Genomic DNA, 57,454 nt, shown 5'->3' on the forward strand with positions numbered 1-57,454 from the left:
CGGACACGGTCGCCGTACGGCTCGGCGCGCTCAGCCACGCCCAGGTCGCCCGGCTGCTCGACCACCGCGGCCACGGCGGCCTGCCGCGCTCCACGGTCCGCGAGATCCACCGCACCAGCGGCGGCAACCCGCTCTTCGCCCTGGAGCTGGGCCGCGCCCTCGCCGACGGCCCCACCCCGCCCCGTCCCGGCGAGCCGCTGCCGGTGCCGACCTCGCTGCGCGCCCTGGTGCTCAGCCGCCTGGACATGCTGTCCGTCGGGGCCCGCCGCACCCTGCTGGTGGCCAGCGCCGGCGCCCGCCCCACCACGGCACTGCTGCACGCGGCCGGGCGGGAGAACGCCGAGGCCGAGTGCGCCCAGGCCGCCGAACTCGGACTGCTCGCCACCGAGCCGGAGGACCCCGCCGTACGCTTCGCGCACCCGTTGATCTCCGCCGCGCTGTACGCGGAGGCCCCGGCGCAGGAGCGGCGGGCCGCGCACGCCGCGCTGTCCACCGCGGCCTCCGACCCGATCGAGCGGGCCCGGCACCTGGCGCTGGCCAGCACCGGCACCGACCCGGACGTGGCCGCCCGGCTCGCCGAGGCCGCCGCGCTCGCCCGGGACCGGGGCGCGCCCTCGGTCGCCGCCCACCTGGGGCTGCTCGCTGCCCGGCACACCCCCGCCGACAGCACGCCGAGCCCTCAGGAGCGGCGGCTGCAGGCCGCCGAGGACGCGATCACCGCGGGCGAGATCGATCTGGCCCGGGACATCGCCCGGGAGGTGCTGACCCGGGCGGCCGTGCCCGCCGACCGGGTGCGGGCCTGGATCATCGTCATCGACACCGCCGGCCACACCATGGCGGAGGTCGACGCCGCCTTCCCGCAGGCCCTCGCCGACGCCGGGGACGACCCCCGGCTGCTGGCGCTGGTCCACTACCAGCTGGCCTGGCGGGCGCTGATCGTGCAGGGCGACTTCACCGAGGCCCGCGAGGCCGCCGCGCACGCGGCCGAGCTGGCCGGCCGCGGCGCCGACCGGCGCACCGAGCTGCTCGCCCTCGCCTTCCAGGCGCAGACCGAGACCCTGATGGGCCACCCCGAGGCCCCCCGGACCATCCAGCGCGCCCTGAAGGAGCCCCAGGACCCGAACGTGGCCTGTCATCACAACGGCGCGGGCAGCGCCCGGTTCCGCTGGCTCGTCATGGGCGACCAGCTGGCCGAGGCGCGCATCGCCGTCACCGGGCTGCTGCGCGAGGTGCGCAGACGCGGCTCGGTGGAGAGCGAGGTGCACTTCCTGCGCGGCCTCGCCGAGACGGAGCTGCACGCCGGGCACTGCGGGCGCGCCCTCGACCTGGCCGGCGAGAGCCTGAAGCTGGCCCGGGACTCGGGGATCGGCGAGACCGCCTCGGCCATGATCAGCTCGCTCGCGGAGGCCTCCGGCGGGGACCTGGACCGGGCCCTCGCGCTCGCCCGGGAGGCGGTGCAGCACGCCGAGGAGGACGGCGACCAGATGTACGTGTCGCGGGCACTGGGCGCCCTCGGGTACGCCCAGCTGGTCGCCGGGGACCCGGCGGGCGCCGTCCGCTCGCTGCGCCATGTGCGCCGGCTGGAGCTGGCCCTCGGCATCACCGACCCGGCGCGGGGCCGCTGGCAGGGCGACCTCGCCGAGGCACTGGTCCGGATCGGTGAACCGGCCGAGGCGCAGGACGTCCTCGACGTCAGCCGCGAACACGCCCTGCGGCTCGGCCGGGACAGCGTCCTCGCCGTCCTCGACCGGTCCGAGGCCCTGGTGCGCGCGGCCCAGGGTGACCGGGACGCCGCCATCGCCCAGCTGACGTCCGCTCAGGACCGGCTCGGCAAGCTCGGCTACGGCCTGGAGGAGGCCCGGGCCGCGTTCGCGCTGGCCCGGCTGCGCGGCCGGCGTCTGGGGCCGTCGGCGTTCGACGAGGCCGCCCGGATGTTCCGCCGCTGCCGCGCCCTGCCGTGGCTGCGCCAGGTGGAGGAGGCCCGCACCGCGCCCGAGCCGGAGCCGGCCCCGGCCGCGCCGGACACCCTGGACGCGCTGGAGGGGCTGGCCGCGATGGAGCGTCAGGTCGCGGCGCTGGTCATGGAGGGTGCCACCAACCGGGAGATAGCCGCCCGGCTGTTCGTCAGCGTGAAGACGGTGGAGGCGACCCTGACCCGGGTCTACCGCAAGCTGGGGATCCGATCCCGGGTGGACATCGTCCGATTGGCGGCAGGTCGCCGCGCGAACTGAGTACGCGGCCGGTTAACTGAACGGGACCGAGGGTTTTCCCTCACCCCACCCCCCTAGGGGGTTCCCTCATTGGGGGCCGGGGGTTCCGGGTCCTAGCGTAAAGGGCGTGCCGCTCGCCCGGGCACACGGGTCAGGTCCCCGCGACCTCCCGTGCAGTACCCCCCACCCCGTGCGATCCCCCACCGGCATACCCCACTGAGGAGACTCATGTTCGGGCCCAGACGTCTCAGACAGGCCGCCGCGACCCTGGTGGCCACCGCCGCCGCCGCGGCGACCGCGCTCATCGCCGCACCCACCGCGATGGCCGCTCCTCAGCCGATCGTCGGCGGTACGACCACCACGACGACCGCCTACCCGTTCGCCATGCAGATCACCGACGCGTCCGGCAGCCAGTTCTGCGGCGGCACCCTGGTGGCCGCCAAGAAGGTCGTGACGGCGGCGCACTGCATGGTGGGCGAGCCGAAGAGCAGCATCCGTGTGGTCGGCGGCCGGACCTATCTGAACGGCACCGACGGCACGGTGAGCAAGGTCAGCAAGATCTGGGTGAACCCGGCCTACACCGACGCCACCACCGGCAACGACGTGGCCGTGCTGACCCTGTCGACGGCGATGCCGTACAGCCCGGCGTCGTACGTCTCCTCCTCCCAGACGAGCGTGTACGCGGCCGGCACCACGGCCCGGATCCTCGGCTGGGGCACGACTTCGGAGAACGGCAGCTCCTCCAACCAGCTGCGGACCGCGACCGTGCCGGTCGTGTCCGACACCAGCTGCCGTTCCTCCTACCGTTCGGACTTCGTCCAGTCCGACATGGTCTGCGCCGGATACACATCCGGCGGCGTAGACACCTGCCAGGGCGACAGCGGCGGTCCCCTGATCATCGGGGGCGTCCTGGCAGGGATCACTTCCTGGGGCGAGGGGTGCGCGGAGGCGGGTTACCCGGGTATCTACACCCGGCTGACCACCTTCTCGGACCTGGTGACCAAGCAGGTCAACTCGTGACCCGGAAGTCTTCCCGAGTACCCCTCGGGTAACGGCCAGGGGGGCGTTGCGAGCTACCACGAGCGGCCCGCAACGCCTCCCTATCCAATGTTTCTACGGCTGTGAGCCGCTGTGGCGTCCTACGGCTACTTGTCGGCCGTGAGCTTTCCGGCGGCACCCCAGCTGTCCGCCGGGACCTCGTGGATCCACACCTGCACGGTCTCCGCCGGAATCCTGTAGGCGTCGACGAAGGCGTCGGTGACGCGCTTGACGAGGTCCCGCTTGAGTTCGACGTCGCGCGGGCCCTGCTGGATGGTGACGATCGGCATGGCTGACTCCCTTGTGCGGGGCGGCGGTTGCCGCCCGTGTTCGCGTTGCACCCAGTCCATCGCCTGCCGGTCCGCCGACCAAGAAGCAGCCCGCGACCGCTGCAATCAGCTTTCGTGATCGCCGCAGGCCAGCGAGGCCTGCAGCAGGTGCTCCAGGTGCGGGCCAGGCTCGGCGGCGCGGACGGCGAGGCCCGTGGGCAGGGCCAGGCCGGGGGCACGGAAGGGGACGTAGGCCACCCGTGGGGTGTGCAGCACGCGCGCGTGAGAGGCGTAGACGACCGTCCACAGCGGGCGAGAGCCGATGGTGGCGAGGGTGTCCTGGAGGGAGCCGCCGACCGGTCCGGGCAGCGGTTCGAACCCGGCCGCGTGACAGGCCCCGACGACCAGATCCACCAGGGCGGGGTTGTTCCGGCGCGGGGTCAGGGCCAGGGGCAGGCCGGCGAGGTCGGCGAGGTCGAGCTCCGCGCGGGCCGCGAGGGGGTGCACGGCCGGCAGGGCGGCAACCAGCGGATCGGGCCACAGGGGCAGCACCCGCACGCCGGGCGGAGGTTCGGCAGCCCGGACGAAGGCCGCGTCCAGCCGGCCGGCCGCGACCCGGGTCAGCCGTTCGCCCACCGGCAGGGAGAAGAGCTCCACCGGCACGTCCGGCGCCCGCTCGGCGAACGCGGCGAGCACCCGGTCCAGGTGGGTGCCGAGTCCCGTGCTGGTGCCGACGCGCAGCCCGGCGGGCGCCGCCACACAGGCCCGTGCCTTCTCCGCCGCCGCGAGCACGGCCCGCGCCTCGGGCAGCAGCCGCTCCCCCGCCCCGGTCAGCCGCACCCGGCGCGGCGAGCGGTCGAACAGGACGGCACCCAGCTCCCGCTCCAGCCGCTGTATCTGCTGGCTGACCGCCGACTGCACGATGTGCAGCCGGTCGGCCGCCCGCCCGAAGTGCAACTCCTCGGCGACGGCGACGAAATAGGTGAGCTGCCGCAGTTCCATGGCCCTGACTGTAAAGCGTGCGGGAGGGCGGCCGGGTTCACCTCTCAGCGACTCATCTCTCGGCGGCTCATCTCTCGGCGGCTCATCTCTCGGCGGCTCATCTCTCGGCGACCGTGCCGAAGCGGATGTCCCACGCCTCCCCCGGGTGCAGCACGGACAGCATCCGCGCCGCTTCCGCGGTGACCTCCTCGCGCCGGCCCCGGGTGAGCTTGCCGAAGGGCTCGATGACGAGGGTGGCGCCGTCCGGCTTCCACAGGCCGGCGAGGAAACCGTCGACCAGGAAGGTGCGATAGGCCTGGTTGACCTGCCAGTTGCGGCCCCAGTAGGCGGGCGGTACGACGCGGGTGCGGTCGGCGTGGGAGAGGAGGAGGTTGTCGTACTCGGGCAGAAAGCGGGGCGGGGCCGGGGTGTCCGGGTCGGGGCGCGGGGCGTCGGGCAGGTCGAAGAGTTCGACGCCCTGGGGGTCGCGGAAGGTGAGCAACTGGGGGCGCAGGCGCTCGAAGGTGTCCTTGAGCCGGGTGAGTCCGGCCCAGGTCTGCATGTCCTTGACGGAGGCCGGGCCGAAGGCGGCGAGGTAGCGCAGGACCACCGCGTCCGGCGCCGGGGCCTGATCGGCGGGCCGGCCCAGCCAGTGCTCGGCGGTGGTGAGGGCGACCTGGCCGCTCTGGCCCCACAGGCCGCGCGGGGTGACCTGGACCAGGGGCAGCATGCAACGGGCGGCGGTGCCGAGCGCCTGCGGGTCGGCGTCCGGCCACTCGGCGGCGAGCACCGCGCGCAGCTGGGCCGGGGTCCGCGGCTCGGCCTCGACCAGCTCCCGGGCGAGCGCGGCGAGCCGCCCGAGGTCGACACCGGTCAGCCCCTTGCGGAAAGCGGCCAGTTCGCGCTCCCGGGCGGGCTGCACGAACGGGCGCAGGGTGAGGCAGTCGTCGGCGGTGTGGGTGTGGATGGTGGAGCGCAGGGTGACGATCCGGACGGCCTCGCGAGCGGCCAGGGGCGCGGACAGGTCCTCGGGGGTGAAGCCGTCGAGGCGGGCGGCGAGGGCGTGGTACGGCGGCTTGACGTTCTGCGCCTGGAGGCCGAGCAGGTGCCGTAGGGCGTCCAGGGCGGTCAGCGGGGAGCGGCGCAGCAGGAGCTGGCGGGCGAGGGTGGCGCGGTTGAGGGCGCGGGTGTCCAGCACGGGCGCCTTGGATGCGCTGCTCTTCGTCATGCCCGCACGCTAATCCGGCTTGCGGACACCTGCTGTCCGCAACTCTCACCGAACGCCGCACGGCTTGAGAACGCCCTGGCACGCCGGCCGCCGTTATCCTGCTCCTACCCGCTGCGTGATCACGCCGTACGCAGGCTCGTACGCAGGCCCGACGGAGAGGCAGCCGATGGCCGAGCGACTCAACGGCAGTAACGGCGGCCGGTCCGAGGACAAGAACGGCGGCCGGTCCAACGGCAGGAACGGCGGCCGGAAGTCCGTCTGGCGCCGTGCCCCCGCCCCGCCGCAGCCGCCCGCCGACGAGAACCCCGCCACCGAGCCCCGTCCGGCGCAGCCGGCCGAGCCGGTGAGCGTCGTCCAGGCCGCGCTCTACCGCGACGGCGTCCGTGTCGCCGCCCCCGCCACGCTCGCCGAGACCTACCGCGAGCTGCGCGAACATCCCGCGGGCATGGCGTGGATCGGCCTCGCCCGCCCCACCGCGGACGAACTCCTGTCCCTGGCAGCCGAGTTCGATCTGCATCCGCTCGCGGTCGAGGACGCGATGGAGGCGCACCAGCGGCCCAAGCTGGAGCGGTACGGCGACACACTGTTCGTCGTGCTGCGCGCCGCCCGCTACCTGGACGCACCGGAGGAGGTCGAGTTCGGCGAACTGCACGTGTTCGTCGGCCCCGACTTCGTCATCACGGTCCGGCACGGCGCGGCCCCCGACCTGACCGCGGTCCGCCGGCGCATGGAGGACTCCACCGAACTGCTCAAACTCGGCCCGGAGGCCGTCCTGTACGCCATCCTCGACGCGGTCGTCGACGGCTACGCACCCGTCGTCACCGGAGTCCAGAACGACATCGACGAGATCGAGACGGAGGTGTTCCGCGGCGACCCCGAGGTCTCCCGCCGGATCTACGAACTCTCCCGCGAAATGGTCGAGTTCCAGCGCGCCACCCGCCCGCTCGTGGGCATGCTGCACGGCCTGATGGCCGGCTTCGCCAAGTACGAGACCGACGAGGAACTCCAGCGCTACCTCCGCGACGTCGCCGACCACGTCACCCACATCAGCGAACGCGTCGACGGCTTCCGCCAGGCCCTCACCGAGATCCTCACCGTCAACGCCACCCTGGTCACCCAGCAGCAGAACGCGGAGATGCGCGCACTGGCGGAGGCGGGCTTCGAACAGAACGAGGAGGTCAAGAAGATCTCGTCCTGGGCCGCGATTCTCTTTGCACCCACACTCGTTGGAACCATCTACGGCATGAATTTCGACCAGATGCCGGAGCTGCACTGGGCGGGCGGATATCCGTTCGCGATCGGCTTGATGGGGGTGGTTTGCACCAGTTTGTACGTGATTTTCAAGCGACGGGATTGGCTTTAGGGGGCTACCGACCGAGGACGTCCCTCAATTGGGCGCGCCCCGTGATGCCGAGCTTCCGGAAGATCTTGTGCAGGTGGAAGCCGATGGTGCGAGGGGACAGATAGAGCCGGGCGCCGATGTCCCGGTTCGTCAGTCCCTCCGCGGCCAGTTGGGCGATCTGCAGCTCCTGCGGCGTCAGCTCGGCCACGGCCTCCGGGGCGGTGGAGTCAGCCACGGTCACGCCCGCCGCGCGGAGTTCGGCGGTGGCGCGCTCGCGCCATGGACGGGCGTCGAGCCGCTCGAAGACCTCCAGGGAGGCGGCGAGCAGGGGGCGTGCCTCCGCGGCGCGTCGGCGGCGGCGCAGCCACTCGGCGAAGTCCAGTTGGGCGAGGGCGCGTTCGAAGGGCCAGCGCGCGCCTGCGCGGTCGGCGAGCGCCGCAAGGAAGTGCGGCTCGGCGTCGTCGGGCCGGCTCAGCAAGGCTGTGGCCCGGTGCACGATCGCGTCCAGGCGGCTGGAGCGGGGCGAGCCGAGGATGTCCTCGACGGCGCGGAGTACGTCGCGGGCGTCGTCCGCCCGGCCGACGCGCACGGCCGCCGCGGCGAGGTCGGCGAGGTGGTAGGGCGATGCGTGGTGGTGCACGGGCATGGGGGGAGAGTCCTGCGTGAAGACGCGGCGGAGGTGCTCGTACGCGGTCCTGTGGTCGCCCTCCGCGAGCGCTGCCATGCCGAGCGCGCGGCAGTGACGGACGTACAAGCTGCGGGACTTGTGCAGATCGATGCCGCGGACAGCCTCGGTGGCCCGCTCCCGCGCGCCGGAGTGGTCGCCGCGGACGGCGCTCAACGTGGCCTGGATGAGCGGTGCCCCCACGGTGATGTAGTCCGCCCCCGCTTCCGCGGCCAGGCCGTATGCCTCCTCGGCCGTGGACCCGGCCGCCGTCCATGCTCCGCTGTCGAACAGGGCGAGGGCGAGGACGTGGGTGAGCGTGCAGTTGGTGCCCGCTGTGGCGGCCGGGCGGTAGTGGTCCATGGCCCGGCCGAGGAGTCGCACGGACAGGTCGGTCTCGTCGAAGATCCAGGCGGCGGCGCCGAGCATGGTGAGGTCGCCGAGTGTGGTGACGTCCGGGACCAGGCCTTCCGACAGAGAGCCAGCCACGTCGCGCAGGCGCTGCAGTGCCTTCTCCCGGTCCGTGAAGGGGCGGGAGACCGCCTCCGCCCACACCCTGTCGCTCCGGTCCGGTTGCGGGGCGATCAGGTCGCCGATCCGCTGGAGTTCGGCGCGATGGAAGGGGTCACCGGAGTTGTACGCCGGAGTCGCCGCCGTTCCCAGCGCGTCCAGCGCCAGGACGGGCGCCACGGTGGCCATGGATTCGGCCACGGGCAGCAGGAATCCGAGGGCCTCGTCATGGCGGAGGGTGACGAACAGCGACCAACCGGCACACAGGGAGGCCTCGGCCAGCAGTTCGGGGTCGTCCGTCAGGGCGCCTACCCGGCCCGCGATCTCGCCGACCCAGTGGGGGTATCCGGCGAACATGGCGGATTCGGCAGCGGCGAGCAGGCGTCTGGCGCGGCACTCCGCGTCAGGGGTGAGTTCGGCCGCACGTTCCAGCGCGGTGGCCGCGGCCGCGTAGCCACCGCGGCGGCGCGAGCGCTCGGCACTCTGCGCCAGGGCGGCGGCGACCTCCTCGTCCGGGCCGAACGCGGCCGCCGCGAGGTGCCAGACCCGACGGTCGGGGTCGTGTGCGAGCGCGGCGGCGAATACCAGATGGGCCTCACGGCGGTCGGCGAAGGAGGCGGCCTGGTAGACGGCGACGCGGATCAGCGGATGGCGCAGCCGGACGTCGCCGTTCTCGACCCGTACGAGCCCTACCTCCTCGGCAGGTCGCCAGACCTCGGGATCGTCCAGGCCCGGGACGGCGTGCAGGACATCGGAGAGCCGGTCCGTGCCGGCGGCTGCCGCCAGGAGCAGCGCGTGCCGGGTCTCTTGCGGAAGGTCGGGCAGGTCGGCTGCGAACAGGCGCTCCAGCCGGGCGGTGAGGGGAAGGGAGTCGATCGCGCCGGGCCTCTGGAGGTCCGGCCCCTTGGCCAACGCCCGCGCGAGTTCGATGAGGGCGAGCGGGTTCCCGGCGGCCTGTTCGATGATCTGGGCCCGGGCCCTGCCTCGTGGCGGATGCGGTTGCTCGTCGAGCAGGAGGCCCGCCGCAGCCCGGTCGAGGGACCCGATCTGCAGATGGGGGAAGTCGCGGTCGAACCGCGCCGGCACCGACTCCTCCCGTGCCGCGAGCAGCAGGGCCATCCGTTCGCCTTCGAGACGCCTGGCGACGAACGCCAGCACGTCCAGGGAGCCGACGTCCAGCCATTGGGCGTCGTCGACGACGATGAGCAGGGGGCGTTCCGCCGCCGCCTCCGAAAGGAGGGTGAATATGCCGGACCGGATCACGAGCGGCTCCGGGACCTGCTGCCCGTCACCGTAATCCATGCCCAACGCGTGTCGCACACAGTCGCGTTGACGCGCGGGCAGCCGCTCGATGCCGCGGAGAACGGGGCGCAGCAGTTGGTGCACTCCCGCGAAGTCAAGAACCAGCTCGCCCTCGCAGCCGCGTACCCGGAGCACACGCCGACCGCGCGCCGCGGCCTCGTCGGCGGCGTGGTCCAGCAGGGTGCTCTTGCCCGCACCAGGCTGACCGGTCAGCACGAGCACCTTCGAGCCGGGGCCGTCCGTGGCGTCGAGGAGCCTGCCGATCCGCTCCAGTTCGCGAGCGCGGCCCCGGATGTCCCTCGTGCGTGCCTCCACGGCGCCGGCGTCCATGCTCTCCCTCGTCCGCCTCACGGCCGCCCTGGACCGCCCTGTGGGGCGGGGTCGGTCGTGAAGCACCTGTTCACAGCGTTGACGCCATCCTGCCAGGGCTCTTGCGGGGATGACTGGTCACATGACAGAAGCGGTCCGTCCGCATGCCTGACAGGCTCCCCGCATGGGCGGGAACAAGGCGCCTCTCACGGGGAGTCGGAGTGCGATGACGGGGTTGGAAGCGGGACGCGCGGCGGTCCCGATCGGCCGCGAGGAGGAGATCGACCGGATTCTGCGGTGCCTTGACGTACGTTCCGGTCCGCAGAGTCTGCTCATGCTCGGGGAGACCGGCACCGGTAGGTCCCTGTTGCTGCGGTACGCCGAGGAGACAGCCGCCGCGCGCGGGGCCCGGGTCCTGTCGGCGCGGGGCTGGGGCGGGGAGGAACCGGCAACGTTCGCCTCGCTGCACCGGCTGCTTCTGCCGGTACTGGACGTGCCGGACATGCTTTTGGAGGACCGGTGGCCCGTACTGCGTACCGCCTTCGAGCCGGGTGCGGGAGCCGGGCCCCAGGATCGACGTGCGCTGTGTGCCGTCACCCTGGCGGTGCTCACCCGTCTCGCCCGGACGAGCCCGGTGCTCGTGGCGGTGGACGACGCCCAGGACTGCGACGACGCTTCCCTGGACGTTCTGTTCTCCGTACGACGGCAGCTCACGAACCAGGCGGTGACCATGCTGTTCACCGCACGCGGCGAGGCTCCCCCGTCCGCAGTCCCGGTCGACCTTCCCGTCCTGCGGCTCGGTCCGTTGTCCCCCGGGGCGGCGGCCCGGCTCCTGGACGCGCAGCCCGACGCCCCTCGGGGGCGGCTCCGGCTGGACCTGCTCCGGCAGGCGGAGGGCAATCCACTGGCGGTCGTCGAGCTGAGCCGGGCGTCACACGCCGGTGCCGGGCCGGCCTCGGGCCCGCAGGCGTTCGCCTCGCGGCTGGACGTTCTCCCGTCGGGTGACTGATGGTACCGGGGGCAAGCGGTCCGAGACTGGACGCAGGAGACATTCGCATCCGGTCGGAGTGTTCGTGAGCCTCGTGTGAAGCACCGTCGTCGTGTCCGGTCGCCGTAGCAACGTCCTCGTCGCACCGCTGCCGCCACACAGCCCGTCCCTCCGCCGCCGGTCCGCGGCGTCCCCGAGTCCGCGGGAACCGGCTTCGCACCGGTCGCCGGCGCACGTTCCTCTGTTTCCGACGCTCTCCAGGGAGCGTCCGCACGACCATGACGAGGAGTCACGATGTCCGTCGTACTCTCCACGCTGTCACTCTCGCCGTCCGAGCGGGCGGACTACTGGCACAGTGTGGTCTCCGACACCTTCATTCCGCTGGGCGTCATGCTGCACGAACGCGAGCCCTCGGTGGGGACGATCACCACCGATGCGCTCGGTTCCCTCCAGATCTCGGTGGTCGAGGCCGGCCCGCAGACGGTGTCGCGCCACGGCGCCTTGATCTCCCGGGGCGGAGGAGAGTACCTGACCGTCACTCTCCAGCACCGGGGAACCGCGCGGCTCACCCAGGACGGGCGCGAGGCCCTCGTCCGGCCCGGCACCTTCACCTGCTCCGACGCCGGCCGGACCTACCGGAGGGAGCAGCCGGACCACTTCCGGTTCACGGCGATCCGGGTGCCGAAGGAGATGCTGGGCGTGTCCGACACGGACCTGCGGGCGATCACCGGGACCGTGTTCGACAGCCGCTGCGGCACGTCCGGAGTGGTTGCCGGATATCTGGAACATCTGGCGGAGCGGGCGGCCGGGCTCGATCCGTACACGGGCCGCCAACTCGCGATGACCGCCGCAGATCTGCTGACGGTGCTGATACGCGAACGGCAGGGGCGGCTGAACCCCCATGCGTCGGAGGTGGCCCGCGGCACGCTGGTGCGCGTCAAGGAGTACATCCTGCGACACCTGGCCGACCCGGCTCTCTCTCCGGAGAGGATCGCGTGCGCGCACCACATGTCCGTCCGGTATCTGCACAAACTCTTCCAGTCGGACGGGACCACGGTGAGCCGTTGGATCCACCGCGAGCGCCTGGAAAGGTGCCGACGGGAGCTGTCCCGACCGTCGCGGACGGCACCTGCTGTGTCGGCGGTGGCCCAGCGCTGGGGATTCGTGAACCCGTCCCACTTCAGTCGCGTCTTTCGCGCCGCGTACGGGATGTCACCCCGGGAATGGCAGTCGAGCACGCGCCACGCGTGAGCCGGGGCGGCTCCGGCCGCCCCCTACGGACGTGCCGACCCCCCCTCAAGAGGTGGGATCGGCACGGAACCCGGCCGGTGCGTGGGTCAGTGAGCGGTGGACCGGACCGCGTCCTGGATCAGCTCGGCCACGGCCTTGGGCTGGGCCAGCATGACCAGGTGCGAGGAGTCGACCTCGACAGTGGTCATGCCTGCACGCTCGTAGCCGTAGCGCTCCACATCGGGGTCGATGGTCCGGTCGCAGGAGGCGACCAGGCCCCACAAGGGCTTGCTCTTCCACGCCGCGACCGGGGCCTTCTCGGCGAAGGCCCGTGCGGCCAAGGGGCGCTGGGAGACGGCGAGCACCGCGGCGAGTTCGGGAGCGACGTCCGCAGCGAAGAGAGCGGGGAACCTGCCGACCGCCGCCGAGACGTCGGTGCCGGTCTCGGTGGAGCCGGCCACGGGGAACGGCGAGTGGACGAGGGCGTCGGCGAGGCCGGAGTCGGGGAAGCGTCCTTGCAGCTCGCCCAGGCTCTCGCCCTCCTCCAGCGCATATCCGGCCAGGTAGACCAGCGCCCGGACGTTGTCCTCCGTGCCGGCGAGGGTGATGACGGCGCCGTCGTAGGAGTGCCCCACCAGGATCACGGGGCCGTCGATGGCCCGTACCACCGAGGCGATGTACGCGGCGTCGTCGACGAGGCTGCGGTTGGGCACCGCCGGAGCCGTCACCTTCAGGCCTGCAGCGGTCAGTCAGGCGATGACGCGGGCGAAGCCGGAGGCGTCGGCGAAAGCGCCGTGGACCAGCACGACGGTGGGGTCGGCGGGTCGGGACATGGGTGAACTCCTCGGTGTATGGGGGTGGGGATGTGCGGGGCGGGACTCTCGTGCGTCACAGACCGAACCGTGCGCGGCGCGACTCGGGCACCAGGCCGGCGTACTCCGGGTGTTTGCCGATCCAGCCCCGGATGAAGGGGCAGTACGGCAGCACGTGGAGCCCGCGAGCCCGGGTGTCGTCGAGGGCACCCCGGGCGAGCAGCCCGCCCAGGCCCTGACCGGCGAACCGGGGGTCGATCTCGGTATGGATGAAGGCGATCTCGCCCTCCGAGAGGAAGTACTCGGCGAAGCCGGCGGTCTCGGTGCCGTCGTCACCGGCGAGGATCTCGTACCGGGACCTCTCGGGCCGGTCTCTCACCTGCGGTTCCATGGATGCTCCTGTGTGGTCGGGTGTGCGTGGGTCGGTGGGTGTTCAGAGCGTGCGGCGCACGCCCGCCTGGCGTTCGAGGTTGCGGAGCTGGACCGTGAGGTCGCCCTCGACGGCGGTGTGGGCGGGGCCGCTGCGGCCGATGGGCAGGACCTCCTCGCTGCGCATGTCCTCCAACATCAGGGCGAACGCCGCGTACATCGCGACGAGCGCCACCGCGAGGCCGAGGGCCCCGGACGTGCGCGTGAGCCATTCGGCGCCGGTAAGACCCGACAGACCGGTGGCCGCCCAGCGGGGAAGGGAGACCACGAGGACGAGCCACAGCGCACGCTTGGGCCGGGTCACGGCGGCCATCAGCGCCCCGAAGCACAGGAACGCCAGGTTGAAGACGCCCAGCACACGCAGCCCGTCGGCCGCGCCGCTGAACATGACGAGCGCGTAAGCCAGCCAGCTGCCGGCGAAGACGCCCATGAGGGTCGCCGCGATCACGTCGCGGGCGCCGAACGCCAGGACACTCACCAGGAGTTGGAGGGCGAACGCGGGAAGGACGCACAGGGCGACGGCGCCTCGGGCCTCGGCCTCGAAGAGCCCGAGCTGCATGCATCCCGTCATCACGGAGGCGATCGCCACCGTGAAGAAGCCCAGCGGCATGGGTGAGGCGATGGGGCGCAGGTTGATCCGGGTCATCGACCGGAGGTCCGGTTCGAAGCGGCGTCCCGGGCCGGCGTCCGGCCGGCTGTCGGCGCCGCTGGCGGAGGCGGAGTCAGTACTCATCGCGGGAATCTCTCGTTCAGTGCTCGAAACAGGGGTCGATGAACGGCGGAGGCATGTCGGGAGTGGAGCCACGGGCGACGCGCCAAAGGCGGTGCTGTTCGGACTCGGCGACGGCCTCGGCCACGAGCGACGCCTGGCGAGCACCGCTCTGGTAGCCGCCGAAGTGGGCCACCGGGCTCCATTGCGGACTGACCGGCGGGACTGCCTCGTCCAGTCCCTCGTACTCCGCGCTCGCGTAGACGATGCGGCCGCCGACGACGGTGAGCACGGACTCGATGGCGGGGATGACGTCCTCGGGCACGGTGAGGAAGTCGTCGGACAGAATCGCGAGGTCTCCGTACCAGCCTTCCCGCAGGCTTCCCTTGACGTCCTGCTCGCCGGTGAGCCGGGCTCCCCCACGGGTGTAGAGGTCGAGGGCGGTCTCCCGGTCGATCAGGTTCCCGGCCGGGGAGAGCACCGTGCCACCGACGGTGCGCCCGGTCACCAGCCAGTGCAGCGCGACCCACGGGTTGTACGAGGAGACGCGGGTGGCGTCGGTTCCGGCGGCCACCGTCAGGCCCCGCTCGAGCATGGCCCGGACCGGCGGAGCGTGGGCAGCGGCCTCGGCACCGTACCGGTCGAGGAAGGCGCTGCCTTGGAAGGACATGCGGTTCTGGACGGACAGGGCGCCGCCGAGGGCCGCGATCCGGTCGAGGCTGTCGGCCGAGACGGTCTCCGCGTGGTCGAAGAGCCAGCGGTTGCCACCGGGGAACAGCCCTTCCGCCGCGAGCTTCTCGAAGACGGCCAGGTCGCGGCGGATCGTCTCGTCGTACGTCGCGTGGAGCCGGAAGCCCCAGCCGCTCTCCATCAGGAGCCGGACGGCCTGCTCGAACTCGGCCTCGTACCCCGCGGCAAGCTCGGGACGGGGTTCGGAGAAGTTCTCGAAGTCGGCGGCGGCCCAGGTCAGGTTCTCGCCCGCACCGTTCAACCGGAGCCACTCGTCCCCGTCCCCGGGCTTGACCATCTCGGTCCAGCGCCTCAGGTCGGCGAGCTCCTGCCCGGCCGTCTGCGGGAACAGGTGGTAGGCGATCCGCAGGGACAGCTCCCCCGATCTGGCGAGGTCGACGACAGTGGCGTAGTTGTCGGGGAAGTTCTGGAACCCGCCGGCGGCGTCGACCGCGGAGGTCAGACCGAATCGGTTCAGCTCACGCAGGAAGTGCCGCGTCGACGTCCGCTTGTCGGCCTCGTCGAGGGCCGGAGCCTTGGCCAGGGTCGAGTACAGGATGAGAGCACCCGGCGCCGCGAGGAGGACACCGTTGGGTTCGCCGTCCCGGCCGCGTACGATCTGGCCGCCGCGTGGGTCGGGGGTCTTTCGGGTGAATCCGGCGGCCCGCACGGCGGCCCGGTTCATCAGGGCCGACTGGTACAGGTGCAGGACGAAGACCGGGGTGTCGGGCGCGGCGGCGTTCAGCTCGGCGACGGTCGGCATCCTGCGCTCGGCGAACTGTTCGGCGGTCCAGCCGCCGACGACCCGGATCCACTGCCCCTTGGGGGTGCGGCCGGCCTGCTCGCGCAGCATGGCCAGGGCGTGACGGAGGCTGCGTACCCCGTCCCAGCGCAGCTCCAGGACGTAGTTGAGGCCGCCCCTGATGACGTGCAGGTGGGAGTCGTTCAGGCCGGGGACCACCCTGCGGCCGAGGGCGTCGACGACCCTGGTCCCCGGCCCGACGAGGTGGGCGAGGTCGTGGTCGTCGCCGAGGGCCGCGACCCGGCCGCCGCGGATCGCGACGGCGCGGGCCTCGGGACGGCCGGCGTCCCCGGTGAACACCTTCGCGTTGCGGACGAGGAGGTCGGCCTGTACGTGTTCCTGCCGCGGGGCGGGCACGAGGCCCGCCACCGGCATGCTCGTCGACGGCCCGGTCATGCCAGGGCCTTGCGGAGGGTGTCGGTGGCGACGCCGATGGCGAGTTCGGCGGCCTGCGTCTCGCGCAGCGCGTTCAGCATCACGAAGTCGTGGATGGCTCCCTGGACGCGCAGGGCGGTGACGGGGACGCCGGCGGCGCGGAGTTTCGCCGCGTACGCCTCACCCTCGTCGCGCAGGACGTCGGCCTCGGCGGTGATGACCAGGGCGGGGGGCAGGCCGGTGAGCTGCTCGGTGGTGGCGCGCAGCGGCGAGGCGGTGATCTGCGCGCGCTCGGCCTCGTCGGTCGTGTACTGGTCCCAGAACCACTTCATGGCGTCGCGGCGCAGGAAGTAACCCTCAGCGAAGGCGTGGTACGAGTCGGTGTCGAAGCTCGCGTCGGTGACCGGGTAGAAGAGGACCTGGTGGGTGAGACGAACGTCGCCGCGCTGCTTGGCCATGAGGGTAAGGGCGGCGGTCATGTTGCCGCCGACGGAGTCGCCCGCGACGGCGATCCGCGTGCCGTCGAGGTCCTTGTGGTGTCCCTCGCGCGCAACCCACTGGGCGACGCTGTAGTTCTGCTCGATGGCGACCGGGTAGCGGGCCTCGGGCGAGAGGTCGTACTCGGGGAAGACGACGGCCGCCCCAGTGCCGACGGCTAGTTCGCGGACGAGCCGGTCGTGGGTGTGGGCGTTGCCGAAGACCCAGCCCGCGCCGTGGATGTAGAGGATGACAGGCAGGGGGCCGGTGGCGCCGAGCGGGCGGACGATCCGGGCGCGGACATCGCCGGTGGGACCGCCGTGAACGGTGACCCATTCCTCGGCGACGGCGGGCAGGGGGACGCCTTCACCGCTCTGGACGTCGTCCACGGCCTTGCGGCCGTCCGCCACGGGGATCTGGTACAGGAACGGAGGCTGGGCCGTGGCGTCGGCGAAGGCCTGGGCCGCGGGTTCGAGGGTTGGTGTGTTCGGCATGAGGGTTTCTCCTTCGTAGGGCGTACGGGGCCTCAACGGGTGGCGCGCGCGGCGTCGAGGATCACGTCGGTGACCACGGCCGGGCGGGAGATGGGCACGGCGTGCGTCGCGTCCACCTCGGCGATGTGGGAGCCGGCGCGCCGGGCCGTCCGCCGCTCGGCGGCCGGCGGGACGTTCTTGCGGCGGCGAACTGACGGCGGTACTCGGCCTGGACGATGACGAGTTCGGTGCCGGTGCGCCCACCGGGCAGCGGGTACGGCTGCGCGTTCACCGTGTCGCCGAGGGTGGAGCCGGGGAACCCGGCGGCCAGTTGGGCCGCACTCTCGCCCTTGTCCGGGGTGAACGCCGCGATGGAGACGAGGGCATTCACCCGGCCGGAGGCGTCCGCGAACGCCCCGTGGGCCAGGACGATGGTGGGCTTGGGATCCGGGTCCCGTGGCGGGCCCGGGTCCCGCGTGTGCGGTTCCTTGTCGGGTGGTGCAGCGGCGGGCTTGTTCAAGCGGCCGTCGTGCTCAGTCGAGGAAGGCGAGCAGTGCGGTGTTGACCTCGTCGGCGTGGGTCCAGATCAGGCCGTGCGGGCCGCCGGGCACGATCGTCAGCTCGGCACCGGCGATGCGCTGGGCGAGGGGAATCGCGGTGGCCTCGACAGGCAGGGTGCGGTCGGCGTCGCCGTGGATGATGAGGGTGGGCACGTCGATGCGCGGCAGGTCCGCGCGGAAGTCCGTGAGCCAGGCCTGGACGCAGTCGAGGGTGCCCTTGGCGGAGGCACTGACGGCTACGTTCCAGGCGGCCTGGACCGCCTGTTCGCTGACGCGCTCGCCGCCGAGCACGTCGACGTTGTAGAAGTCGGCGAGGAACGCAGTCATGAACGCGAACCGGTCGGCGGCGATGGCCTCTTCGATGCCCTTGAAGACGCTCCCGTCCACCCCGTCCGGATTGTCGTCCGTCTTCAGGAGGAAGGGCGGGACGACTCCGATCATGACGGCCTTGGCGATACGGTCGGAGCCGTACGTGCCGAGGTAGCGGGTCACCTCGCCGCTGCCCATGGAGAAGCCGACGAGGACGGCGTCGCGCAGGTCAAGGGTGGTGAGCACCTCGTTCAGGTCGGAGGCGAAGGTGTCGTAGTCGTAGCCGTCGGCGGGCTGGTCGGAGCGGCCGAAGCCGCGCCGGTCGTAGGTGATGACCCGGTGGCCGGCGGCGAGGAGTGCGGCGGTCTGCTTCTCCCAGGAGGCCCCGTTGAGCGGCCAGCCGTGGATCAGCACGACGGGCTGTCCGGTGCCGTGGTCCTCGTAGTACACGTTGGTGGGTGCGGAGCCGCCTTCGGCGACCTTGATGAACGGCATGATGTGCTCCTGCTGTTGGTGAATTTCGAAATGAAGGGGTGGATGTCGCCTCAGAGGCCGCCCGTACCGCGATGCCCGCCTCGCGTGCAGAGCGTTCGGTGAGACCGAAGCTCGCGACTTCGGGATGGGTGAAGACAGCCTGCGGGACGGCGACGTGATCGGCCTGCGCGCTCCGGGCCTGCCAGTCGCCAGTGCCGGCCCGGCGGCCGGCGGCTCGCTCGGCGATCGCCGCGGCGCAAGCCCGGGCCTGGTACTTGGCCATGTGGGTCAGCGGCGCACGGTGATTGACGTCGCCGACGGCGTAGAGCCAGTCACCGTCCAGGGCGGTGACGCGACAGGTGTCGTCGACGCGGAGCCAGTCTCCGACCGGCACTCGCCGCCCGGCCCGCCGCCGATCACGACGACGTCGTACGCGTCCTCCATCAGCTGCGCACCAGGGGGGTGTCCACGAGGTGCTCGGCCAGGAACCACACCTGTGCCTCGCCGGTGCGGATGACCTCCGAGACGAGCAGGTCGGTGCTGCCCTCGTCGCCCTCTGTCGAAAGCCGGGCAGCAGCGTCGCGCGCGTCGATGAGGATGCGCTCGTGCGCGTCGAGGAGACGGGACAGCATGACGGGGACCTTCTCCACGCCGTCCGGCGGCCGAGGGATCGTCGTCAGCTCAGCGACGTGGCGCGGGTCGCCGACGGCGACGCCGCCGAGGCTCTGGATCCGCTCGGCCAGCGCGTCCACGATGGCCAGTTGGGCCTCCGCGTGCTTGTCCAGCATGAGGTGGAGCGAGTAGAAGGTGGCCCCGCGCATGAGCCAGTGGTGCTTCTTGTAAAGGGAGTACAGGATCTGCGTCTCGGCGAGTACGCGGTTGAGTCGCTGGCAGGCGTACATGCGGGTGTCGTGGCCGAGGCCGATCGGCAGCTGCTTGAGCGTGCCGAACGCCTGGGTCTCGGCGCCCTTCTGGTGCAGCAGCGGCTGGACGCCGCCGGTCGGGGGTGCGGTGGTGGGTGTGGTGATCGCGGTGTCCATCAGCTACTCCTGGTCGGGAAGGTGGTAGGGCCGGCTGCCCGGGCGGGGGCGCGGGGCGCCCGGAGCCGGTCTGCGCGGCTCGCGCTCAGCGCGTGCCGGTGGCGGCCCGCGCCGCCGCCGGGGCCGGGCGGTGCAGGACGAGCCGGGTCAGCAGGCCGCTGCCGAGACCGGCCACGAGCGCGACGGCCGCCCACCACAGGGGGTACGGCGTGAGACCGAGGACCGCGTCGAGGGACCAGGCTCCGGGGCCGGTGGCGGCGAGGGCGGCGGCGGTGCCGATGAGGACGAGCGGGTACTCGTACCCGTCGTTCTGCACCCAGAGGCCGTTATGCCATTTCACCGTGAGAGCGACCGTCATGACCCCGATGGCCCCGGTCGCGGCGAGCGGGGTCATGAGGCCGGCCGCGAGCAGCAGACCCGATCCGATCTGGCCGCTGCCCGCCGCCAGGGCCGTGAGGACTCCGCCGCGGAAGCCGTCGGCGCGGAACTCCTGCGTGCCGCCCTCGAGTCCCCTGCCGCCCAGGTGCGAGCTGATCTTCTGCACCCCATGGCCGGCGACGAGCAGGCCGACCAGCAGACGCAGGATCAGAATGCCGGTGTCCAAGGAGGTCAGCCGGCCGCGTGCGCGCCGATGACGCTCTGCGCGTACACGACGCCCAGGCCGTACGCGCCCGCGTGGGCCTTGACGATCTCCATGACCGCACCGTACGTCTCCTGGCGCGCCCAGTCGCGCTGCAGCTCCAGGAGCACCTGCACCCAGGTCACCGGCACCGCGCCGGCGGCGATCATCCGCTGGAGCGCGTGCTCGTGTGCGGCCGGGCTGACGCCGCCGGAGGCGTCGGAGACCACGTACACCTCGTATCCCTGCTCCAGCGCGGAGAGCGCGGGCAGCACGAGGCAGACCTCGGTCCACAGGCCGGAGAGGATGATCTTCTTGCGCCCGGTCGCCTTGACCGCCGCCACGAGCGCCTCGTCCTCCCAGGCGTTCATGGTCGTGCGGTCGATGACCTCGTGCTTGGGGAAGACGTCGGCAAGCTGGGGCAGCAGGGGCCCGGAGAACGACTCGGCGGCGACCGTGGTCAGGACGGCCGGGACATCGAAGGCCTGAGCCGCCTTGGCGAGACCCACGGTGCTGTTGATGATCGCGGCGCGGTCGCCGCTTCCGGTGCCGAAGAACATCTGCGGCTGGTGGTCCACGAAGAGCATGACGGCGTTGTCGGGCGTAAGGAGATCCGCACTCGGGGCAGCCTGCACCTTGGCGATGTCGAACATGAGGGGTCCTTTTCGGAGCGATCGGTACGGTGCCGTCCGCGTCTCGCGGCCCGGCACACCCCGAAGCTACGACCGGCCGACCGACCGACTTTTCTCCCTGTGCCCAGGAGTTGGCACGACAGCGCACTACCCCGCTCACTCTGGTGACGACCATTGCCACCCCGGCACCCCGCATGGCCGGCAGTTCAGTCGGCTCGCACTGCAGCGGATCGCTACTCGTCGTCTGTCAGGCGGGACTTGAGTCCGCCGCGCCGAGCGTCTCGCGGAGCCACTGCTCGACCTCCGCGACGTGCACCGTCGCCCACGCCTGGGCGAGTTCGGGGCGCCGGGCGGCGACGGCCTCGTAGATCGCCCGGTGCTGCTGCCTGGTCCGTGCCACAGCGCCCTCCTCCGTCCGGCCGCGCCACAGCCGGGCCCGCGCGGTCGGTCCGGACAGGCCGTCGATCAGCGAGCAGAGCACCGCGTTGCCCGAGCCCGCCGCCAGCTTGCGGTGGAACTCGAGGTCGTTGTCGATCAGGGCTTCGAGCGAGGTGTCGTCGTCCAGGCGGTCGAGCACCGCGCCGAGCGCGGCGATGTCCTCGTCCGGCATCACGCGGGCGGCCATGGCCGCGGCGGCCGGTTCGAGGATCCGCCGTACCTCCAGGAACTGAAGGACGGTGTCGTCCTGCTGAAGGTCGGCGGCGAACGCCAGCGCGTCGAGCAGCAGCTCGGGCTCCAGGCTCGTCACATACGTGCCGTCGCCCTGGCGCACGTCGAGGACCCGGACGAGCGAGAGCGCCTTCACCGCCTCGCGCAGGGAGTTGCGGGAGAGGCCGAGCCGCTCGGCCAGGTCGGCCTCGCGTGGGAGCCGGGAGCCCGGGCGGAGCTCACCGCTGACGATCATGGCCTTGATCTTCTCGATCGCCTCGTCGGTGACCGGCACGGTACCGCCTCTCTCATGTTCCGGGTCTGTGCAGGATAGGCGACGGTCCTGCGGGTGGCCGCAGGCCGTAGACGGCTGCCGCGTTCTCGTGGAAGACCGCGTCCTTCTCGGCCGGGCTGAGCCGGTCGGTGAGGCGGTCGGCGATCCGGACGACCTCGCCGTAGCCGGCCTGGAGCGTGCAGACGGGCCAGTCCGAGCCGAAGAGCAGCCGTCGCGGGCCGAAGGCGTCCAGCACGGTGTCGGCGTAGGGGGCGAGGTCCTCGGTGCGCCAGTTGCCGGGGGCGGCCTCGGTGACCATGCCGGAGAGTTTGCACACGGTGTTGGGCAGGGCGGCCAGGCGGCGTACGTCGGCGGCCCAGGGGGCGAGCGCTCCCGTGGCGATCGGCGGCTTGCCGAGGTGGTCGAGGACGAAGGTCAGCCCGGGGTGCCGGTCCGCGGCGTCGGCCGCCGCGGCCAGTTGGTTGGGCGTGACCACGAGGTCGTAGGCGAGCCCGGCCTCCGCGACGGCGGCCAGGCCGCGCCGTACGTCCGGACGCAGCAGCCAACCGGGGTCGGGTTCCTCCTGGACCTGGTGGCGGATGCCCACCAGCCGGTCCCCGCCCGGCTGTTCGCGCAGAGCGGCGATCGCGTCGACGACGTCCGGGGCGGTGAGGTCGGTCCAGCCGACGACTCCGGCGACCAGGTCGCTGCCGGCGGCGAGGGCCAGCAGTTCGGGTGTCTCGTCGGGCACGCAGACGGTCTGGACGACGACGGTGGCGACCACACCGGCCACACGCGCCTCGCCGGCAAGGTCCCCCACCGAGAACGAGCGGGCCAGCGGGGTGAGGTCCTCTCCCCTGATCCACGGCTGAGGACGCACCGTCAGGTCCCAGACGTGGTGGTGCGCGTCGATGACCGGTCGGCCCGTCACAGCTGCCACACCACCGGGAGCCCGGCGGCACGGATGGCGGCGGGCCGGAGGGTCAGGCACATCCGGCCGTTGCCCTCGGACTCCACCACGACGACGGTGCCGGTGTCGGCGACGGCGAAGTTGGCGCCGGAGACGGCGACCTTGGCGGTGAGGAACTTGTGGCGGAGGTGGCGGCGGGCGGCCTCGGCGAGTTCGGCCGGGTCGTCCCCGAGGCCGTCGGGCACAGGCTGCCCCCAGCGGCCGATCTCGGCGGCGAAGAGGTCGCGGATCTCGGTGCGGTTCTTGTGGATCGCGGGAACGAGGATGTGGGAGGGGCGGTCGTCGCCGAGCTGGACGATGAGTTCGGCGAGGTCGGTCTCGTAGGCGGTGATCCCGGCGTCGGCCAGGTGTTCGTTGAGGCCGGTCTCCTGGGTGGCCATGGACTTGACCTTGACGACCTCCCGTTCGCCGGTGGCCTCCACCAGTGCGGTGACGATGTGGTTGGCCTCGGCGGCGTCGCAGGCCCAGTGGACGGTGCCGCCCGCGGCGGTGACCGACTCCTCCAACTGCACCAGGTACCGGTCGAGATGGCGCGCGGTGCGCCTCTTGATCGCGGCGGCCGACTCGCGCAGCGCCTCCCAGTCGTCCAGCTCCGCGGCGACGGCGAGGCGCTTGTCGCGGATGGTGGAGGTGGCCCGCTTCAGGTTGGCGCGCAGCTGGGTGTTCTTCAGTTCCTCACGGGCGGCAGCGGGGAAGGACGGGGAGCCGAGCCAGACGACCCCGCGGTCGCCGTGGCCGCTCATCGGTCGTCCCCTTCGCCGGTCGCGAGGATCTCGGCCAGGTACATGGTGCGTACGGCACTGCCCTGGCGGGACAGGCCGCCTCCGATGTGCATCAGGCAGGAGTTGTCGGCGGCGCACAGCACCTCGGCACCGCTGTCCAGGACCTCGCAGGCCTTGTCGGCCAGCATCGCGCTGGACGTCTCGGCGTTCTTGACCGCGAAGGTGCCGCCGAACCCGCAGCACGAGTCGGCGGCGGGGAGGTCGGCCAGCTCGATGTCCCTGACCGCGCACAGCAGTTGGAGCGGCCGGTCGCCGAGACGCAGCCCGCGCAGCGAGTGACAGGTGGGGTGGTAGGCGACACGGTGCGGGAAACGCGCGCCCACATCGGTGACGCCCAGCACGTCGGTGAGGAACTCGGTGAACTCGTGGACGCGGGGCACCAGGTCGGCTACCTGTCGCTGGAGGGCGCCGGATCCGTGGTCCCGGGCCAGCACGGGGTGGTAGTCGCGGATCATGCCGGCGCAGGAGGCGGACGGGGTGACCACGGCGTCGTACTCGGCGAAGGTCCGCGCGAAGCGCTCCACCAGGGGGACGGCGTCCGGCCGGTAGCCGGTGTTGAAGTGCATCTGCCCGCAGCAGGTCTGCTCCTGCGGGAAGTCGACGGTGTGGCCGAGGCGCTCCAGGACGGTCACCACGGCCCTGCCCGTTTCCGGGAAGAGGGTGTCGTTGAAGCACGTGAGGAACAGGGCGACGCGCATCAGCCGGCCTCCCCGGGAGTCGGGACGTCGGCGGGGAGCAGCCCTCGTTCCTTGAGGTCCGCCCACAGCGCGTCCGGGACGGGATGGTCGAGCAGGGCGGCGGCGTCCCGTGCCTCGGCCGCGCTGCGGGCGCCGACGAGGACGCTCGCGACGGCCGGATGCCCGAACGGGAAGCGCAGGGCTGCGGCGCGCAGCGGCACCCCGTGCTGCTCACACACCGCCTTGAGGTCCAGCGCCCTGGTCAGCAGGTCTTCAGGCGCGGTGGTGTAGTCGTACGTCGCACCGGGCCGCGGGTCGGCGAGCAGGCCGGAGTTGAAAACGCCTCCGATGACGACGCCGACGCCCCGCTCGGCGGAGAGCGGCAGCAGTTCGGCCAGGCCGCGCTGGTCGAGGAGGGTGTAGCGGCCGGCCAGCAGGACGGCGTCGATGTCCGTCTCGCGGACGAAGCGGGCGAGCAGCCCGGCCTGGTTCATGCCGACGCCGATCGCGCCGACCGTTCCCTCGGCGCGCATCCGCGCCAGCTCGGGGTATGCCTCGGTGAGGGCCTGCGGTGCGTGGTCGTCCGGGTCGTGGAGGTAGACGACGTCGATCCGGTCCAGGCCGAGCCGCTCCAGGCTCTCCCCGATCGACCGCCGCACACCCTTCGCGCTGAAGTCCCAGCGCCGACGGTGGGTGGCGGGGACGGCGAAACCGTTGGCGAGGTCGTCGCCCGGGGCTCCCGGGGTCGGTTCCAGGACGCGCCCGACCTTGGTGGACACCACGTACTCGCTCCGCGGCCGGGAGCGCAGTGCGTCGCCGAGGCGCCGCTCGGACAGGCCAAGGCCGTAGTGCGGAGCGGTGTCGAAGTACCGTATGCCCGCGTCCCAGGCGGCGTGAAGGGCCTGCTCGGCCTCGGCGTCGGTGACGGCGGTGTACAGGTTGCCGATCCCGGCCGCGCCGAAGGCCAGCTCGCTGACCCGTACCGTGCTGCGGCCGAGCGTGTTCTGGCGCAGGGTCACGGCGTCGCCTCCGGTCGCAGGCGCAGGCCGGCCATGCCGCCGTCCACGGCGAGGACGGTGCCGGTGGTGCTGCCGGCGGCCGGGGAGGCGAGGTAGGCGATGGCGGCGGCCACCTCCTGGGCGGTGACCAGCCGTCCGGTGGGCTGGCGGCCGTTCAGGGCTGCGCGTTCGGCGGCCGGATCGGCGGCGGCGTCGAGCAGCCGGCCGACCCAGGGGGTGTCGACCGTGCCGGGGTTGACGCAGTTGACCCGGATGCCCTCGCGGACGTGGTCGGCGGCCATGGCCAGGGTGAGGGACAGGACCGCGCCCTTGCTGGCCGAGTACAGGGCGCGTTGCGGCAGGCCGGCGGTGGCGGCGATGGAACAGGTGTTGACGATCGAGGCGGAGGCGGAACGGCGCAGGTACGGCAGGGCGGCCCGGGTGGTGCGGACGACGCCGAGCACGTTGACGTCCAGGACGCGGTGCCACTGCTCGTCCGGGTTGTCCTCCACGGTTCCGGCGGCCCCGATGCCGGCGTTGTTGACCAGGATGTCGATCCCGCCGAGTGCTTCGGCCGCTCCTCGTACGGCGGAGCGGACCGAGTCGTCGTCGCAGACGTCGGCGGTGAAGCCGCGCAGGGGGGCGGGGGCGCCGCTCGGGTCGAGGTCGAGGACGGCGACGTCCGCGCCCCGCTCGGCGAGCAGCCGGGCGGTGGCCAGGCCGATGCCGGAGGCACCGCCGGTGACAAGGGCGGTGAGGCCGTTCAGTTCGGTGGTCATGCGTGCGCCTCCGTCCCGGATTCCGCGGCAGCGAGGTCGGCTGTCCAGAACGTGCCGTCGGGGTAACGGTAGGTGTCGATGGCCGCCTGATGCAGGGCGGCGGAGAACCCGGGCGCGGTCGGTGCCACGTAGCGACCACCCCGGATCCTCGCCGGGTCGAGGAAGTGCTCGTGCAGATGGTCGGCGAACTCGATCGCCCGGCCCTCCGTGGTGCCGGAGAGCGCGACGTAGTCGAACATCGACAGGTGCCGGACGAGTTCGCACAGGCCCACGCCGCCGGCGTGCGGGCAGACCGGGATGCCGAACTTTGCGGCGAGCAGCAGGATGGCGAGGTTCTCGTTGACGCCGCCGACGCGGGTCGAGTCGAGCTGGAGGAAGTCGATCGCCTCGGCCTGGAGGAGCTGCTTGAAGACGATCCGGTTCTGCACGTGCTCGCCGGTGGCGACCTTGACGGGGTGGACGCCGCGTCGGACGGCGGCGTGACCGAGGATGTCGTCCGGGCTGGTGGGTTCCTCGATCCAGTACGGGTCGAACTCCGCGAGCGCGTTCGTCCACGCGATCGCCTCGGCGACGTCCCAGCGTTGGTTGGCGTCGATCGCCATCCGGATGTCCGGTCCCACGGCTTCGCGGGCGGTGCGACAGCGGCGGATGTCGTCCTGAAGGTCTGCGCCCACCTTGAGCTTGATCTGGGTGAAGCCTGCGGCAACGGCCTGCTTGGCGAGTCGGGTGAGCTTCTCGTCGGAGTAGCCGAGCCACCCGGGCGTGGTCGTGTAGGCCGGATAGCCGTGCTGCAGCAGGTGGGCGGCTCGCTGGGGCGCGCCCTGCTTGCCCTTTGCCAGCAGGTCCAGGGCCTCGTCGGGGGTGAGGGCGTCGCCGATGTGACGGAAATCGACCTGCGACACGAGCCACTCGGGGTCTGCGTCGGCGAGGAGCTGCCACAGGGGCTTGCCCTCCCGCTTGGCCGCGAGGTCCCAGACCGCGTTGACGACCGCCCCGATGGCCATGTGCATCACGCCCTTCTCCGGCCCGAGCCAGCGCAGCTGGCTGTCGCCGACGAGGTCGCGGTACAGGGTGCCGGGGTCGGCGCACAGCTCGGCGACCGGCCGTCCGACGACGTACTCGCGCAGCGCGTCGATGGCCGCGACCTGGACATCGTTGCCGCGGCCGATGGTGAAGGTGAAGCCGTGGCCTTCGTGCCCGCCCGCCGAGGTACGCAGGACCACGTAGGCCGCGGAGTAGTCGGGATCGGGGTTCATGGCGTCGGACCCGTCGAGTTCCCGGGAGGTGGGGAACCGTACGTCGTAGGTGTCGGCGGCGGTGATCCGCGCCGTGCTGTCGGTCAACTCGAGGCCTTTCACGCGTCGATGAACGCCTGGCGCTGGGTGCCGAGGCCGTCGATGGACAGCTCGACCACGTCGCCCGCGCGCAGGTACGGGGTGCCGGGCAGGCCCAGGGCCACGCCGGCCGGGGTGCCGGTGTTGATGACGTCGCCGGGGCGCAGCACCATGTACTGGCTCAGGTACCAGACGAGGTATGTCACATCGAAGATCATGTTCTTGGTGTCGCCGTCCTGGCGTGTGCCGCCGTTGACGGACAGGCGCAGGCCCAGTGCCTGGGGGTCGCCGACCTCGTCGGGCGTCACCAGCCAGGGGCCGAGCGGGTTGAAGGTCTCGCAGGACTTGCCGAGGTCCCACTGGGGGGAGTACTCGAGCTGGAACTCCCGCTCGGAGACGTCGTTGCTGATCGCATAGCCGGCGATGTGGCCGGCCGCCTCGGCCGGGCTCTCCAGGTAGCGGGCCTCGCGTCCGATGACGACGGCGAGCTCGACCTCCCAGTCGGTCTTCACCGAACCGCGCGGGATGAGCACCCGGTCGTAGGGTCCCACCACGGTGGAGGGGTCCTTCATGAAGACCACCGGCCGCTCGGGCACGGCCGCGCCCGTCTCCTCGGCGTGGTCCCGGTAGTTGAGACCGACGCAGACCACCTTGCCGGGCCGGGCGACGGGAGCGCCGACGCGTATCCCGTCGGTGTCCAGTTCGGTCAGCTCCCCGCGGGCGAGCGCGGTCCGCACCCGGTCGATCCCGCCCGAGGCCAGGAAGGCCCCGTCGATCTCCTCGGTCACCCCCGACAGTGCGAACGTCCGGCCGTCGTCGGCGAGTACGGCCGGGGTCTCCTCCCCCGGCGCCCCGATCCGCAGCAGCTTCATGTCTCTCCCTCCCATCGATGCGTGAACCCGGCCTCCGCCTCCCATAGACATCGGATGAATCAGCGCGGCATGACCATACGGCCCTGCTAAGGCAAGGCGCAAGGAGTCATCCGACGACTTCGCCCAGATCAGCGATCGCTCAGGAATGGAGGCGACACGGGAACGGGCGGTGCAACTTCGCGATCACGCTGCACACCGTCCATGAAGAGAGCTTTCATCCGATGTCTAAGGGGTGCAGGGATGCGTTGACGACGTCGCGGGCGGTACGGGGTCAGCGGGTCACGGACAGCCGGTATGCCGTACCCGCGTGAGCCTCGATGCGCAGGCGCGGTCCGGGCGGGGCCTGGACGACCTCGGCGTCGACCGGTGCGCCCGTGCCGTCGGTGACCGTGGGGTGCGGGGTGCCGGACGGCAGCTGGAGGGTGAGGGTACGGCTTCGGGCCACCTCCAGGACGGCCTCGGCCAGGACTCCCCCGGCCCACCTGAGGCCGACAACGGCCCCGCCCCTGGCGCGAAGACCGGTTGCCGAGCCGCTGGGCCAGGCCGACGGCAGTGCGGGCAGCAGCCGCAGGATGCCGTTGTGACTCTGCATCAGCATCTCGGTGATGGCGGCCGTACTTCCGAAGTTCCCGTCGATCTGGAAGAGGTCCGGCGGGTGCAGGCCGAGCAGGTTGGGGGCGGTGAACTGCGCCAGTTGGGCCTGCACGCTGTGGTGGGCGAGGTCCGCGTCGCCCAGACGGGCTGCCAGTGCGCACACCCAGGCACGGCTCCAGCCGGTGCTGCCGCCGCCGTGCTCCAGTCGGCGGGCGAGGGCCAGCCGGGCCGGCCCGGTGAGGGCGGGTGCGGTGAGCGGGTCGATCGCGCTGCCGGGGTACAGGCCGTAGAGGTGGGACAGATGCCGGTGGCCGGGGTCCTCCTCGGGGAGGTCTTCCCACCATTCGAGCAGGCGCCCGCGGTCGTCGGTGCGTGGTGGGCGCAGGCGGGCCCGTGCCGCGTCCAGGGCGTCGGCGAGATCGTGGTCCACTCCCAGGAGGCGGGCGGCCTCGGCGGTGCTGGTGAGGAGTTCGGCGGCAAGCCAGTAGTCCAGGGTGGCCCCGGCCGACACGGCGGCCAGGCTGCCGTCCGGCAACCGGAAGCGGTGTTCGGGCGAGGTGGACGGGCAGGTGACCAGCCGGCCCTCCCCGTCCTCGGTGAGGAAGTCCAGCAAGAACTCCGCGGCGCCACGCATCAGCGGGTAGGCCCGCCGGGCCAGGAAGTCGCGGTCGCTGTCGAAGAGGTACCGCTCCCACAGGTGTGCGCAGAGCCAGGCACCCGCCATGGGCCAGTTCGCCCACACCGGTGAGCCCGACACCGGGTGGGTGCCGCGCCACAGGTCGACGTTGTGGTGGACGGTCCAGCCGCGGGTGCCGTAGTAGGTGGCCGCCGTGTGGGCGCCCGTCTCCGCCAGCTCGGCGATCAGGTCGAAGAGCGGTTCGTGGCAGGCGGCGAGTGCGGTGGTCTCGGCATGCCAGTAGTTCATCTGCAGGTTGATGTTGGTCGTCCAGTTGGAGTTCCACGGCGGGGCGACCTCGGTGTTCCAGATGCCCTGCAGGTTGGCGGGCTGGGTGCCGGGGCGTGAGGACGCGATCAGCAGGTAGCGGCCGTACGCGAACAGGAGGGCCGCCAGCCCCGGGTCGTCCTGGCCGGCCCGTACCGAGGCGAGCCGTTCGTCGGTGGGGAGGTCCCGTCCCGCCGGGCCGTCGTCCCCCAGCCGCAGTGCCGCACGGCGGTACAGCCGCTGGTGGTCGGCTACGTGTTCGGCGAGCAGCCGCTCGTACGGCCGGCCGGCAGCGGCGTCGAGCAGCCGCCGGACGGCGGCGACGGGTCCGTCGTCGGGGCCGACGGGGGGTTCGGTGTGCCCGCGGTAGCCGGTCTCGGCCGCGACCAGGAGGAGCACCTCGTCCGCTCCGTCCACCGTCACCGTGTCGTCCGCCCGCTCGACCCTGCCGCCCGTGGCGACCACGAGGAGTCCCGCTGCGAAGCCCATGCCCTCGCCGTCGGAGTAGTGGACGAGGTCGTCCGCTCCGAAGGCGATGTGCGAGGGCGCCCGCCCCGACACCACCGACAGGCCCGGGCCGCCGGTATGGCGGGCGTTCGGGTGAGGCGTGCCGAGCCGCGCGGCCAGGTCGATCCGTCCGCCCGGGGTGGCGGTGATCCGGGTGACGAGGACGCCGGCCGGCGCGGACAGGAAGGACTCACGAAGGTACTCCGCCTCGCCGGCCCGGTACGAGACCCGGTGGACGGCGGTGTCGAGGTCGAGCGACCGCACGTAGTCGACGGCCTGTTGTGGGCCGCCGAACGTCAGCCGGAGCGTTGCGAGCGGCTGGTACGCCTCCGTGTAGGGGCCCTGCATCCGCTCGGCCAGCGCCTCGGCGGCGGCGTAGTCGCGGTCGGCGAGCACGGCCGCGCGCAGCGGTTCCAGGTGGTCGGCCGCGCCGGCGCGGTCGCGCGGGCCGGGGCCGCCGGACCACAGGGTGTCGGCGTTGAGGTGGACGGTCTCTCCCGCACGTCCCTGGTCCCCTGCCCCGTAGAGCATCGCACCGACGCGGCCGTTGCCCAGGGGCAGCGCCTCCAGGAAGGAGGCGGCCGGCCGGCGGTACCACAGGCGGTCCGGAGCGGGGACGCGGTCCATCGACAACTGAGGTGTCCTTTCGAGGAGTTCGGCTGCCGCCTCGCGAGAAGACCCGGCCGGTCAAGGCGCTCGGCGGCACCCTGACCGTGGGGCCCGCGCCCGGAGCCGGCCGGCCGGTGCCGAAGGGGCGCCGGGCGGTCAGGCCGAAGGGGCGCCGACCGCTCGGGCCGAGGCGGCGCCGGGCGGGCAGGCCGCGGGAGTGCCGGCCGGTCAGGCCGAGGTAGCGCCGGGCGGGCAGGTGCTGTCCCGGACGACCAGCTCGGGCCGCAGCAGCTGAAGCGAGTTGACCACGGTGCCCGACGCGGCGACGGCACGCAGCAGCAGCTCGATGGCCTGGCGGGCCATCTCCTGTTTGGGGATGGCCACGCTGGTGAGCGCCGGCCGCGCGAGCCTCACCTCGGGGTTGTCGTCGTGTCCGACGACGGACAGGTCCCTCGGCACGGAGCGGCCCGCGACCCGCGCCGCCTCCAGGGCGCCCAGGGCGAGGACGTCGTGCGTGGCGAACAGCGCGGTCAGTCGGGGGTCGGCAGCGAACGCCTCGTCCGCCGCCGCGATGCCGCCCTCGAAGGTCGGTTCGGCCGCCATGTGGACGACGGTGTCGGGGACCGTCAGACCGTCGGCGGCGAATGCCCGCCGGAACCCCGCCACGCGGGGGGCGTGGTCGGGGCTGGCCAGGACGGCCACGCGCTCGTGGCCGAGGTCGCGCAGGTGGCGTCCGGCCAGGAACCCCGCGTGCTCGTAGTCGATGGTGACCACCGGGAAGGCGACCGGGGCCTCGGTCTCCCAGGCGCACAGCGCGACCGGGAACCGGGCGTCCGCCAGCAGCGGCAGATGGTCGATCAGGTCGCGGTCCCCCGCCACCAGCAGTGCGTCGACCGAGCGGCTGGCGAGGCTGGCGAGATGCCGCCGGGCACGCTCGCCGTCGAGACGGGTGGTGCACAACAGCAGGTGGTAGCCGTGTTCCTCCAGGACGTCCTCGACGGCCTCGACGACACCGGAGTAGAAGGCACCCGTCACGGTGGGCACGAACAGGCCCACGGTCTTGGTGCTGCCGGTCGCCAGGGACCGGGCCACCAGGTTGGGCGTGTACCCGAGTTCCTCGATCGCGGCCCGGACCCGGGCAGCGGTCGCGGGGCGTACGGCCACCCGGCCGCTGATGACGTTCGAGACGGTCTGCTTCGTGACGCCGGCCCGATCGGCCACGTCCTGCATCGTCACCATGGGGCGCCCCCGAATTTGACCGGTCAATCAATCCAGCTCGAACGTAGAACCCGATCGAGCCTCAGTCAAGCCACCCCGGCCACTTTGTCACACAACTTCGCATGTCAGCCGATGCGTTGCCCGCACGTCATTGGTCAATTCTTGCGATGGCCCTTGTTTTACCGGTCAATTGAGTCCTACGGTTCCCAACCAGCCGGTCCGGATCCGGACCCTTGCCGACGCCACTCCGCACGTCCGCACGACCTTCATGCCGCCGAAAGGGACACGTCCATGCGTAGATCCACCATGCCCGCCGTCACCCGTGTCATGGGTGCCGCCGCCGCCACCGCGCTCGCCTTCGGTGTCAGTGCCTGCGGCAGCGGCGCGGGCAGCGACGGCGGGGACGCGAAGAGCTTCACCTACTGGTCCATGTGGCGGGCCGACGAGCCCCAGGCCAAGGTGCTGAAGGCCTCGATCGCCGAGTTCACCAAGTCCACCGGTATCAAGGTCGACGTCGACTGGTCCGGACGCGACATCTCGAAGAAGATCGGCCCGGCGATCGCCGCGAACCAGGCACCCGACCTGTGGGACCAGGCCAATGACGCGATCTTCGGGTCCGTCGCCTCGGCCGGTCAGGCCCGCGACCTCTCCTCCGTCCTCGCCATGCAGGTCCCCGGCGAGAACGTCCCGGTCTCCAAGGTCATCCCGGCGAAGTACTTCGACATGCTGCCGAAGGACCCGGGCGGCTCGAACCACTACGTCATCCCCTACGAGGTCGCCACCACCGGCCTCTACTACAACGCCGCCGACCCGGACACCGCCGCCGCCATGCCCGGCGCCCCGGCCGACTGGGCGGGCCTGCTCAAGGTCTGCGACAAGCTCAAGGCCAAGAAGAAGCCCTGTTTCGCCTCCGAGGGCGAGGACCCCTGGACCAACGGCCTGTACTTCGACTACCTGCTGAACGCGGGCGGCGTCGACGTCGGCAAGCTCTCCGCGGACAAGTCCGGTGCGGCCTGGGACGACCCGGCGGTGCTGAAGGCGGCACAGCAGGTCGAGCAGATCGTCAAGGGCGGCTACCTCATCCCCGGCTACGACGCGACCAAGTACCCGGCACAGGAGACCAACTGGGCCGGCGGCAAGGCCGCCTTCCTCATGAACGGCAGCTGGGTCACCGCCGAGGTCGCCAAGCAGATCCCCGCCACGTGGAAGTTCGGCTCGATCCTGCCGCCCGGGGCGAAGAGCCCCGACGCCACGCTCTTCGGGTTCTCGATCCCGAAGCGGGCCGAGCACGCCGAGCCTGCCGAGAAGTTCATCGCCTTCTTCATGCAGAAGAAGCAGATGTCGGGCATGGCGACCACCGCGCTCAACATCACCCCGCGCGAGGACATCCCGGCCCCGGCCGGGCTCGCCGACGCCCAGAAGGCGCTGAGCGCCGCGACCGTCCGACTGCCCTTCGACGGTGTCGCCGGCGAATGGCCGGCGAAGGTCCTCTACGAGAACTACCTCGACCTGTGGCACGGCAGGACCACCGCCGCGAAGTTCGTAGCGAAGTGCAAGGACGACCAGGTCTCGTACTGGAAGACGCAGGGCTGAGCCATGTCCGCTGTGCTCCACGACAGTCCCCGGACAGGTGCTGTCCGGGGAACCGTCCGGGCCTCCACCCGCCGGGGCGCCGGCCCGCACGACCGACAGCAGCGCCGGATGTTCTGGCCGTTCACCGCTCCCGCGCTCATCGTCTACGGCGTGCTCTTCCTCGCCCCGGTCGGCTACGCGTTCTGGACCAGCCTCTACAAGTGGGACGGCATGGGGCCGATGCAGTGGCGCGGTCTGCGCAACTACCAACTGCTCCTCCAGGACCCGTTCTTCCGGACTTCGCTGGTCAACACCCTGAAGCTGATGTTCATCGGCGGAACGGTCACTTTCGCCATCAGCTTCGCGCTGACCCTCGTCCTGCGTGAGATGCAGGGGCGGCTGTTCGCCAGGTCCGTGCTTTTCTTCCCCTGCCTGGTCAACGCGATGGTGTTCGGCATCGCGGCGGGATTCCTGTTCTCGCCGACCGGGCCGGTCAACCGGGCGCTGCACTTCTTCGGGGTCACCACGCCACCGAAGTGGCTGTCGACGGACAACCTGCTGCCGATGATCCTGGGCACGCTGATCTGGACCGCGACCGGCTACTACACCTCCATCATCATGGCCGCCGTCGACCAGATCCCGCCGTACCTCTACGAGGCCGCCGAACTCGACGGCGCGAACGCCTTCCAGCGTTTTCGCCATGTGACCCTGCCGTGCGCGTGGGACGTCATCTCGGTCTGCGCGGTGCTGTGGACGGTCAGCTCGGTGAAGATCTTCGAGCTCATCCTGCTGTTCGGCGGATCAAGCAGCGCCTATCCGCCGGCCGGCAGCTGGAACACCGCCCTGTACGTGTACACGGAGGCGTTCCCCCAGGCCACGATGCCGCGGCTCGGAATGGCCACGGCGGCTGCGATCGTCAGCCTGCTGATGGTCACCGTGGTGACGCTGATCCTGCGCCGGCTGATGCGCCGCGAGCCCCTCGAGTACTGAAAGGTCACAGCACATGCAAACCCCACGCGGGTCGGCCGGCCCGGCGAGACGGATCGCGATGGCGGTCGTCTGGTGCGTGGTGGCCGCGAACCTCCTGCTGATCCTCTGGATCGCCCTGACATCGCTGCGCGGCAGTTCGGACATCCTGCGGCACCCCGTCGGCCTTCCCACCCCGCCGCACTTCGCCAACTACACCAGGGCGTTCCAGGAGGGCGGGTTCGCTCGTGCGGCGCTCAACAGCGCCATCGTCGCGGTGGTCTCCTCCCTCCTGGCCGTCGCCATCGCGGCACCCTGTGCCTACGTGCTGGCGCGCCGCCGCTCGCGGGTCTCCTCCGCGCTGACGATGACCTTCGCCATGGGGCTCGGCGTCCCCGGTCAGGTGCTGGTGGTGCCGCTGTTCGTCGGCCTGGCCCACGCGAATCTGATAGACAGTCAACTCGGCCTGATCCTGGTCTACATCGGGCTGGCCATGCCTTTCACCGTCTTCATGCTGACGGGATTCTTCAGCGGGATCCCGGCGGTGCTGGAGGAGGCCGCGGCGCTGGACGGCGCCGGACCGGTCCGCAGCTTCGTGCAGGTCGTGCTCCCGGTCGCCCGCGGCGGGCTGATCACCGCGTTCCTGCTGCAGTTCATCAGCGCCTGGAACGAGACGCTGTTCGCCCTGGTCCTGACACACAGCCAGGACCAGATCACCCTGCCGGTGGCGCTGGCGGAGTTCGTCGCCGCCGCGCAGATCAACGGAATGGACTACGGAACGATGTTCGCCGGAGTCTGCATCATCCTCGCCCCGATGATCGCGCTGTTCTCCTGGATGGGGACGCGGATCATCCAGGGCATGACCGTGGGGATCGGCAAATGACCCGTGGAAACCGGCAGCCGGCTTCGACGCTGCGTACGGACGTCCTGCGGGTCGAGGGCGCCGCCGACCCGGTCGGCACGCTCCCGATCCTGCACGGCATCTCGTCGTACACCGCCGAGGGCGCCGGGATCGATGCCGAGATGCGCCGGAACCTCGCGTACGGAGCGCCGCACTCGCTGCTGCCCTACACCCGGCAGGACAGCTACGACCGCACCCGCACGGAGCGTGAACTTGCCACCGTGGTGCTGGAGAACGACGTCCTCACCGCCACGTTCCTCCCCGGCTACGGCGGCCGGCTCTGGTCCCTGGTCCACCGCCCGACCGGCCGGGAACTGCTGCACCGCAACCCGGTCCTGCAACCGGCCAACCTCGCGCTGCGTGACGCCTGGCTGGCCGGCGGCGTGGAGTGGAACCTCGGCACGACCGGTCACTGGCCGCTGACCTGCGAGCCGCTGCACGCCGTGAAGGTCAGTGCGCCGGACGACACCCCGGTGCTGCGGATGTTCGCCTTCGAGCGCTTGCGCGGCCTGGTCCTGCGGATGGACACCTGGCTGCCCGCCGGCTCACCGGTCCTGTACGTCCACGTCAGCATCCACAACCCGGCGGCGCAGGAGACCCCGGTCTACTGGTGGTCGAACATCGCCGTGCCGGAGCGTGCGGACGTGCGTGTGCTCGCACCGGCCGACCACGCCTTCCACTGCGACTACGTCAGCGACCTGAAGCGGGTGGAGTTCCCGCACCCCGGCGCCGACGACCGCAGCTACCCGGGCCGGGCCGCGGGCGCCGCCGACTACTTCCTCGACATCCCGGCCGGCGAGCGCCGCTGGATCGCCGCGCTGGACGAGACGGGGGCGGGCCTGGTCCAGACCTCCACCGGCCGGCTGCGCGGGCGCAAGCTCTTCTGCTGGGGCACGGCCACCGGCGGCAAGCACTGGCAGGAGTGGCTGTCCGGCCCGGACTGCGCCTACCTGGAGATCCAGGCGGGGCTCGCCCGCACCCAGCTGGAACACCTTCCGATGCCCGCCGGCGCCTCCTGGTCGTGGGTCGAGGCCTACGGCCTGCTGGAGGCCGATCCCCGGGCCGTCCACGGGAGTTGGGACAAGGCCCGCTCGGCCGCCTCCGACGCCCTGGACCTGCTGGTCCCGGCCACGCGGCTGGAGAGCGCCCTGGCCGAGGCCGACGCGTTCGGCGAACCCGAGGAGGTGCTGGCGGAGGGCTCCGGCTGGGCCGCCCTGGAGATCGAGGCGGGCAGGTTTCCCGCCTCGCCCCTGCTGCCGTTCGGTGCGCCGGGCACCGAACAGGAGCCCTGGCGGCGGTTGCTGGCGACCGGCACCCTCCCGGTCAGCGATCCGCCGGCCGCCCCGGTCACCGGAGCGCACTGGCGCACGCTGCTGGAGGAGAGCGCGACCGACTGGCACGCCCTGTACCACCTCGGCCTGATCCGCCTGGCCGACGGGGAGCCGGAGGCCGCGCGGGAGGCGTGGCAGCGCTCGCTCGCCGGGCAGAGGTCACCGTGGACGCTCAGGGCGCTGGCCTTCCTCGCCGGCTCGCCGCAGGAGGCCGCGGATCTCCTGGCCGAGGCGCACCGGCTGCGCCCTGGTCTGCGGGAGCTGACCGTCGAGGCACTCGACGCGCTGCTGCGGGCCGATCGCCCGAAGGCGGCCCTCGCCGTCATCGAGGCGCTGCCCGAGGGGGTCCGCGACCACGGCCGGATCCGGCTGGCCGAGGCGAACGCCGCGCACGCCTGCGGTGACGACGACCGGGTACGGCGCCTGCTGGCCGAGGGGATCCGCGTCGACAACATGCGCGAGGGCGAGGTCTCACTGGACACGCTCTGGCTCGCCGTTCATCCGGGGCAACCCGTACCACCGGCATACGACTTCCGAATGTCGGAAGGCTGAGACTCGGCCCCCTGCTCCCCCGACGCAGGGGGCCGTGGCGTACATCAGGAGGTGCGTGGGATGCGCACCTCACCACCCCACAAGGAGTACTAGTGTCAGCTCCTCGAAGAAGAGCCGTCGGCGCCTTTCTCGCCGCCGTCCTCACCGCCGCCGGCGGTACCGCGCTGGTGTCCGCACCCGCGTCGGCCGCTTCCTCCGGCACGGCCTACACGGTCACCGTCGGCTCGACCGGATCCTACGCGTACCCCACCGACACCCCGGCCGCCTCGTACATCGACAAGGACGGGACGTTCTACTTCCAGCAGTCCGCCGCCCTGTACGGCGCGAACGATCCCCGGGAGTGGGAGTTCTACACCGGCAAGGACTTCGACTCCGCCGTCAAGGCGCCGATCAGCGACGCCGTGAACCCGGCGAACAACGCCGACCGCAACAACGACACCACCTGGCGCTGCAACAACGGCCCCACCGGCGTGGAGGCCACCCCCGCCCCCGCCGGCTCCGGCTACTCCCAGAAGAACTACTGCGATCTCGTCGGCACCTGGGTCGACCCCGACACCGGCGACTGGTACGGCCTGGTGCACAACGAGTTCACCCCGCGGCCCTTCGGTGACGGACTGCACTACGACGCCATCGACTACGCGGTCTCCACCGACCAGGGCCACACCTGGACCATCAAGGGCCACGCGCTCACCTCGCCGTACAGCACCGCCCGCGGCGACAGCACCGCGTTCCCCAACCAGACCTATGACTACGGCGACGGCGACCAGCGGCTCTTCGTCGACACCGCCTCGGGCTACTTCTACGTCTACTACGGCTCCCGGATCATCCCCAAGCGTGGAGTGGGCGGCAGCAACGGCGGTCTGGCGCACGTCGCGCGTGCTCCGATCTCCGCCAAGATGGCGACCGGGTCCTGGCAGAAGTGGTACGACGGCGCCTGGTCGCAGCCCGGCGTCGGGGGCCTGGAGAGCAACATGGTGCCGGCCACCGCGAGCAACCCGAACGGCTACACACCGATCGCCGACGACTACGACCCGGCCAACACCGGGACCGTGGACCAGCAGGTGGCCGCAGGCCAACTCTCCGCGAAGTCCGACCTGTTCATCATGAACATCGCCTACGACGCCCACCTGGGCCTGTACATCGGCGAACCCGAGGTGGTCTCCGGCACCGCGCCACAGCGTTTCTACGTCACCGACGACCTCGCCACCCAGAAGTGGACCCTGATCGGCGACAGCGGCAGCTACACCTCGGGCTCCTGGTACCGCTGGTTCCTGGACAACGTGAACCGCACCGACTCCACGATCGTCGGGAAGACCTTCCGGTCCTACTGTTCGATCGCGTGCGCGTCCTCCGACGGCGAGTACGCCGACATCACCGTGGACTCGGACTCCCCCGCCGCGCCGGTCGACGTCTCCAAGACCTACGAGATCCGCAGCAGGAACGGCAGGGTCCTGTCCCAGGTCTCCGGCAGTTCGTCGACCACCTCGCTGAACCCCGCCACCCGCTCCGCCCTGGCGTCGTGGATGTTCCTGGCCAACGGTGACGGCTCCTACCAGGTCGTCAACTCCTCCACCGGCCGTCTGCTGGGCGTCGACTCGACCACCACCGCCGACCGCGCCTGGGGCACCCGTCCCACCGTCACCGCGGCCGGCAGGGGCGGCGCGACCGTCGGACAGCAGTGGTGGATACTCCCCAGCACCTCGAAGCCGGGCACCTTCCGGCTGGTCAACCGCTACAGCGGCCTGGTGATCGGCATGTCCGCCCACTCCGGCCGGCGGGCCGAGACCACGCCCGGCCGCACCTGGACCGACACCAGCGAAAGCGCGGTCGGCAAGGGACGCAGCGCCGCCGAGCAGACCCTGACCTTCACGCCGACCGGCACCGCTCCCGAGACGGTCGTCCTCAACAACCCCGGTGACCAGACCGGCGCGGCAGGGACGAAGGTCTCCCTGCAGCTGACCGCCACCGACAACGCCGGCAAGCCGCTGTCCTTCTCGGCGAGCGGCCTGCCCGCGGGCCTGTCGATCAGTTCCTCGGGCCTGATCTCCGGAACCCCGACCGCCCCCGGAACCTCCGAGGTCACCGTCACCGCCTCGTCCGGCACCGCCGGCAGCTCGGTCGCCCTCACCTGGTCGGTCAGCCGCGACTTCAGCGGGAATCACGTGCTGGTCACCGGTGGCAAGGCGCTCGACGACGCGGGCGGCAGCACCGACGCCGGGAACCAGCTGATCACCTGGACCGCCAGCGGCGGCAGCAACCAGACGTGGCGGTTCGTCCGGCAGTCCGACGGCTCCTACGAACTCGTCAACGGCACCTCGGGCATGTGCGCCGACGTCAGCGGCGGGTCCACCGCCGCGGGCGCCGAGGTGATCCAGTGGCCGTGCGGCGGCGCCGCCAACCAGCGGTGGAACGTCAAGGAGCTGGCCAACGGCTCCTACACCGTCACCTCGGCCAAGAGCGGGCTTGTGCTCACCACCGCCTCGACGTCCGACGGCGCCCTCGTGACGCAGCAGCCGGACACCGACTCGCCGCTGCAGCAGTGGTCGATCAACTGAACCGACTCCGCACGGGAGTGCGATCCTGACACCGGGTCCCCGGGGACGCTCCCCCGGGGACCCGGCGCTGTCAGCGACACCGGCGGCCGGGTCTCGCAGAGCGGCGGCGCCACTCCTGACGCTCCTGTCGACGCGCCCTACGGCAGCACCACCGCCCCGCCCACGACGCCGCCTCCGGCTACGCAAGGAGGCCCTCGTGGGCTGGGGCTTCGCCGACCCGTTCGTCGCGGTCTTCGGTCGACACCCCGTTCCCGTACTTCGGCGGCCAGAAGGCGAACCGCATCTTCGCCGAGTCCGCCCAAAACGTCGGCGCCGACTGGTCCTACCTGCCCTACCAGGTGTACGCGAACTCGGTCTTCAACGACACCGTGGGCAAGGCGTACGTCTCCTCGACCAAGCTCTCCGCCGGCCTGAACGCCTGGCAGCAGGCGAGCGTCAAGTACGGCAACGACCAGGGATTCACCGTCAACAAGTAGCGAACACGGGTGGGGCGGAGCACCGACCAGCCTCCGTCTCTCGCCGTACACGGGCATCTGAATGGCTCTGACCGGGCGTGCCTCTTCTCCTTCAGCGCAGTGCCGCCACCAGGACTGCCGCGCCGCCCGCCGCCAGGCACGCCACCGCCCAGCGCATCCAGCGGTACTTGGCGGCGAGGATGAGCCCGAGAGTGCGGGACTGCTCCAGCATCCAGCGGCCGGGGTCGCGGCCCGCGGCGAGGACCGACGCCGTCAGCTGGTCGGGGTCCACGGTGCCGTCGAGCGCGGTCACCGACGGGGCGGCCCCGGCGGCGGGCCGGGCGCCGCCGAGCCTCGGGTGTCGGGGCATGCCGGTGCGCGGCAGGATCACCAGGATCAGCATCGCGATCCCGGCCAGCCACACCGCGGCGCCGGCCGTGCCGACCGGGCCTGAGACCAGCCGCCCATGGCCGGCCGCCCCGACGAGCGCGGGCAGGGCGACGGCGCCCGACAGCAGGATCGAGGCCTTCGTGTCGGCCCGCGCGATCTCCTCGCGGACCGTGCCGAGCAGCCGTTCCACGACAAGATGGGGGCCCGGCTCGGACAGCGGTGCCCGTGTCGCGCCAAAACCGCCGGACCGCCGGTGCAGCGGACTACCCCCGGCTGCCATCGCCCTGGCCCTCGTCCTCCTGATCGCCCGAGCCGCTGCCGGACCCGCCGTCCTCCTCCCAGAAGACAGTGCGCCGGGGCTGCGTGCTCTCTGTCAGGGGCAGCGGGCCGGAGGCCACCCTGCGCGCGTTCTGGCGCAGGAACTCCACGACCACCATGGCTTGTTCGCCGAGTTCCCAGCGTTCCAGCAGCCCGCCGTCGATCAGCCGGGACATTACCTCCATCACGTCCTGGCGCTCCTCCCGCTGCTCCTTGCGGAACATCTGGCGGATCGCCTGCTGGTCCTTCGGGTCGGCGGCGATCATGCGCGCCATCATGGCGTCGTCGCCGGCCTCCAGCGCGCGCTGGAAATCGCGGGACCAGCGGTCGATGAGTTCCCTCTTGCTCTCGTCCCGGCCCAGGCTCTCGCCGTGGTCCTGGATGAGCTTGTCCGAGGAGATCGTGACGAACGCGTCCAGCTCCAGACCGAACCGCCCGCCGAGCCGCTGCCCGCTCAGCGCCTCGTGCACGGCGTCGCGGACCTTCTCGGCGTGGCGGATGGAGAACGTGCGGGAGACGTCGCGCAGCCGCTGCTCCAGTTCCGGCAGGAGCAGCGCGGCGACGTCGGAGACCTGGCTTCTCGCCACCAGGCAGGGGTCGGCCACCTGCCAGCGGACCCGCACCTCGGCGGGGAAGGACCGACCGGCCTCGGCCGCCGGCAACTGGGCCTTGAACGACACGGTATGCCAGCCCAGTTGCAGCTCGAAGGCGGTGTAGGGGCGGGTGAGCCAGCGCAGCAGGAAGCCCTCCTCGCCCTCGGGGCCCACCGCCCGGGGCGGACGGTTGCGGTAGTAGAGGACGGCCACGACCTGGGCGCTGCGGTGCCGGTACGGCCAGGCCGGCCGGTACTCGCGCAGGAACGGACCGGGCAGTTCCTGTGCCGCGGCGGGGAGTTCTCCGGCAGGCGTCGTCGGCCGCGGTGTCCAGGCGGGCGGCGCCGGGACCCCGACCGGTACGGCAGGCCGTGCCGCGGTGGCGGCGACGGGGGGTGCCGCAACGGCGGCCTGGGGTAAAGCCGTCGGGGCCGCAGGGGCGACGTGCATGGGGTTCTGGGCGTTCATCTCACTCCGTCTTCTCTGCGCTGCGGCCGGACGGATCCGGCTGCCCGATCACCGTCGTAGGGCCGGGCGGCTGCCCGGGTATCGCCGCGCGCAACCGCCGTACGGTCGCCTGCGTCAGGGACTCGTCGGGGTCGCGCTCCATACGGCGCACGACGTTCAGCAGCCGCTCCGCTTCCCCGGTGCTGCTCACCAGCCGGGGCAGGAAGTGGCACAGGGTGTCCAGCAGTTCGGCGTCGTCGTCCGCCCGACGCATCCATTCGGCGAGGGACCACTCGAGATCGGCACGCCAGCGCGCGGTGTCCAGCCCGCACCACACCAGGTCGGCCAGCATGCGGACGTCGTTGATCCGTGCCGCGAGCAGGGCGGCGATCAGCGGCCAGTCGAGGTGGCTCTCCAGCTCGGGGACGCTCCCCAGCCCCCACAGGCCCGAGGTGCGCTGCCAGACCAGCCGGTCCACGGTGTACAGGGCCAGGTTGCGGCGGCTTTGCCGGCGGTCGCCCAGCCAGGCGCCCAAGCGCCGCAGCACCGTGTCCGGCTCGGTCCCGGCCAACAGCCGCGCCACGCTGTGCGAGGAGTTCACCAGCAGGTCCCAGTCCTCCCGGTTGACCAGCCGACCCAGTTCGTCGAGGGAGGCGGAGACCGAGGGCTCCACCGTGCCGTACCCGTGGACGAAGGCCGCCGTGTGGAGCAGCGCCATGTCGTCCTGCCGCGCCCAGGCGCGTACCTCCTCCCGCACGACGCGCCGGACCGCGTCGTCGAGAGCCGCTGCCCGGGCGAGTGCCGTGGCGGCCGCGATGCGCTGGAGGAGAGAGTCGCCCGACGCCATCGGGACCAGCACCTGGTGGAGGACGTCCGGGTAGTCGAGGGTGCACAGGGTGCCGGCCGTGAGCGCGGCCGGGATCCACACCATCGGACGGGAGTCGTCGCACTGGGTGCGCAGCCAACGGCACAGCGGGCCGCGCGCGTTGTGGTACTCGTTCCAGACGTGGGACAGCACGGCCCAAGAAAGGGCGCGTCCCTGCAGCCGCACCTTGCGGGTCTCGATCTCGCGACCGTCGTAGTGGACCGTGCCGGTGAAGATCTCGGCTCGTGCGGCCGCCAGCCGGGACTGGCGGTGGTCGTGGAAGACGGCGCGTCCCGGCCGGCCCTCGGGGTCCAGGGTGAGCGCGAACTCCCAGGCCAGCTGCTCCGCCGCCTCGGCGGCCACGCTGTAGGGGGAGCCGTTGTAGACGGCCAGTGCGGTACGGAAGGCCGCCTGCCGGGTCGCCGCCGCCACGGCGTCACGGTTGCGCGGGGCGGTCCGTCCGGTGGCGGCGAACCACATCTGCGCCTGCTGCGGGCAGAAGGCGCGCAGGGCGGCGAGGAGTTCGTCCTCCCCGGTCTCGCCGCGCAGGTGCGCGACCAGCAGCCGGGCCAGCGTCTCGACCTCGTGCGGGCGCAGCCGGTCCAGACCCGTCACGTCCACCACGTCCTGCCGCCGGGACAGGGCCAGCGCCCGCTCCAGTCCCTCCTCGTCGGCATGCCCCAGCAGGGACACCAGATGCTTGCGCAGCATGCCGTCGGCGGACGGCGGCCGGAACAGCCGGCCGTAGCGTCCGCGCAGCAGCTCGTCGGCGAAACTGCCCGCGTCGACGACGAGTACGGCGTAGGCGTCGCGCCGCTTGAGCAGGTCGCTGAGCCGGTCCAGGTGCAGCTCGGCGGGGCGCTCGGTGCCACGCCGGCGCTCCTGATCGCGGCTGTCGTCCTTGGGGTGGTGGTCGTCGGCGAACAACTCGTCGCCGCTGATCGCCACGTGGTAGCCGTGCTCCGCCTCCAGGTCGGTCTCGGTGATCCGGTCCAGTTCGGTGCGCGGGTCCATCCGCTCGACGCGGCCGTGGGTGACCGCGTCGAGCAGGGACAGCGCCGCGTACGCGCGCCCGGTTCCCGGGTCGCCGCACAGCGCGATCAGGCGCTGCTGCCCGAGGAGTTCGAGCAGTTCCGCATGGTCGGGCGGCTCCTCGAAGACCAGGCGCAGCCGCCGCAGCTCGTCCCGGGGCACGGCCCCGGACACCAGGCGGGGGACGTCGGCCCCGGTGCCGTAGTGGTGATGGTGGTCGCCCAGGTTCACATCGCCGCGGCTGCCGTCGACGATGGCGTTGCGCCCGTACACGTCGAAGTTGGCGAGCGTCTGCTGTACGGCGTCGAAGGCGCCGACCGCCCCCTGGTCGCCGAGCGGGCCGCTCCTTGCATGGCCGTCCCCGCGGCCGGGCGGGCCGCCGCCGGCCTTGCCGCCTGCGCCCTTGCCCCCGCCGTCACCGCCGCCGCCCGTGGTGCCCTTGCCGCCGCCGTCGCCGCTCACGCCGGCTCACCCCCGTCCACACCGTCGTGCACCCGTGTCACGCGCACGCCGTTGATGTCGCCGTGCACCTCTGATCCGTCCACGATCTGATTGGTTCCTCCTTCGCCGACGTGGATCGAGTACTTCGTCGGCCACCGCGGAGGGAGGTCCGGGCCGGGCCGCCGCGCCTCGGCCGGGCCCTCGCGCGGGCCGGGGCGTGGCGGCGTCTCGCCCCGCTCGGGCGCGGGCAGCGGCGGCCGGGTGCGGCGCGGCACGTGGAACCATGCGGTCTCGTCGGTCTCCTTGATCCGCACCCGGTACGGCCAGTAGTGCTCGGGCTCCACGAAACGGCCGCCCTCGGCGACGACCGAGTGGTAGAGGCTGTCGGAGACCACGAGGACCAGGTCGATGGCGTCGTCGGCCTCCAGGACCGCGCGGGCTGGTTCGCTGTCGCACAGCCGGCAGGTCAGGTCCACCGCCCGGCCCACCAGCCCCCGGCCGTCGTGGCTGACGGGACCGCTGTGCATCGCGATCCGCAGCCGCAGCGGGTCGCGCTGTGCCGCGTTGTGCTGACGCAGCCCCTGGTAGACCTCCTCGAGCCAGACCCCGACCAGGAGAGCCGGCGGCACCTGGGGCGCCGGCGCGGCCAGCACCCCGTCGCCGCGATCCTCCAGGTGCAGCAGGTCGCCGCTCACCCCGACCGCGTCGAAGGCGGCCTCGAATGCCTCGTACATTCCCCGGCGCGCCCGGAGCCTGGCCTGCTGTCCCAAGCGCCCGGACCCCTTGAGATCGACGCTCAGCACCAGCCGGTGGACCGCCTCGTGACCGTTCACTTCGCTCCCCCTCGACAACGTTCCGCCACGGACAGAATGACCTCGGCCGCCCGCGCTGTATGTAGCCGTTTACACAAGCCTCGGCAGGGCGTGGGCCGGTCACACGGCGGGGCCCGCCGGCGGGACGCCGTCCCCGGCGAGCAGCCGCAGCGGTTCGACGTCGGTGACGACCAGGTTCCGGGTGGCGGTGCGCACAATGCCGCGCTCCCGCAGGACGCGCAGCGCCTTGGCAACCGCCTCGCGGGTGGAGCCGACGGAGGCCGCGAGATCGTGCTGAGGCAGCGGCAGGTCGATGGTGACGCTGCCATCGGGGTTGGGGCGCCCGGCCCGGTCGGTGAGTTCGAGCAGCCGCGTCGACAGCCGTTGGAGCACATTCTCCGAGGCGAGCGAGCGGCGTTCGCCGTCGGCACTGCGCAGCCGGGAACTGAGCTGCCGGAGCACCAGGGCACCGACCGCGGGGTTGCCTGCGAGGAAGCCGCGGAACCGGTCGCCGGGAATCACCACGGCGTCCACCTCGCCCAGCGCGGTCACCGTGGCGCTACGCGGCCGACGGTCCATCGCCGACTGCTCGCCGACCAGTTCACCGGTGCCGCGCAACGCAAGGATGACCCGGCCCCCGCGCTCGGTCTCCACGAAGACCACGGCCCAGCCGCTCAGGATCGCGACCACGTACGAGGTGGTGGACCGCTCGGAGAGGAGCGCCTCGCCGGCGCCGTAGCGACGCGGGACACCCAGCGCCAGCAGGGCCGCCCGGTCCTGAGGCCGTAAGGCATCGAGGAGGGGCTGTTCCTCTTCCATGAGACTCAACGTGACCGCTCCTGACCAACGCCGACCTGGAATGCCATCGCACGATCGCCAACCTCGCGAGAATTTAACGGAGTTGGGCCTGGCTAGCCTGAAGTGGGCACGCGGTTGCACACCGACTGGAGCCAGGTCAGGTCCTTGGCCTGGCTCAGGGAGTCCAGGTTCTTCAGCAGGGCGTCCAGGTGTCCGGGGTGCGCGAGGAAGTCGAGGACCGCCTCCGTGAAGGCGTCGCGGACTTTGGGTGGCATGGCGTCCGAGGCGTCGAAGCAGTGGACGGCCTGTTTGTCGAGGAGGGTGGCGGACAGGGAGCGGTGCCAGGCGGACTCCGGCGCGGTCTTTCCCGTGGTGGTGCCGGTGCTGCGCCTGGGCTGGGCCGAGGCCGCGACGGAGAACCCGGTCTCCCTGGCGTTCCAGGCCCGTTGGGCGTCGGCGGAGGCGAGGTAGCGGATCAGCTTCTTGGCCTGCGGGGTGGCGTTGAGCAGGGCGACAAGGTCGCCGCCGACCTCCCAGGCGTTGTCGGCGGTGGCGCCGTGGATCAGCCGGGACGAGGGCTCGTACCGGCCGTCGACCTGCTGCCAGCGCGGCTGGTGACGGACGTACGACGCCTGGTGCTCCAGCGTGCACCCGGGTGGGAACGGACTCTTGTAGCTGGTCTTCAGGATCGGCAGGACGTTCTCTCCGCCCGCGTCGACCGTCTTCCCCCAGGTCCTCCAGGCCAGTTTCATCGGCGTCGACTGCCAGATGTTCTGTTCCCCGCTCGCCCACCGCTCATAGAAGTCCGGGCCGTTCTGCTGGAGGACGATGTCCTCGATCCAGTCGGTGCCGGGCCAGCCGCTGGTGGCGCCGGATCCCATGCCGAGGCACCACTTGCCGGGCTGCTTCGCGTCCGTTCGGCGCTGCTGTTCGCTCATGTCCCCCGGGTACCAGACGATGCTCTTCAGGTCGGCCTTGAGTGGGAACCAGTACAGGTGCCCGTTCAACTGCGTGGCCCAGGACGCGCTGAACTCGTGGCGCGGGACGAGGCCTTCGAGAGGCTGCAGTACCTTCTGGTCCTTCTGCCCGGCGTAGGCGGCCAGTTCGCCGGGGCCGGTCAGCACCACGATGTCGGGCGGGGTGCCCGCCTCCACGTCGGCGCTGAGGACCTCGCTCTCGGCGGAGCTGCCCTGGTAGTCGACGTGGATGTGGTACTTGCGCTCGAAGGGTTTGATGACCGCTTCCTTGAAGTTCCCCTCCTCGGTCCCCTCCCAGTTGGCCAGCAGGGTGACGGTCGGCTCCTGCCGGAGGGCGCGTACGCCGAGCGCGACGGCCGTCGCCAGCACGGCCAGGCAGATCCCCAGCACGGTGAGGGTGCGCGCGTGGCGGCGCCAGAAGGTCGGGGCGGCCGGCTCAGGGCCGCTGCGCCGGGCGCTCACCGGGGCCTGAACCGGTAGTCGTTGATGTGCTTCCACAGTCCCGTCCGGGCCAGCGCCATGAGCAGGAGCCCTCCTATCACGATCCACACCGTGGCCGCCGCGTGGAAGCCGGTGTCCGCCAGGTACGAGGCGGTATGGCGCCCCGCTGTGCGAATGTCCTGCTGCCTGGTCAGCGGCTGGTCGAGCGCGCTGCGCGTGTGCGCCATCCCCTGGTGGGTCCAGACCGTGAACGCCACCAGGATCGTGCATCCGACCGTCAGCAGGAGCCCGGCGGACAGGATGGGGATGTTGTACCTGCGCCGGAAGCGGCGGCGCAGGAAGAGCTGGGTCTCAGCCAGGGCCGCGGCGAGGGTGAGGACCAGCAGCGCGGTCACGCTCCAGCCGAGCCACAGCAGCGGGCCGAACGAGGTCTGGCGTCGCACCGCGGCCCGCTGCTTGGACCGCAGCTCCGTCAAGCGGGTCTGGATCCCGGAGTCGGGTGCCCCGAGGACGCTGCTCGCGTAACTGAGGTACGCCTTCTGCAATACGCTGTCCTCGGCGTGCAGTTGGGCCTGTTGGACCATGCCGGTGTAGACGGTGATCAGCCCGGTGATCGTCTGCACGGCCTGCCGGCCCGGCGCTCCGCCGGCGCCGTCCGCCGCCGCGGCGGCGAGGCTCTGGTGCGCGACCGCGATCTGCTTGCGGAACTCGCGGGTCGACGCCGTCGCCCCGGCTTCCCTCCCGGCCTCGGCGAGCGCGAACCGTGCGGTGTCGAGGGCGAGTACGGCCGGCGCGCTGGAGGTCCGCAGCGGGCGGGCATCGCCGTGCACGCCGTCGTAGGAGAGAAGCAGCGACAGGGTCAGCAGGGCGGACAGGGCGAGCAGCAGCCGGTGCCGTACGGCGAGGTCGTGCGCGGTGGTGCTGCCCTCCTCGGGCGGGTGCCGCCGTACGCCCGGCAGGCGGCCGAGGAGCCGCGGCCACGCGGCTCGTGCGCGGCGGCCGGCCGCAGGGATGTCCGTCTCGACGTGCGTCCGGACGCTCATGAGGACGGCTCCCTCAGCAGCCGTCCGCAGTCGCCCCCGCAGTACACGGAGTCCGCGGGGCCGAGCCACTCGCAGTCCGGGCACTCGATGAGGTCGCCCGCCGCGGCCGGGCCGGGGTCGCCGGCGCCGGGCGGTGCAACCGGCGCCGGCCTGGCAGCGGCCGGCTGGTGCGGGGTGGTCATGGCGCTGGACAGGATGAGGTGCTGCCAGTCGACGTCCTTGAGGCCGGCCCGGATCCGACCGCTGCCCGGCCCGTCCTCGACCCGGCGCAGCGCGTCCAGCAGGTGGGCGTCGCCGAGTTCGGCGGCGAGCGCCAGCGCCCGCGCCAGCTCCCGGTCGGCCGCCGGGCCCTCCGTGCGCAGCCAGGCCCGGTACGCCCGCGCCACGGCGGCGCTCGCCTGCTGGTACTGCTCGTGCCTGCGGACCCCGGGATGCTGCCGGGAGGCGTCGAGCGGGTTGGCGGTCCAGCGCACCAGGACGGGCTTCGGGGCGGGCAGCCGTACCGGCCGCTGGAAGTCGGGTACGACGACCTCCACGGCGGCGAGCTGGAGGTCCTCGCCGATCGGGCGGCCGGGCGGGTCGGCGGCGAGGATCACCTGGTACTGCCGTACCTCCTCGCTCCAGGCGCGGGTGACGTACTCCGTGCCGCGCCCGCCGTCGGCCGCGGTGGTGGCGAGCAGGTCGTGCTCCATCGGCACCACCTGCTTCATCCGGCGGATCACCGTGCCGGGTGTGGGGGTGAGCCGGATGCGCAGTTCGGGGATGGTGGTGCCGACCATTCCGTGCACCAACTCCTCGTAGGCTGCGGTCAGTTCGGATTCCTCTCGGACCGCGCCGGCCCGGCCGTGCAGCCGCCGGGCGATGCGTTTGAGCAGTTCGGCGTCCCAGTCGTCGCCGATGCCCCAGGCGTCGCAGACGAACCGGTCCTCGCACGCGTCGAGGGCGCGGTCCAGGGTCATGTCGGCCCGGTGGTCGTGCTCGTTGCGCCCGTCGGTGAGCAGCAGGACGTGTTTGATGGGGGCGGACTGCTCGCTCAGCAGCCGCCGGGCCAGGTCCAGCCAGGTGCCGATGGCGGTGCCGCCGTCCGCGTCCAGGATCCGTACGGCCCGCTCGGCGGCGGCGCGTTCGGCGGGTCCGGCGACGGCCATCTCCGCGCCGCCGGGTCCGGGGTGGACGACGGTGGCGTCGAACCGTCCGGAGAGCACGGCGAAGGCGGTGCCCTCGGGCAGCAGCCGGACGGCCGCGACGGTGGCGTCCTTGGCGGCGTGCAGTTTCGCCGCGGGGTGGAGCATCGAGCGCGAGGTGTCGACGATCAGCACCTCGGCGAGGGCGGGCCCGGCCCCGCTCGCGGGTGCGGCGGCGGTCTCCGCGCCGCCACCGCTGATGCCGCTCTCCCCGCCTCTGACGCCGATCTCCAGGATGGCGTGCATCTCGCGGTCGCGGGGCTGTCCGGCCGCGGTCGGCAGGGCGGGCAGCTCCTTCTGCTGGCCGACCGCGAGGGTCACCTCGATCGGTCGGTCCATCACTGCGGCTCCCTCGCACGGCTCGTCATCGGCTCGGCTTCCCTCGGTTCGCTGGGTCAGATCTTGCTCATGGGGCGGACGGCGTGCGCCAGGTCGAGCAACCGGCCGTGGTCGCCCGCGGTGCGGGCCTGCGCCGCCAGCTGCCGGAAGGAGTGCTCCAGCAGGGTGCGCAGCCTGTTCTCGGTGCCGTCGCCCAGCAGGTCCCCGCGCGGCAACTCCGGTCCCCAGCCCGCTTCCGGACGGCTGTGCAGGGCGTTCTCGCGGATCTCGGCGACCAGCCGGGCCTGTGACTCGCCGTCGTCCAGGTCGAGTTCGGTCAGCCGTCGGGCCGCGTCCCGCAGGTCCGTCACCGAGGGCGGGCGGCCGTCCAGGTGGCCGGCGCGGATCCGGACGGCCGCGATCCGGGCGGCGTCATAGTGCCGGGAGGTGGCGGGGACGTCGTCGAGGACGCGTACGGCGGCGTCCCGGTCGTGGCCGGCGAGGTGGCCGCGGGCCAGCCCGAAGGCGGCGGCGGTGTGGGCGAAGCTCCGGTTCCACACGGCCTCGTAGAAGAGCATCGACGCGGACGTCCGCTTCCTGCTGTCGCGTTCGGCGCAGTAGCCGAGGGCCAGCTTGGGCACGTACTCGCCGGGCAGCGCGCGGTAGACGGCGTCGAAGCAGCCGCCGGCCTCCTCCTGGCGCACCTCGTCCTTGCTCAGGTGCAGAACGCCGCGGTGCCAGGCGATCCGCCAGTCGTGGGCGGCGGCCCGCTCCCCGAGCTGGGTCTCGGCCTCGGCGAGCCAGCGCTCGGCCTCGTCCTGCTCGCCGTGGCGGAGATAGGTGCGGCACAGCCACAGCGCGGTCTCGGGGGTGCCGAGGCGGGACTCGCGCCGCCATTGCAGGGCGACCCGGTCGGGGGCGTCGGGCGGGAAGGTGCCGAGCAGCAGGGCGGCGCCGTCGACCGGGTCGGGCCGGGGTTCGGGGAGGGCGCCGGCGACCTCGGCGGCGGCGGGCGGGGAGACGTCCAGCGCGGCGGGCCGGCCGGCCGGGCGGGCGGTCCAGTGGGCGAGGGCGGGGATCGCGCCGAGTCCGGCGTCGAGGCTGGCCTCGGTGGCACGGAACCGGGCGGAGGCCTCGGGCAACTGCTCGCCGAACTGGAGGGAACGGAACTCCCTGAGGACTTCCCAGAGTTGGCGGGACATCTCGGCGGCTGACCGGAACCGGGCGCGGGGTTCGGCGTGGGTGGCGCGGGCGATCAGCCGGTGGAAGGAGTCGGAGGCGAGGCCGCGGGCGGGTTCGGTGCCGTGGGCCAGGGCCGAGAGGGTCATGCCGACGGTGTACAGGTCGCTGTCGACATGCCAGCCGCGGCTCTCGATCTCCTCCTTCGGCGGGGCGTAGGCGCTCGTGTACACATAGGTGGAGGTGCGGTCGCCGATCGTACGGACCGCGCCGAGGTCGATGACCTTGACGGCCCGGCCGAAGTGGATGACGTTGGCGGGCGACATGTCGCAGTAGAGCAGTCCGCGTTCGTGCATGTACTCGAGAGCGCCGAGGATCTTGCAGCCGTAGCTGAGGACGTGGTCGAGGCGGGGGCGGCCGTGGAAGATCCGTTCGACGTCGTCGGCGCCGAAGAGCTTCTGCAGGGTCCGGCCGCCGATGTAGTCCATGACCAGGTAGCCCGTGGGCGGCCGGCCGGGGGCCTGGTGCTCGACGGAGGTGATGATGCGGACGATGTCGGGGTGGTGCAGGTCGGTGAGGGAGCGGCGTTCCTCGACGGCGTTGCGGCGGGCGAGCGCGTCGTTGGCGTTGATGAGGCCCTTGAGGACGACGTGGTGGCCGTCGGCACGGGTGTCCTCGGCGAGGTAGATCCAGCCGAGGCCGCCGTGTGCGAAGCAGCCCAGGACCCGGTAGTGGTCCTCGACGACGTCGCCCTGCTTCAGCTGGGGCAGGAAGGAGTAGGGGGTGCCGCAGCGGCGGCAGCGGCCGGTGGCGCGGTCGGGCTGGCCGCCGTAGCCCTTGCCGACGATCTCGTCGCAGCCGTCGGCGCCGCAGCGGCGGCCGTTCTCGGGCGGCTGGGGGTCCTCGACCAGCACATCCTCGGGGGCGGGGACGGGGACGTCGGGCAGTACGACCAGTCCGTGCTGGTCGAGTTCGCCGACGCCCGCGACGACGTGGACGGGCGCCGGGCCGGGAGACTCCTCGGTGGCGGTGGCGGTGGCGGTGACGGGCGGCGGGGGCGGCACGGTGTGCGGGTCGGGCTGGCGGTGCCCGCAGGTGTCGCAGTAGCCGGTGCCCATGATGTGGCCCGCGCAGCCGGGCCGGACGCACGATGTCATGGGGTGTCCTCCTCGCCCGGTGCGATGCCGGAGCAGTAGGCGATGAACCGCCCGGCCGCCGCCTCGGCCTCGTCGACGTCGCAGGGGGCCTGGCCCAGCAGGGACAGGGCGAATTCGTAGTACTCGTACGCCTCCATGAGGTCGTCGTCCCGTCCGGCGGCGCGTTCCTTGTACAGCGGCCATGCGGCCCTGACGCGGCCGAGGAGTTCGTCGCGCCGGTGCAGCCGGGCGTCGAGGGCGGCGATCGCCTGTTCCAGGCGCCGGCGGCGGCGTTCGGCGGCGTCTTCGAAGGTGAACAGCAGGTCGGCGCGGCGAGGTTCGCGGTCCTGTTCGGAGCTGTGGGCGGTCCAGGCGCGCAGCATCCGGGTGCGCCGGACGCCTGCCGCGGCCCGTTCCAGCAGCTGCGCGGTACCGGGGGCGGGCAGCACGCGGTCCCGGCGTGCGTCGAGCGCGGGGCCCAACTCGTCGATGATGCAGTCGAGTTCGGCGTCGATCCGGTCCCAGCGGTCGCGCAGCGGACGGTCCACGAGGGCCGCGGCGGCCTGGTCGGCATGCCCGCCCGGGCGACGGAAGACGAGCAGCAGGCGAGCGCCCTGCCGGGCGAACCGGTCCAGCAGGCCGAGCAGGGCGTCGGGGTCGGCGGCCTGGTCGACGCCGACGAGGACGGCGGCGAGCGATCCCCGCAGGGCACCGAGCCGTTCGGGGCGCGGGTCGTCGCGGATACCCAGCCGCTCGGCGATCCGGTCGAGGAAGTGATGGACCGTCAGATCCTTGACGTCCAGGGCGAGGTCGTGGCCGCCTGCCGGGGGTACGGTCTCGGGCGGGTCGTGGCCGAAGGCGCTGGTGTTCTCCTGGGTCCGTAACTCACGGTCGGCCAGTGTGATCGCGCGTTTCAGGGTCCAGGCGCGGTTGCCGCGGGCGGGGACGACGGTGACGAGCACCGGCCAGCCCTCGCCACGGAACCAGGAGGCGAGTTCGGTGGCGAACGGCACGTCGAGTTCACCGGTGGTGCCGGTCGCGCCGGTGCGCAGGCTCGCGGAGACGGCCTCGGCGCCGTCGGTCCAGTCGGCGACCTGCCGCAGATGGCTGAGGATGGTCTCGGTGGGGCTCATGTAGCTGAACACCGACTCCGGTCCCTCGTCCACGCTGAGGACGATGCCGATGACCTTGTCGGTGCCGTGGTCGACCACCGCCCCGCCGCTGAAGCCGGGGGCAGCCAGTTCGCCGTGGGTCGGCGCCCGCAGCTGCACCTGGCTGTCCCGGCCGCGGGGGGCGACCAGGGTGGCACCGTGCCAGCGGCCCCCGTCGCTGCCGGACGGGAAGCCGTACATGCTCACGGGCCCGTAGGGGGTGGCCAGCCGGCTGAGCCGGGTGGTGTGCCGGGCGGACATCGGTTCGGCCAGGCGCAGCAGGGCGACGTCGCCGATGTGGTCGCCGAACTCGTCCACCCGCTGCGGCACGTGCTCGTCCGCGGTGGCGCTGGCGGCGACTCCGGGGACGCCGGGGATGCCGACGAAGTGGACGACGTAGGGCCGGCCGGGGCTGACGACATGGGCCGCGGTGAGCACCCGGTCGGGGGCGAGCAGGACCCCGGCGCCGAGGACCCGCCCGTCCGGTTCTTCGATGCGGGCGATCCAGGGCGGCGTGCGTAACCGCGTCGTGACGGCTCGCTCCCCCGTGCGCGTCATGGCACCCGAGGCTACTCCCCGTACTCCTCTCGTACCACTGGCGTGCACGGAGTTCCGCGGTACCGACCGGCCGCCCGCGCCTGCTGACCGTTCCGGTACCGGACGCGCCCGGTTTCGTACGGCGCGGTGTCCGCGCGGGCTCACCGCCCGTGCGGGCCCGGTGTCCGTGTGCGCTCAGTGCCCGTGCGGCGCGTGCAGCAGGTGCAGTACGTCGGCGTCGGTCAGCTGCCCGAAGTCGTCGTACCACTGGCCGACGGCGGCGAAGCCTCTCGGCCGGTGCGGGCAGACCACCAGGTCGGCCTCGGCGGCGAGCCGGTCGACGGAGTCCGGGGCGCCGACCGGGACGGCCAGGACGACCCGGGCGGGATCCCGGCGCCGGACATGGCGCAGGGCGACACGGGCGGTGGCGCCGGTGGCCAGCCCGTCGTCGACGACGATCACCGTGCGGCCGGCGAGGTCGGGCGGCGGGCTCTCGCCCCGGTAGACCTCCTCGCGCCGGTGCAGCTCACGCCGTTCCCGCTCCACGGCCGGGGCGAGGGAGGCCTCGGTCAGTCCGAGCATGTCGAGGGTGTCGGGGTCGAGGAACGGCGGATCGTCGTCGGCGAGCGCGCCGACGGCGAACTCCTGGTGGTGCGGGGCGCCGATCTTGCGTACGACGAGCACGTCGAGCGGGGCGTTCAGAGCCCTGGCGATCGGCTCGGCCACGGCGATCCCGCCCCGGGGCAGGGCGAGCACGACCGGGTCGGCCAGGTCTCCCCTGTCATGCAGTTCCCTCAGCAGTCCGGCAAGTTCCCGGCCGGCTTCGGCGCGGTCCCGGAAGCGCATGGTCGTCCTCCTCCGCGGGGCCCCTCATTCCATGGTGCTACGGCGACGGCGCTCTCGGGGGGAACTGCATCTACCATCTATACACTGTGTGTATAGATGCGGCATGTCTCTTTGGATCAAGCAGACCGGGCAGACCGGGAAAACTCCTCAGGCGCCCAGAAAGATGTGCGAACGGCGCCGAAGGTTGCGTCCGGCCGCGCTCGCCTCGGCCGCGGTCTGCCTCGCGCTGACGCTGTCCGGCTGTGCGGAGGTCGACACGACCTCGCGGTGCCCCCTCTGGGGGAGCATCGCACTGACCTTCGACGCGGGGCCCAGCGAGAACTCGGCGCGGCTGCTCGACATCCTGAAGGAGAAGAAGGTCCCGGCGACCTTCTTCCTGCTCGGCAAGCGGCACACCGAGAAGTACCCGGAGCTGGTCAAGCGGATGGCCGCCGAGGGCCACGAGGTCGCCAGCCACACCTGGGACCACAAGATCCTCACCCGGATCTCGGACGACCGGATACGCGGGGAGCTGCAACGGCCGGACGACGCGATCGAGCGGCTCACCGGGCGCAAGCCCACGCTGATGCGCCCGCCGTAGGGCCGTACGGACTCCAACGTGCACAAGACAGCCAAGGAGCCGGGCCTGGCCGAGGTGCTGTGGAGCGTGACCGCGTGGTGTACCGGCCCTGACCTCCCGGATCGCACCTCGGACGTGGATCAGAAGACGACCGTCCAGCCCTCCCGAGCCGCCTGCTCGGCGGTGTACGAGACGCCGTGGACCTTGAGGCCGGACGCGTCGAGGAGGGTGATCTCGCCGCCGTGGTTGCCGAGTTGGGTGCCGTCGGTGAGGGGGACAGTGAGGAAGGCGCCCGCCGCGAGGGGTGCCGCGGCCGGGACCGGGGAGCCCTCGCCGAGGCGGCTCACCAGACGCCAGCCGGTCAGATCGACGGAGGCCGGGGAGGCGTTGAGGAGGGTGACGGTCTCCGCCTCGGGGGCGGGGCCCTGCGGGTTGACCAGCGCTGCCACGATCCGCAACGGCTGCGCGCCGGGTTCGGGGCGGCTGCCGTCGGTGTCGTGCAGGGTGTGGCCGGTGGTGTCGTCCGTGTGCCAGGACTGACCCTGGAAGGCGAGGAAGATGCCGACCCAGCGGGCCTGGCCAGGGAAGTGCAGCAGCAGCCCGCCGTCCTGCCAGACGCCGTCGTCGCCGGTGAAGCGCCCGCTGTTGCCCTGGTTCATGTGGATGTCGTGCACGCCGTTGCCGGGCAGGAAGCCGAACACCTTGTCCCTGACGTTCGGTTCGGGGCCGAAGCGGGCGCCGAAGAGGTACAGGCGGGCGTCCGGGTCGTCGATGGCGCGCTGCACATAGTGGTCGAGAAGGTCGGCGAGGTCGTTGTCGGGTCCCGCGGCGTCCGGCGGGAGCGTGCGCATCTGGGCCGGGTCGAAGAGGTTGCCGCGCACGAAGTCCAGGTTGGGTCCGCCGGGGCCGGGCGGCAGCGCGTTCCAGCCGCCGGACAGGCTCTCCAGGCGGGCGGTGACCGGGTGCCGGAAGTCGTCGGCGACGAGGTAGAGCAACTCGGAAGGCTGCTCCTGGGACAGTACGTTGACCGCGGCGCGGTAGTGCGTGCCCTGGCCGTCGGTGAGGTGGATCTGGTAGTGCGGCGTGTCCTTGGCGCCCTCGCGTCGGGTGTCGACGGCGCGGGCGATCAGGACTCCGTACGTCTTCAGCGGCATGGTGATCAACTCCCCCTTGCGGTGGGCTGGTTGTTCGGCCCACGGAGGCAGGGTAGAAGGCCGGCAGCGTCCCGCCGCACCGTGCACCGACTGTTCCTGAGTACGACTCCTCGTGGACACCCGGCTGCGCCGACAGAGTGAGGCGGGTGTGAACGCGCAGGTGACCGGCGGGAATTGCCTACGATCGTGCCGTGCCGACCTTTTCCTTCGAACGCACGGCCCCGCTTCCGCTCGACGAGGCGTGGCGCCGGCTCACCGAGTGGCCCCGCCATGCCGATGTGGTCCCGCTGACCAGAATCATCGTAATCACGTCCGCGCCGACCCGCGAGGGCACGCGGTTCGTGGCCCGTTCGGGCCTCGGGCCGCTGACCTTCGACGACGTGATGGAGGTGACGGTCTGGCGTCCGCCCGCCGACGACGAGCCGGGGCTGTGCCGACTGGAGAAGCGCGGGCGGCTGGTGCGGGGCTGGGCTCAGATCGAGGTCCGGCCGGGGCCCGTGGGCCGTAGCCGGGTGGTGTGGCGCGAGGAGCTGCGGTTCCGCTTCCTGCCGGGCTGGTGCGACGGCCTGGTGGCACGGGTGGGCCGTACGGTGTTCGGACGGGCCGCGAACCGGCTGCTGCGGACGGCGTGAACGCCTGCTGAGGACCGCACACAGGAGGGCCGGGGCCGCGTACAGGAGGACCGGGGGGCTGCGTACAGGAGGGCCGGGGGCCGCGGAGCCGTTCAGTCCTTGCGGCCCGTCACGGCGACCGTCACGCCCAGGCCGATCATCGTCAGCCCGCCGGCCCCGCCGACCGCGGACAGCCGCCGCGGGGAGCGGGCGAACCAGTCGCGGGCGGCCGAGGCGACCAGTCCCCAGAGGCTGTCGGAGGCCAGCGCGATGGCGTTGAAGACCAGGCCGAGCAGGAGCAGCTGCGCCGGGACGTGCCCCTGCTCGCGGTCCACGAACTGGGGCAGTACGGCGGCGAAGAACACCATGGTCTTGGGGTTCGCCACACCGACCGCGAACCCCTCCCACAGGGTGCGCAGACTGCCGTGCTGCAGCGCCCCGGAGTCGGTGAACGCCTCGCGCAGCGAGCCGCGCCGCCGCCAGGCCTTGACGCCGAGGTACATGAGGTAGGCGGCGCCCGCGAGCTTCAGCGCGGTGAAGACCAGGACCGAGCGCTCCACGACCGAGCCGATGC

At 72.2% G+C, this 57,454-nt stretch carries 46 protein-coding genes and 5 pseudogenes (2 of these 51 running past the window's edge); 13 read left to right on the forward strand and 38 right to left on the reverse strand.

Features of this window, described 5'->3' with window-relative positions; translation table 11 throughout:
• Positions 1-2,231, forward strand: partial view of an ATP-binding protein gene (locus ACWD3E_RS17025; RefSeq protein WP_451388333.1) — the 3' portion only. Its footprint begins 589 nt before the window's first position; only the last 2,231 of its 2,820 coding nucleotides appear in the window; its start codon lies beyond the left edge, outside the window; the stop codon is at positions 2,229-2,231.
• Positions 2,232-2,438: 207 nt separating this feature from the next.
• Positions 2,439-3,230, forward strand: coding sequence for a S1 family peptidase (locus ACWD3E_RS17030; RefSeq protein ID WP_451388334.1), 792 nt, complete (start codon positions 2,439-2,441; stop codon positions 3,228-3,230).
• A gap of 125 nt (positions 3,231-3,355) precedes the next feature.
• Here the strand turns inward: ACWD3E_RS17030 and dmpI are convergent, their stop codons facing one another.
• The 3 genes from dmpI to ACWD3E_RS17045 form a co-directional block, all read right to left on the reverse strand.
• The gene (gene dmpI, locus ACWD3E_RS17035) at positions 3,356-3,598 is read right to left on the reverse strand and encodes a 4-oxalocrotonate tautomerase DmpI (RefSeq protein ID WP_451388335.1); all 243 of its coding nucleotides are present in this window, start codon (positions 3,596-3,598) and stop codon (positions 3,356-3,358) included.
• A gap of 45 nt (positions 3,599-3,643) precedes the next feature.
• Complete coding sequence (locus ACWD3E_RS17040; protein WP_451388336.1) at positions 3,644-4,519, reverse strand: LysR substrate-binding domain-containing protein; 876 nt, start codon at positions 4,517-4,519, stop codon at positions 3,644-3,646.
• Positions 4,520-4,616: 97 nt separating this feature from the next.
• A complete protein-coding gene (locus ACWD3E_RS17045; RefSeq protein WP_451388337.1) occupies positions 4,617-5,726 on the reverse strand; it encodes a winged helix DNA-binding domain-containing protein in 1,110 nt (369 codons plus the stop codon).
• A gap of 166 nt (positions 5,727-5,892) precedes the next feature.
• Between ACWD3E_RS17045 and ACWD3E_RS17050 the strand changes: the two genes are divergently transcribed.
• Positions 5,893-7,089: a magnesium and cobalt transport protein CorA gene (locus ACWD3E_RS17050; protein WP_451388338.1), complete on the forward strand. Its 1,197-nt coding sequence runs from the start codon at positions 5,893-5,895 to the stop codon at positions 7,087-7,089.
• Between the two features lie 4 nt (positions 7,090-7,093).
• On the opposite strand, the gene ACWD3E_RS17055 is transcribed toward ACWD3E_RS17050, so the two are convergent.
• Positions 7,094-9,874 carry an AAA family ATPase gene (locus tag ACWD3E_RS17055; protein WP_451388339.1) on the reverse strand — a complete coding sequence of 927 codons (2,781 nt, stop codon included), beginning with the start codon at positions 9,872-9,874 and terminating at the stop codon, positions 7,094-7,096.
• 205 nt (positions 9,875-10,079) lie between these two features.
• Between ACWD3E_RS17055 and ACWD3E_RS17060 the strand changes: the two genes are divergently transcribed.
• Both ACWD3E_RS17060 and ACWD3E_RS17065 read left to right on the forward strand, forming a co-directional pair.
• Positions 10,080-10,862: an ATP-binding protein gene (locus tag ACWD3E_RS17060; RefSeq protein ID WP_451388340.1), complete on the forward strand. Its 783-nt coding sequence runs from the start codon at positions 10,080-10,082 to the stop codon at positions 10,860-10,862.
• 273 nt (positions 10,863-11,135) lie between these two features.
• Positions 11,136-12,092, forward strand: a complete 957-nt coding sequence (locus ACWD3E_RS17065) for a helix-turn-helix domain-containing protein (RefSeq protein WP_451388341.1) — start codon at positions 11,136-11,138, stop codon at positions 12,090-12,092.
• 86 nt (positions 12,093-12,178) lie between these two features.
• Here the strand turns inward: ACWD3E_RS17065 and ACWD3E_RS17070 are convergent.
• The 21 genes and pseudogenes from ACWD3E_RS17070 to ACWD3E_RS17170 form a co-directional block, all read right to left on the reverse strand.
• Positions 12,179-12,904: pseudogene (locus ACWD3E_RS17070) on the reverse strand (alpha/beta fold hydrolase).
• Between the two features lie 55 nt (positions 12,905-12,959).
• A complete protein-coding gene (locus ACWD3E_RS17075; protein ID WP_451388342.1) occupies positions 12,960-13,274 on the reverse strand; it encodes a GNAT family N-acetyltransferase in 315 nt (104 codons plus the stop codon).
• 42 nt (positions 13,275-13,316) lie between these two features.
• Positions 13,317-14,045 carry a GPR1/FUN34/YaaH family transporter gene (locus ACWD3E_RS17080; RefSeq protein ID WP_451388343.1) on the reverse strand — a complete coding sequence of 243 codons (729 nt, stop codon included), beginning with the start codon at positions 14,043-14,045 and terminating at the stop codon, positions 13,317-13,319.
• Between the two features lie 16 nt (positions 14,046-14,061).
• On the reverse strand, positions 14,062-15,948 hold the full coding sequence (locus ACWD3E_RS17085) for an amidohydrolase (protein ID WP_451388344.1): 1,887 nt from the start codon (positions 15,946-15,948) through the stop codon (positions 14,062-14,064).
• Complete coding sequence (locus tag ACWD3E_RS17090) at positions 15,945-16,898, reverse strand: alpha/beta hydrolase (RefSeq protein WP_451388345.1); 954 nt, start codon at positions 16,896-16,898, stop codon at positions 15,945-15,947. The genes ACWD3E_RS17085 and ACWD3E_RS17090 overlap by 4 nt, the downstream gene beginning before the upstream one ends.
• A gap of 61 nt (positions 16,899-16,959) precedes the next feature.
• Positions 16,960-17,397: a hypothetical protein gene (locus ACWD3E_RS17095; protein WP_451388346.1), complete on the reverse strand. Its 438-nt coding sequence runs from the start codon at positions 17,395-17,397 to the stop codon at positions 16,960-16,962.
• 13 nt (positions 17,398-17,410) lie between these two features.
• Positions 17,411-18,241: an alpha/beta fold hydrolase gene (locus ACWD3E_RS17100; protein WP_451388347.1), complete on the reverse strand. Its 831-nt coding sequence runs from the start codon at positions 18,239-18,241 to the stop codon at positions 17,411-17,413.
• Positions 18,242-18,308: 67 nt separating this feature from the next.
• Positions 18,309-18,503, reverse strand: a pseudogene (locus ACWD3E_RS17105) (pyridine nucleotide-disulfide oxidoreductase); the annotation flags it as partial.
• 160 nt (positions 18,504-18,663) lie between these two features.
• Complete coding sequence (locus tag ACWD3E_RS17110) at positions 18,664-19,260, reverse strand: Dps family protein (protein ID WP_451388348.1); 597 nt, start codon at positions 19,258-19,260, stop codon at positions 18,664-18,666.
• Positions 19,261-19,345: 85 nt separating this feature from the next.
• The gene (locus ACWD3E_RS17115) at positions 19,346-19,864 is read right to left on the reverse strand and encodes a DoxX family protein (RefSeq protein WP_451388349.1); all 519 of its coding nucleotides are present in this window, start codon (positions 19,862-19,864) and stop codon (positions 19,346-19,348) included.
• Positions 19,865-19,869: 5 nt separating this feature from the next.
• A complete protein-coding gene (locus ACWD3E_RS17120) occupies positions 19,870-20,532 on the reverse strand; it encodes a hydrolase (RefSeq protein ID WP_451388350.1) in 663 nt (220 codons plus the stop codon).
• A 226-nt stretch (positions 20,533-20,758) separates the two neighbouring features.
• The gene (locus ACWD3E_RS17125) at positions 20,759-21,454 is read right to left on the reverse strand and encodes a FadR/GntR family transcriptional regulator (protein ID WP_451388351.1); all 696 of its coding nucleotides are present in this window, start codon (positions 21,452-21,454) and stop codon (positions 20,759-20,761) included.
• Between the two features lie 13 nt (positions 21,455-21,467).
• Positions 21,468-22,364: an amidohydrolase family protein gene (locus ACWD3E_RS17130; RefSeq protein ID WP_451388352.1), complete on the reverse strand. Its 897-nt coding sequence runs from the start codon at positions 22,362-22,364 to the stop codon at positions 21,468-21,470.
• Positions 22,365-22,372: 8 nt separating this feature from the next.
• Positions 22,373-23,146: pseudogene (locus ACWD3E_RS17135) on the reverse strand (LUD domain-containing protein); the annotation flags it as partial.
• Positions 23,143-23,883 carry a (Fe-S)-binding protein gene (locus ACWD3E_RS17140; protein WP_451388353.1) on the reverse strand — a complete coding sequence of 247 codons (741 nt, stop codon included), beginning with the start codon at positions 23,881-23,883 and terminating at the stop codon, positions 23,143-23,145. The pseudogene ACWD3E_RS17135 and the gene ACWD3E_RS17140, both read right to left, overlap by 4 nt.
• Positions 23,883-24,875 (reverse strand): aldo/keto reductase, encoded by a 993-nt coding sequence (locus ACWD3E_RS17145; RefSeq protein ID WP_451388584.1) that lies wholly within the window; start codon positions 24,873-24,875, stop codon positions 23,883-23,885. The genes ACWD3E_RS17140 and ACWD3E_RS17145 overlap by 1 nt, the downstream gene beginning before the upstream one ends.
• Positions 24,876-24,877: 2 nt before the next feature.
• Positions 24,878-25,639, reverse strand: coding sequence for an SDR family NAD(P)-dependent oxidoreductase (locus ACWD3E_RS17150; protein WP_451388354.1), 762 nt, complete (start codon positions 25,637-25,639; stop codon positions 24,878-24,880).
• Positions 25,636-26,982, reverse strand: coding sequence for an L-fuconate dehydratase (locus ACWD3E_RS17155; RefSeq protein ID WP_451388355.1), 1,347 nt, complete (start codon positions 26,980-26,982; stop codon positions 25,636-25,638). The genes ACWD3E_RS17150 and ACWD3E_RS17155 overlap by 4 nt, the downstream gene beginning before the upstream one ends.
• 11 nt (positions 26,983-26,993) lie before the next feature.
• Positions 26,994-27,845, reverse strand: coding sequence for a fumarylacetoacetate hydrolase family protein (locus ACWD3E_RS17160; protein WP_451388356.1), 852 nt, complete (start codon positions 27,843-27,845; stop codon positions 26,994-26,996).
• Positions 27,846-28,116: 271 nt separating this feature from the next.
• Complete coding sequence (locus ACWD3E_RS17165; protein ID WP_451388585.1) at positions 28,117-30,516, reverse strand: glycoside hydrolase family 95 protein; 2,400 nt, start codon at positions 30,514-30,516, stop codon at positions 28,117-28,119.
• 210 nt (positions 30,517-30,726) lie between these two features.
• Complete coding sequence (locus tag ACWD3E_RS17170; RefSeq protein WP_451388357.1) at positions 30,727-31,737, reverse strand: LacI family DNA-binding transcriptional regulator; 1,011 nt, start codon at positions 31,735-31,737, stop codon at positions 30,727-30,729.
• Between the two features lie 270 nt (positions 31,738-32,007).
• On the opposite strand from ACWD3E_RS17170, the gene ACWD3E_RS17175 reads away from it, so the two are divergent.
• From ACWD3E_RS17175 to ACWD3E_RS17200, 6 genes and pseudogenes are all read left to right on the forward strand, one after another.
• Positions 32,008-33,309: an ABC transporter substrate-binding protein gene (locus ACWD3E_RS17175; RefSeq protein ID WP_451388358.1), complete on the forward strand. Its 1,302-nt coding sequence runs from the start codon at positions 32,008-32,010 to the stop codon at positions 33,307-33,309.
• 3 nt (positions 33,310-33,312) lie between these two features.
• The gene (locus ACWD3E_RS17180; RefSeq protein WP_451388359.1) at positions 33,313-34,278 is read left to right on the forward strand and encodes a carbohydrate ABC transporter permease; all 966 of its coding nucleotides are present in this window, start codon (positions 33,313-33,315) and stop codon (positions 34,276-34,278) included.
• Positions 34,279-34,291: 13 nt separating this feature from the next.
• A complete protein-coding gene (locus tag ACWD3E_RS17185) occupies positions 34,292-35,137 on the forward strand; it encodes a carbohydrate ABC transporter permease (RefSeq protein WP_451388360.1) in 846 nt (281 codons plus the stop codon).
• Positions 35,134-37,038: a DUF5107 domain-containing protein gene (locus tag ACWD3E_RS17190; RefSeq protein ID WP_451388361.1), complete on the forward strand. Its 1,905-nt coding sequence runs from the start codon at positions 35,134-35,136 to the stop codon at positions 37,036-37,038. The genes ACWD3E_RS17185 and ACWD3E_RS17190 overlap by 4 nt, the downstream gene beginning before the upstream one ends.
• A 92-nt stretch (positions 37,039-37,130) precedes the next feature.
• A complete protein-coding gene (locus ACWD3E_RS17195) occupies positions 37,131-39,593 on the forward strand; it encodes an RICIN domain-containing protein (protein WP_451388362.1) in 2,463 nt (820 codons plus the stop codon).
• A gap of 239 nt (positions 39,594-39,832) precedes the next feature.
• A pseudogene (locus ACWD3E_RS17200) lies at positions 39,833-40,069 on the forward strand (sugar ABC transporter substrate-binding protein); the annotation flags it as partial.
• Between the two features lie 91 nt (positions 40,070-40,160).
• Here the strand turns inward: ACWD3E_RS17200 and ACWD3E_RS17205 are convergent.
• The 11 genes from ACWD3E_RS17205 to ACWD3E_RS17255 all read right to left on the reverse strand — a co-directional run bounded on the left by ACWD3E_RS17205 (position 40,161) and on the right by ACWD3E_RS17255 (position 54,556).
• Positions 40,161-40,628 carry a Pycsar system effector family protein gene (locus ACWD3E_RS17205; protein WP_451388363.1) on the reverse strand — a complete coding sequence of 156 codons (468 nt, stop codon included), beginning with the start codon at positions 40,626-40,628 and terminating at the stop codon, positions 40,161-40,163.
• 73 nt (positions 40,629-40,701) lie between these two features.
• Positions 40,702-41,817 (reverse strand): hypothetical protein, encoded by a 1,116-nt coding sequence (locus ACWD3E_RS17210; RefSeq protein WP_451388364.1) that lies wholly within the window; start codon positions 41,815-41,817, stop codon positions 40,702-40,704.
• 1 nt (position 41,818) lies between these two features.
• Positions 41,819-44,155 (reverse strand): hypothetical protein, encoded by a 2,337-nt coding sequence (locus ACWD3E_RS17215; RefSeq protein WP_451388365.1) that lies wholly within the window; start codon positions 44,153-44,155, stop codon positions 41,819-41,821.
• The gene (locus ACWD3E_RS17220; protein WP_451388366.1) at positions 44,152-44,967 is read right to left on the reverse strand and encodes a hypothetical protein; all 816 of its coding nucleotides are present in this window, start codon (positions 44,965-44,967) and stop codon (positions 44,152-44,154) included. The genes ACWD3E_RS17215 and ACWD3E_RS17220 overlap by 4 nt, the downstream gene beginning before the upstream one ends.
• Before the next feature lie 99 nt (positions 44,968-45,066).
• The gene (locus ACWD3E_RS17225) at positions 45,067-45,774 is read right to left on the reverse strand and encodes a Crp/Fnr family transcriptional regulator (protein ID WP_451388367.1); all 708 of its coding nucleotides are present in this window, start codon (positions 45,772-45,774) and stop codon (positions 45,067-45,069) included.
• A gap of 83 nt (positions 45,775-45,857) precedes the next feature.
• Positions 45,858-47,183 carry an extracellular solute-binding protein gene (locus ACWD3E_RS17230; RefSeq protein ID WP_451388368.1) on the reverse strand — a complete coding sequence of 442 codons (1,326 nt, stop codon included), beginning with the start codon at positions 47,181-47,183 and terminating at the stop codon, positions 45,858-45,860.
• On the reverse strand, positions 47,180-48,205 hold the full coding sequence (locus tag ACWD3E_RS17235) for a hypothetical protein (RefSeq protein WP_451388369.1): 1,026 nt from the start codon (positions 48,203-48,205) through the stop codon (positions 47,180-47,182). Before ACWD3E_RS17235 ends, ACWD3E_RS17230 begins: the two co-directional genes overlap by 4 nt.
• Entirely contained in the window at positions 48,202-49,728 is a 1,527-nt protein-coding gene (locus ACWD3E_RS17240) for a VWA domain-containing protein (RefSeq protein ID WP_451388370.1), read from the reverse strand. Before ACWD3E_RS17240 ends, ACWD3E_RS17235 begins: the two co-directional genes overlap by 4 nt.
• A gap of 56 nt (positions 49,729-49,784) precedes the next feature.
• The gene (locus ACWD3E_RS17245; RefSeq protein ID WP_451388371.1) at positions 49,785-52,043 is read right to left on the reverse strand and encodes a tetratricopeptide repeat protein; all 2,259 of its coding nucleotides are present in this window, start codon (positions 52,041-52,043) and stop codon (positions 49,785-49,787) included.
• Positions 52,040-53,731 carry a S1 family peptidase gene (locus ACWD3E_RS17250; RefSeq protein ID WP_451388372.1) on the reverse strand — a complete coding sequence of 564 codons (1,692 nt, stop codon included), beginning with the start codon at positions 53,729-53,731 and terminating at the stop codon, positions 52,040-52,042. Before ACWD3E_RS17250 ends, ACWD3E_RS17245 begins: the two co-directional genes overlap by 4 nt.
• A gap of 174 nt (positions 53,732-53,905) precedes the next feature.
• Entirely contained in the window at positions 53,906-54,556 is a 651-nt protein-coding gene (locus ACWD3E_RS17255; protein WP_451388373.1) for a phosphoribosyltransferase, read from the reverse strand.
• A 163-nt stretch (positions 54,557-54,719) separates the two neighbouring features.
• On the opposite strand from ACWD3E_RS17255, the pseudogene ACWD3E_RS17260 reads away from it, so the two are divergent.
• A pseudogene (locus tag ACWD3E_RS17260) lies at positions 54,720-55,211 on the forward strand (polysaccharide deacetylase family protein); the annotation flags it as partial.
• A gap of 44 nt (positions 55,212-55,255) precedes the next feature.
• On the opposite strand, the gene ACWD3E_RS17265 reads toward ACWD3E_RS17260, so the two are convergent.
• The gene (locus tag ACWD3E_RS17265) at positions 55,256-56,269 is read right to left on the reverse strand and encodes a DUF2278 family protein (protein WP_451388586.1); all 1,014 of its coding nucleotides are present in this window, start codon (positions 56,267-56,269) and stop codon (positions 55,256-55,258) included.
• A 191-nt stretch (positions 56,270-56,460) separates the two neighbouring features.
• On the opposite strand from ACWD3E_RS17265, the gene ACWD3E_RS17270 reads away from it, so the two are divergent.
• Positions 56,461-56,901, forward strand: a complete 441-nt coding sequence (locus tag ACWD3E_RS17270; protein ID WP_451388374.1) for an SRPBCC family protein — start codon at positions 56,461-56,463, stop codon at positions 56,899-56,901.
• Positions 56,902-56,993: 92 nt separating this feature from the next.
• Here ACWD3E_RS17270 and ACWD3E_RS17275 read toward each other — a convergent pair whose 3' ends face one another.
• On the reverse strand, positions 56,994-57,454 hold the 3' portion of the coding sequence (locus tag ACWD3E_RS17275; protein ID WP_451388375.1) for a LysE family translocator. 181 nt of this gene lie beyond the right edge of the window; only the last 461 of its 642 coding nucleotides appear in the window; its start codon lies off the right edge, out of view; it ends in the stop codon at positions 56,994-56,996.

Source organism: Streptomyces sp. NPDC002676, assembly GCF_053592455.1.

Excerpts from the sequence above, each read along its gene's own strand:
- ACWD3E_RS17030 (WP_451388334.1), top strand. The coding sequence starts at position 2,439 with ATGTTCGGGCCCAGACGTCTCAGACAGGCCGCCGCGACCCTGGTGGCC.
- dmpI (WP_451388335.1), bottom strand. The coding sequence starts at position 3,598 with ATGGACTGGGTGCAACGCGAACACGGGCGGCAACCGCCGCCCCGCACA.
- ACWD3E_RS17040 (WP_451388336.1), bottom strand. The coding sequence starts at position 4,519 with ATGGAACTGCGGCAGCTCACCTATTTCGTCGCCGTCGCCGAGGAGTTG.
- ACWD3E_RS17045 (WP_451388337.1), bottom strand. The coding sequence starts at position 5,726 with ATGACGAAGAGCAGCGCATCCAAGGCGCCCGTGCTGGACACCCGCGCC.
- ACWD3E_RS17050 (WP_451388338.1), top strand. The coding sequence starts at position 5,893 with ATGGCCGAGCGACTCAACGGCAGTAACGGCGGCCGGTCCGAGGACAAG.
- ACWD3E_RS17055 (WP_451388339.1), bottom strand. The coding sequence starts at position 9,874 with ATGGACGCCGGCGCCGTGGAGGCACGCACGAGGGACATCCGGGGCCGC.
- ACWD3E_RS17060 (WP_451388340.1), top strand. The coding sequence starts at position 10,080 with ATGACGGGGTTGGAAGCGGGACGCGCGGCGGTCCCGATCGGCCGCGAG.
- ACWD3E_RS17065 (WP_451388341.1), top strand. The coding sequence starts at position 11,136 with ATGTCCGTCGTACTCTCCACGCTGTCACTCTCGCCGTCCGAGCGGGCG.
- ACWD3E_RS17075 (WP_451388342.1), bottom strand. The coding sequence starts at position 13,274 with ATGGAACCGCAGGTGAGAGACCGGCCCGAGAGGTCCCGGTACGAGATC.
- ACWD3E_RS17080 (WP_451388343.1), bottom strand. The coding sequence starts at position 14,045 with ATGAGTACTGACTCCGCCTCCGCCAGCGGCGCCGACAGCCGGCCGGAC.
- ACWD3E_RS17085 (WP_451388344.1), bottom strand. The coding sequence starts at position 15,948 with ATGACCGGGCCGTCGACGAGCATGCCGGTGGCGGGCCTCGTGCCCGCC.
- ACWD3E_RS17090 (WP_451388345.1), bottom strand. The coding sequence starts at position 16,898 with ATGCCGAACACACCAACCCTCGAACCCGCGGCCCAGGCCTTCGCCGAC.
- ACWD3E_RS17100 (WP_451388347.1), bottom strand. The coding sequence starts at position 18,241 with ATGCCGTTCATCAAGGTCGCCGAAGGCGGCTCCGCACCCACCAACGTG.
- ACWD3E_RS17110 (WP_451388348.1), bottom strand. The coding sequence starts at position 19,260 with ATGGACACCGCGATCACCACACCCACCACCGCACCCCCGACCGGCGGC.
- ACWD3E_RS17120 (WP_451388350.1), bottom strand. The coding sequence starts at position 20,532 with ATGTTCGACATCGCCAAGGTGCAGGCTGCCCCGAGTGCGGATCTCCTT.
- ACWD3E_RS17140 (WP_451388353.1), bottom strand. The coding sequence starts at position 23,883 with ATGCGCGTCGCCCTGTTCCTCACGTGCTTCAACGACACCCTCTTCCCG.
- ACWD3E_RS17150 (WP_451388354.1), bottom strand. The coding sequence starts at position 25,639 with ATGACCACCGAACTGAACGGCCTCACCGCCCTTGTCACCGGCGGTGCC.
- ACWD3E_RS17160 (WP_451388356.1), bottom strand. The coding sequence starts at position 27,845 with ATGAAGCTGCTGCGGATCGGGGCGCCGGGGGAGGAGACCCCGGCCGTA.
- ACWD3E_RS17165 (WP_451388585.1), bottom strand. The coding sequence starts at position 30,516 with ATGGACCGCGTCCCCGCTCCGGACCGCCTGTGGTACCGCCGGCCGGCC.
- ACWD3E_RS17170 (WP_451388357.1), bottom strand. The coding sequence starts at position 31,737 with ATGGTGACGATGCAGGACGTGGCCGATCGGGCCGGCGTCACGAAGCAG.
- ACWD3E_RS17175 (WP_451388358.1), top strand. The coding sequence starts at position 32,008 with ATGCGTAGATCCACCATGCCCGCCGTCACCCGTGTCATGGGTGCCGCC.
- ACWD3E_RS17180 (WP_451388359.1), top strand. The coding sequence starts at position 33,313 with ATGTCCGCTGTGCTCCACGACAGTCCCCGGACAGGTGCTGTCCGGGGA.
- ACWD3E_RS17185 (WP_451388360.1), top strand. The coding sequence starts at position 34,292 with ATGCAAACCCCACGCGGGTCGGCCGGCCCGGCGAGACGGATCGCGATG.
- ACWD3E_RS17190 (WP_451388361.1), top strand. The coding sequence starts at position 35,134 with ATGACCCGTGGAAACCGGCAGCCGGCTTCGACGCTGCGTACGGACGTC.
- ACWD3E_RS17210 (WP_451388364.1), bottom strand. The coding sequence starts at position 41,817 with ATGAACGCCCAGAACCCCATGCACGTCGCCCCTGCGGCCCCGACGGCT.
- ACWD3E_RS17235 (WP_451388369.1), bottom strand. The coding sequence starts at position 48,205 with ATGAGCGTCCGGACGCACGTCGAGACGGACATCCCTGCGGCCGGCCGC.
- ACWD3E_RS17240 (WP_451388370.1), bottom strand. The coding sequence starts at position 49,728 with ATGGACCGACCGATCGAGGTGACCCTCGCGGTCGGCCAGCAGAAGGAG.
- ACWD3E_RS17245 (WP_451388371.1), bottom strand. The coding sequence starts at position 52,043 with ATGACATCGTGCGTCCGGCCCGGCTGCGCGGGCCACATCATGGGCACC.
- ACWD3E_RS17250 (WP_451388372.1), bottom strand. The coding sequence starts at position 53,731 with ATGACGCGCACGGGGGAGCGAGCCGTCACGACGCGGTTACGCACGCCG.
- ACWD3E_RS17255 (WP_451388373.1), bottom strand. The coding sequence starts at position 54,556 with ATGCGCTTCCGGGACCGCGCCGAAGCCGGCCGGGAACTTGCCGGACTG.
- ACWD3E_RS17265 (WP_451388586.1), bottom strand. The coding sequence starts at position 56,269 with ATGCCGCTGAAGACGTACGGAGTCCTGATCGCCCGCGCCGTCGACACC.